The following is a 57671-nucleotide window of genomic DNA, read 5'->3' on the forward strand; positions in this document are numbered from 1 at the left end:
TGTTCTTTGATCATTCCGATGATCTGTGCTTCTGTAAAACGGCTCTTTCGCATCTGTTTGCTCCATCAAGAGGTTGAGCAAACTCTACATTAAAGTGCGGGAGATTTCGGGGGGCAGGTCAAGATCGAACAGTGGCGCGCTAACAGTCCTCACTCGCGCTTGGATTTTTTGGAAAATTGAACTGCAACAAAGGGCTCCGGAAAGCCGCGAGCCCTTTGTTTCGATCAAATGTAACGTGCGGTCAGCTGGCCGCAGTGCCGTCCGCGTTCGCCTTTGGCAGGTCCCAGAACAGGCCGGTCATGCAGCGCAGCGCGTCGCGGCAGACGGGTTTCAGAACATGTTCGTTCGGGGCGTGCTGCGAACATCCGCGATAGGAATGTGGCACCCAGACCGTCGGCAGTTCAAGGATATCGGCAAAGCTGTCGTTCGGCAGAGACCCCGCAAGGTTCGGCAGGATATGCGGCTTCTTGCCTGCGGTTTCGGTCAGTGAGCCGGACACGAAGGTCACCCAGGGGTGATCTGGGTCCAGGCGGGTTGCCCTGAAGAACCCGCGATCATGCGGGGTGACTGTGATGTTGTCAAAGCCGTGTTTGTCCAGATGGCGGCGCAGTGCGGGCAGGATGTCATCGGGATCAGTGCCCACCACATAGCGCAGCTGGCAGGTGGCGCGGGCGGTGGGGGCGATGGCATTGACTGGCGCTTCCGGCACGCCGCTGGTCATTGCAAGCACCGCGAAGGAGTTCCAGCCAAAGACCCGCTCGGCAGGGGTCAGCGAGGTCTCGCCCCAGTCGCTGTCGATCGCTGGGCCGCTGTCGCCCTCGAGCGGCAGACCGTCCAGCGCGGCGCGCACGGTGTCGGTCAGGCTGTCAGGGCGCCATTCCGGGATCTGGATCTGGCCGCGGCGGTCGCAGATGGAGGTGAGCGCATGGGCTAGGATCATCGCCGGGTCCGCCAGCAGGCCGCCCCAGTTGCCGGAGTGATGCGCACCCTCGCGCAGGTCGAGTTCAAGGTCGAAGCTGACACCGCCGCGCGAGCCCATGAACATGGTGGGGGTGTCGGGCTGCAGGCGCGGCCCGTCTGAGGCGATCAGAACGTCGGCCTTCAGACGGTCCTTCTGCGCGGTGAAGAATTCCGGCAGACCGGCAGAACCGGTTTCCTCGGACATTTCAATCACGATCTTGACGTTGAAGCCAAGGCTGCCGCGTTCGGCCAGTACGGCCTCCAGGGCGGCAATATTGACCAGATGCTGGCCCTTGTTGTCGGCGGTGCCGCGACCATAAAGCCGGTCGCCTTCCTCGACCAGAGTGAAGGGGCCAAGCCCTTCGCGCCACTGATCGGTCTGGGCGCGGATCACATCGCCATGGCCATAGGTCAGAACAGTGGTGAGCGCCGGATCCTCGATCCGTTCGCCGACCAGGAGCGGGCCACCGGCGGGATCGGGGTTCGGGAATATCTCGCTGGTAAAGCCGGAGGCGGTAAGCCGGGGCTCGATCACCTCGACAAGGTAGCGCATCAGCTCGGGCGCGGCCTCGAGGTTCTGGCTTTCGGTCGGGTAAGTGACCCAATGGGCCAGGTCGGATTGAAAGGTGCCTTCGTCAAAATAACTGCTGACACGGGAAATTGCGCCGTCGCGGCTGGTAGATGCGGTCATTTCTGCTCCACAGGTTCGGTAATGGCATCGCCCCAGGGCGACATGATTTCGGTGCAGCCGCTGTTGCGGCCTTCCTTGCGCTGAACGCCGGCCGGGCAGGCGAAGGCATAGGGGAAGACGGCGCGGCGGGTTGTGACCGTGTTGTGCTCGGCCTCAAGCGCGGCGATCACATCGGCGGGCAGGCTGTCGTCCGCGACCACGGTCTCCCCACCTGACACATCAATCCGGGGCTGGTGGAAAGCCTCGCCCACGTCCATGCCAAAGTCCGCCACAAAGGACGAAAGTTGCGCAACGGCCGAGACGATCTTGCGCCCGCCGGATGCGCCAAAGGCAAAGCGGCTGCCGCTTTCAGTCTCGCCCAGAACCGGGCAGACGTTCATCAGGCAGCGTTTACCGGGTGCCAGCGAGTTTGGTTTGCCCTGCTCGGGGTCGAACCACATGATGCCGTTGTTCATCAGCAATCCGGTCTGCGGCGACACCACGCGGGAGCCGAAGATCGACAGCAGCGTCTGGGTGTGGGACACCATGTTGCCGTGACGGTCCACCACCGAGAAATGCGTGGTGCAGCCGGGGGCATCCGGCGTTTCGCCATCATCGCCCATGCCTGACAGACGTTTGGCATAGGCCGCCTTCAGCGCGGCGGCATAGGCGGTATAGGCCTCTGCACCCGGTTGATCGCCGGGCGTCAGCGCCTCTTCGAGATGGGCAAAGGCATCGCGGAATGTCGGCCCCGCCGTCAGCCCCGGCATCACGTCGAAGCGTGCGTTGCGATAGGCAAAGGACAGCGGATCCAGGATCTCTGCATGATAGCTGGCAAGGTCTTCGACCGAGAGCGATCCGCCCTTGGCCTGCACGTCGGCGGCCATGGCAGCGGCGATGTCACCTTCGTAGAAATCCCGCGCTCCGGCCTCGGCCAGCTGCGACAGGGTGTCGGCCATCTTGGACATGTCGAGACGCTTGTCCGCGAGGCTGGTCCAGCCCGCGATGGTTGGCCATTGACCGTCTTCCAGGAACAGCGCCGCGGCGTCGGCGTCCTGCGCCAGCGCGCGGGTGGTCGAGGCTATGATCAGCGCCGCATACCAGTCCACCGCAAGCCCCTCGCGGCCAAGTGCGATGGCCGGTTGCAGCAGGTCCTTCCACGGCAGCTTGCCAAACCGCGCGTGGGCCTTGCCCACACCATCGACGGTGCCCGGCACCGCGATGGCGGTGGCGCCTTGCACGTTGCGGTCTTCGACGACCTTTTCCCAGGGGAAGAGATCGCCGGCCTTGCCTTCGCCGGACAGCGGATAATCGGCGACGTTCAACCCCTTAGGCGCGCGCATGCCGTAGTTGAGTGCATAGGCGCGCCCTTCGTCAGCGCGCCAGAGCATGGCGGCGCCGCCACCGGCCGGGCCGCTCATCCAGGGTTCGACCACCCCAATGGCAAAGGAGACAGCAACGGCCGCATCCACCGCGTCGCCGCCTGCGGCCAACACATCGGCCCCGATCCGGGCGGCGCGGCTGTGCTGGGCTGCGACGACGCCGTATTCGGTTTCGATCACCGTCTTGCGGGTCACCTGCGTCGAGGAGAGATTGGATATCATGTGAGTCTTCCTTTCTGTCCGATCAGGCCGCAGAGGTCTGGGCGCTGTCAAAGAGGTGGCATTCGACGCGGCCATCTTCGGTCGCAACGGTCTGCGGCGCAACCTGGCTGCATTGGGGCATTGCCTTGGCGCAGCGCGGGTGGAAATGGCAGCCTGATGGGGGCGCAATCGGGTTCGGGTAGGCCGCGCCCAGGTGCGTGTCCGGCACACCCTTGTTGGGATCCGGGGTCAGCACCGATTGCAGCAGCGCATCGGAATAGGGATGGCGGCTGCGGTCGAACAGACCTTCAACACTGGCTTCCTCGACGATCCGGCCGAGGTACATTACCGCCACCCGGTTCGCGAGGTGTTCCACCACCGCAAGGTTGTGACTGATGAACAGGTAGGTGAGGCCGAATTCACGGCGCAGATCTGCCAGCAAGTTCAAGATTTGCGACTGCACAGACACATCCAGCGCCGAGGTTGGCTCGTCACAGATGACGATCTCGGGCTTCATGATCAGCGCCCGGGCAATCGCCACCCGCTGCCGTTGACCGCCGGACATCTGGCTGGGGTAGGTATTCATCACCCGCGCGGGCAGGCCGACGATGTCCAGGATCTCGCGCACCGCCTTTTCCTGGCTGGCGCTGTCACCCACGTTGTGCACCCGCAGCGGCAAAGAGATGATGTCGTAGATGCTCTTGCGCGGATTGAGCGAGGAATAGGGATCCTGAAAGATCGGCTGGATCCGGCGGGCCAGTTCCGACCGGTTCTGGGCGCCGAGTTCCTTGCCATCCACCAGCACCTGACCCTCGGTAGGCTGTTCAAGGCCCAGCAGGATCTTGGCGAGGGTGGATTTGCCGCAGCCGGATTCCCCGACAAGGCCCAGAACCTCGCCGCGGCCGATCTTCAGCGACACGTCATTGACCGCCTTCAGCGGCTTGGGGGAGGAAAACATGCCCTGTTTGACCGAATAGGTCTTGGACACGTTGCGCAGTTCCAACACGGGAGTATCGCTCATGCGGGCACCTCTTCGGAGTTCTGGGCGTGGCCATCGGCGTGGACACAGCGGAAGTTGTGATCGGAACTGGCGTGTTCGCGCAGCGGGATCGGTTCGCGGCAGGCCGCGACTGCGTGATCGCAGCGGGTGCGGAAGGGGCAGCCGGTCACATCCCCAACCAGTGAAGGTACGATGCCGGGGATGGTGCCGAGTTCAGCGCCGCGTTCGGTCCTGCCGGGCACCGGGATGCAGCGCAACAGGCCACGGGTGTAGGGGTGCGCCGGGGATTCGAAGACGGCGGTGGCGGGGCCAGTCTCGACCAGCTCGCCCGCATACATCACCGCAACCTTGTCGGCAACGCGGGCCACCACGCCCAGGTCATGGGTGATGAGGATCATCGCCATTCCCAGTTCTTTTTGCAGATCGACCAGAAGCCGCAGGATCTGCGCCTGAATGGTCACGTCGAGCGCGGTTGTCGGCTCATCCGCGATGATCAGCTCAGGCTCACACATCAGCGCCATCGCGATCATCACCCGCTGCCGCAAGCCGCCCGAAAGCTGGTGCGGATATTGCGACAGGCGGCTTTCCGCGGCGGTGATGCCAACCTTTTCCAGGAGTTCCACCGCGCGGGCGCGGGCCTGATCCTTCGACACCGGCTTGTGCAGCAGCAGTGCCTCGGTAAGCTGGTCGCCGATGGTATAGGCCGGGTTGAGCGAGGTCATCGGCTCCTGAAAGATCATCGACATGCGAAGACCGCGCAGCTTGCGCATGCCGCGTTGGCTGGTCTTCATCAGGTCGATGCCGTCAAAGGACAGCTGATCCGCCTTGCGCGAGATCTTCTTGCCCAGAAGCCCCATGATCGCGAGCGAGGTCAGGGACTTGCCGGAGCCGCTTTCACCAACGATGCAGAGCGTTTCGCCCCGGTTGAGGTCGAAATCGATGCCGCGTACGGCGTGCAGGGTGCCGCCGCCGACGGGAATATCCAGCGTCAGGTTGCGGACAGAGAGTATCGGTGTGTCAGTCATGCCTGCCTCCCTCAGTTGCGGTTTTCAGGTGCGGTGACGTCGCGCAGACCATCACCCAGCAGGTTGATCGCCAGAACCAGCGCAAAGAGCACAAAGCCGGGGATCAGAACCAGCCAGGGTTCGAACAGCATCATCTGCTTGCCCTCGGAGACCATCAGGCCCCAGGAGGGCGTCGGCGGTTGCACGCCAAGACCCAGGAAGGACAGCGCCGCTTCGAGCAGGACGGCGTGGGCCATCTCTAGCGTCACGACAACGATCAGGTTGTTGACGATATTGGGCATGATTTCCGACATCACGATGCGGGTGTTGGAACAGCCGATGGCGCGGGCGGCGGCGACATATTCGCGGCCGCGCACCTGCAGGGTCGAGGAGCGCATCACCACGGCAAAGCGGTCCCAGAGCAAGAGACCCAGAACGAGGATCACCACGGTGAGCGAGCCGCCGAAGATCGCGACAACGGCCAGTGCCACCAGCACCACGGGCATCGCCAGACGTACGTTGATGAGGAAGGTCACCACCGCATCGACGCGGCCACCGAAATAGCCTGCGGCCACGCCCATGGCGGTGCCGATGAGGCCCGAGATCAGCGCCGCCACGACGCCGATCATCAGCGACACGCGGGCGCCATAGATCAGGCGCGACAGGTAGTCCCGGCCAAGGTGGTCGGTGCCCAGCGGATGTTCCCATGTGCCGCCAAGAAAGACCGGCGGTTCCATCCGGGCCAGCAGGCTTTGGGCATAGGGATCATGCGGCGCGATATAGGGGGCAAACAGCGCGACGATGACGAGCAGTGCGAGCACCACACCGCCGATCAACAGGCCCTGATGGCCAAAGATACGCTTGCGCAGAAGCTGGCCCGGGGTCGGGCCGATAATGTCCTGTAGAAGAGGATCAGCAGTCTGGGTCATGTCATCCGGCCCTCATGCGGGGGTCCAGCCAGGCGTTCAACACGTCGGCAAGGAAGGTGAAAACGATATAGAACATCGAGAATACAAGGATCAGCGCCTGCACGGTCGGCAGGTCGTTGCGGCTGATGGATTCCCAGGCGAGGTAGCCTGCGCCATGCAGTGCGAAGATGGATTCAACCACGATCGAGCCGCCCAGCATGAAGCCCATCTGCACCGCCGCCAGCGATACCACCGGGATGATCGCGTTGCGCAGCGCGTGTTTGAACATCACCAGCCCCTCTGGCGCGCCCTTGGCGCGAGCGGTGCGGATGTAGTCGGAGGACAGCACTTCAAGCATGCCGGCGCGGGTCAGGCGCATGATCGCGGGCATCGCGTAGTAGCCAAGCACGATGGTCGGCATCACGAAATGCAGCGGTGTTGCCGTGCCCGAGGGCGGCAGCCAGCCAAGCTGGATCGAGAAGACCACGATCAGGATAAGACCAAACCAGAAGCTGGGCATCGCCTGACCGGCAACGGACAGGAACAGGGCCAGCCGGTCGATCAGCGAGTTCGGCTTGATCGCGGCGGCCACGCCCAGCGGAACAGCGGTCAGCAGCGCAAAGGAAATGCCGCAGACGCCCAGGGTCATGGTGATGGACAGGCGGTCCATGATCAGGCTCGCCACCGGCAGCTTGAAATAGTAGCTTTCGCCGAAATCGCCACGCAGGGCACTGACCAGCCAGTCCCAGTATTGAACCAGCATCGGGCGATCAAACCCGTAGATGCGGCGGATGGCTTCGACATCCTGATCGCTGGCATGTTCACCCGCGATCGCCGTGGCGGGATCACCGGACAAAAACAGCAGGCTAAAGGAAATCAACGAGACCGTAAGCGCGACCAATATGGCCAGCCCGGCCCGCTTCAGTATGAAACGCAGCAAGGGGAACCTCTTTTGCTGGGCAGGAAAGGGGACCACCCGGGGCGGGCGGTGAACAGATACGGCGGGGCCGGGGCCCCGCCGCTAGGGTCAGCTTACTTCCATTCCATGTCGGTGAAGCGCAGGACTTCATCGGCGGTGGGGGTGTAAGCCACGTCCTGAGAGAAGACGTAGTTGGTGTTGTAGGAGAACATCGGCACCCAATAGGCCTGATCCGCGATCTTCTTCAGCGCCTTGGAGTAGTTTTCCTTGCGCACTTCGGGATCGGTCGCGCTGTCAGCGGTATCGAGCCAGCCGGCCACTTCTTCGTCGCGGGCATCGTCAAGCGAGCCGAGCTTGAAGAACTGGCTGGTGATCGCCGAGGTGTCGTTGATCGAGTAGGAACCCCAGGTCTGGAAGGAGACCGGCGTGCCGCTCTTCATGCGCAATTCGCGCAGGGCGGAGTACTGCAGCATCTTGAAATCGGTGTCGATGCCGACAGCGTTCAGGAAGCTGGAGATCGCTTCGGCGTAGTCGCGGTTGCGATAGGCGTAGAACTCGGTCTTGAACCCGTCGGGGTATCCCGCTTCGGCCAGCAGGGCCTTGGCTTTTTCGACGTCGTATTCATAGGAGACCACATCCTGATCACAGCCGAACTGGCTGGGGAAGCAGGCAGTGGAAATCACCTGGCTCTTGCCTTTGAGCAGTGCCGAAACCAGTGCCTCGCGGTCGATGGCATGGGCCACCGCGCGGCGCACGCGTACGTCGGTGAAGGGGTTGTCTTCACCGGTGCGACCGGCGGCATCCAGTGTCAGATAGCCGATCCGCATGGTGCTTTCGTTGGCAACGGTGAACTTGCCCATCTGCTCCAGCTTTTCTGCCAGATCAGACGGCACCTGCCAGATCAGGTCCAGCGAGCCGTTGAACAGTTCCGCCATCTGCGTGTTCACATCCGGAATGGTGCGGATGTCGACGGTGCCGACTTCGGGCTGGCCTTTGGGGCTGTCGTGGTAGCCTTCGTATTTCTCCAGTACGAAATGCTTGCCCGGGTCGACCGAAACCACCTTGTAGGGACCGGTGCCGACGGGCTCCAGGCCCATGCCCGAGGGGCCGACTTCGGCGTAATATTCATTCGGATACATCGAGACCGGACCGGAGAGGAATTCGATCGCGGCAGGGAAGGGGGCCTTCAGGTTGATGCGCACGGTGTACTGGTCGACCTTCTCGGCCGATTTCATCCAGTTGACGTTGCGCTGGGTCTTCACGCCGTTCTGTTCTTCGGCAACGAAGTTCACGGTGTAGACCACATCGTCCGCATCAAAGGGTTCGCCGTTGTGGAAGGTCACGCCTTCACGCAGTTTCAGCTCCAGCGTCAGATCGTCGATCCACTCCCACGAGGTTGCAAGGTTACCCTTGTATTCGTTGGTGATGGGATCGCGGTAGATCAGACCGTCCCAGACCGCGCGCTGCAGCACAACGCCTTCACGGGAGGAGTTGAAGTAGCTGTCGACGTTCTCCAGCTCTTTGGTGAAGGCCACATTCAGCACGTCTTCGGACTTGTCTGCATGCGCAGCTGCAGCGCTGAGCGCAAGAACGGTCGCGGGGATCAGAAAGCGTTTCATGTTTACTCCATGTTGACCTGAAGGGCTGCCATAGGGTGCAACAGTACTCAGGGTTTGACATTGGTATTATTATATGATACTCACTATCACAATAATGTCATAAGAGGGCAGGCAGTCCCATGTCGTCAAGTCGAAAAATGTCCGGTGACGCCGGTGGCGATAACAGTGCTGCCCCCCGGAAGCAGGACACGCTTTATGTGTCTTCTCTGGCCAAGGGGCTGAAACTACTGAAAATATTCGACCGCAACCATACTGAGTTGTCGCTGACCGAACTGGTCAAGCTCAGCGGAATGGACAAAAGCGCGGTGCAGAGGCTGGCCAATACCCTGGCGGTCGAAGGCTTTCTCAACCGGGATCCGGTGACCAAGAGATTCCGTCCGACCCATGCCTGGCTCGGGCTGGCCTATGCCTATTACTGGTCCGATCACCTTGTGGCGCTGGCGATGCCAAAGCTGATCGAACTGTCACAGCGGCTGGGCGAGACGGTGAACCTGGCTGAAATCTCCGGCACCAATATCGTCTATGTCACCCGGCTGCCCTGCCAGCGCACCAACTTCGAAGCGATGCTGGTCGGGCGCAGCCTGCCAGCGCTGTCCACTTCGCCCGGGCAGGCGATTCTGTCCACCTGGGCGCCTGAGGATGTTGCGGAAGCATTGGAAAACTGGCCGCTGCGGCAGATGACCGCTCGCACCACCATGGACCGCGAAGAACTGGGGCGGCAGATCACCCGAACCGCAGAACGTGGGTTCAGTCTGACGGAGGATCAGATGATCCTGAACGAGATCGGGATTTCAGCACCGATCCGCGGCCCCAACGGCATTGCCCGCGCGTCGGTGCAATGTTCTGTCTCTGCCTTCCACTGGACGATTGAGCGGGTCGAGCGCGAGTTGGTGCCTTATCTGCTGGATGTCGCAAACTCGATTACACCGCCACACAGGTAACAACAGCGCCCGGTTTGGTCGTGGTCAAAGCCCCTACAGGCTGGCCATGATATCGCGTGCGGCTTCCATCGCCACCGGCGCGGCCTGACGTTCGAATTCGTCCTGCGACCATTCAGAGAGCGAGCCTGCAACGTGGATGGCGCCGATGGGGCGCCCGTCGCGTGAAATGCCGACGCCGATGGCGACTTCGCCGCGCAGGTATTCATCGACGATCACCGCATAGCCATTGGTACGTGCAATCCGGACCTGCTCCAGAATTTCTTCGGGATCGGTGCGGGTTGCGGCGGTGTATTCTATCAATTCGGACCTGCCCAGAACCTCCCGGACCTCATCATCGGTCATCAGCGACAGCGCCGCGCGCCCACCCGCTGTGGCAAAGGCCGGAACGCTGTGGCCGACAAGAGTGGCGTAAAACGTCTCGCGTTTGCTTTGGATGCGGAAGGCGTAAATCATCCGGGTATCGTCAAACAGGCTGAGATCGATGCGTTCCCGCAGGGAGCGGCGCAGCTCCAGCAGGACCGGCGTTGCCTTTTGCACCAGCGGGTCGAGCCGCAGCACATCCAGCGTGTGATCCAGCAGGCGCAGGCCGGGCAGATAGCCGCGATCATCCGAACTGCGCCGGACATAGTCCAGCTTTGCCAGCGTGTGGACGATGCGTTGGGTGGCGGAGCGATCCAGCCCCGACAGCTTGGCGATTTCACTGAGGCTAAGCGCCTTGTTGACCCCGTGAAAGGCCGCAAGGACCTGCATGGCCCGCGCCGCAGAACGCACAAAAAGCGCATCGCCCTCTTCTGCTTCGAATTTCAGCTCTTTGCCCGGGGTTGTTCTGACATTGGGTCGCATGAGTCCGCCTGAGTGTTGACGAATCCGAAATTGGATGCCTACGATTGATTCATGATACAACTGTATCACTATATAATACATTTAGCAAGGTTGCCGTTGCGGCAACCTTGTTCTTTACGGAGTGATGACTGATGCGGGTCGCCCTGGCCGGATTTCTTCACGAGACGAACACCTTCGCGCCCAACCCCGCGGATCTACCGGCCTTTCAGCAGGGCGGCGGCTATATCCCGCTGACCGAAGGCGCGGCGCTGCTGGAGGCGGGCAAGGGTGTGAATCTGGGCATCAGCGGTGCCCTGACCGTCGCGGCAGAGCGCGGCTGGCAGGTGGAGCCGGTTCTATGGGCGGGGGCAATCCCGTCGGCGCATGTGACCGAAGAGGCCTTTGAAAGTATCGCCAAACGCATCGTAGAGGGCATCCGGGCGGTCGGACCGCTGGATGGTGTCTTCCTTGATCTGCACGGCGCCATGGTCACCACTCATCTGGATGATGGCGAGGGTGAGCTTGCCACTCGTGTGCGGGCGGTCGTTGGACCGGATGTGCCGATTGCCGCGGCGCTGGACCTGCATGGCAATATCTCGCGGCGGCTGGTGGAAATGGTCGATGTGCTGACCGGTTTTCGCACCTATCCGCATGTGGACATGGCCGAGACAGGCGCCCGCGCGGCGCGGCTGCTGGATGATATCCTGCGCAGCGGAACCCTCCCGGCCAAGGCCTATCGCAGCCTGCCCTATATGGTGCCGATCTCGTTCCAGAGCACGACGATGGAGCCTGCCGCATCCCTTTATCGTTCGGTCGCGCAAATGGACGATGCGGGCACAGCGGCCTCCCTGTTCATGGGGTTCCCGGCAGCGGATATTCCTGACTGTGGCCCCTGCGCCATCGCCTTTGCCCCGACACAAAAGGCGGCAGAAGCTGCGGTCGACCAGATCGCGGCGGCCTATGGGGAGGCCGAAAGAGCCTTTGACAGCCGGACCTATACGGCAGCCGAAGGCGTGGCCGAGGCGCAGCGGCTTCTGGCCACAGGCGTTAAGGGCCCAATCGTGCTGGCCGATACGCAGGACAACCCCGGTGCTGGCGGTGCTGCCACCACAACTGGCATGCTGCGTGCGCTGGTCGAAGCGGATGCGCAGAATGCGGCCCTTGGCCTGATCGTGGATCCGGAATCTGTTTCGCGCGCCTTTGCTGCGGGGGAGGGAGCCAGCGTGATGCTGTCCCTTGGCGGGCACCCGGATTTCCCCGAGGACGTGCCGTTTGAAACCGAAGCGGTGGTGGAGCGGCTGGTCACGGACAAGCTGCAGGCGACCGGTCCTTATTATGGGGGCACCTGGCTCGATCTCAGCCCCGCAGCCTGCCTTCGGATCGGCGGCGTGCGGGTGGTGGTCACCAGCCAGATTGCCCAGCTCGCCGACCGCGAGATGTTCCGCTTTGTCGGCATCACGCCTGAGGACCAATCCATTCTCGTTCTCAAAAGCTCAACCCATTTCCGGGCGGATTTCGATCCGATTGCCGGGAAAACCTTGGTCTGCCTGGCGCCGGGGCCGATGGCCTTCAGCCCGGCAGATCTGCCGTTCACGCGGCTGCGGACAGGCCTGCGCCTGTCCCCCAACGGACCCGCCTTCGGGTCCTGAACTCATACGGCGCCCTGCGCCCTGGTTTCGGCGGGTGTTTCGCCGGAGCCCAAAACCAAAAACAACAGAACCGTTCCTCCTCACAACAACAGGGAAAACAAGAATGAAAACACTTCGTCCCCTTTCCGCCCTGCGCGGCAGCATGGCTGCAACGCTGATGGCGGGTGCCACCATGTTGACACCGCTTGCGGCCCAGGCCGAAGAAGAAAAGGTGATCACGGCTGTGATGCACTCGGGCCTCCGTGTTCTGGACCCGGTGATTACTACTGCGCATATCACCCGCAACCACGGCTATATGGTCTATGACGTCCTGACCGCCGTTGATGAAAACTTCCAGCCGCAGCCCCAGATGGCCGAATTTGCGGTCTCTGACGACGGGCTGACCTATACATTCACCCTGCGCGACGGGCTGAAGTTCCACGATGGCGCGCCGGTCACCGGTGAAGACGTGGTTGCCTCGCTGACCCGCTGGGGCAAGCGTGACAGTGGCGGTCAGATGATTTTTGACGTCACTGCAAGCCTTGAGGCGACCGACGACAAGACCGTCGTTTGGACCCTGTCCGAACCTTTCCCGCCGCTGATGAACGTGATCTCCAAACAGTCGGCGGTTCCGCCCTTCATCATGCCCAAGCGTGTGGCAGAGACCTCGGCTGATGAGACCATCACCGAATATGTCGGCTCCGGTCCCTTCGTGTTTGAAACCGATGAATACGAACCCGGCGTTTCGGTCACCTACAGCAAGTTCGACGGTTACGTGCCGCGCAGCGAAGAAGCGAGCTGGATGGCTGGCGGCAAGGTCGTGAACGTCGACAAGGTGGTCTGGACCACCATGCCGGACTCGCTGACCGCCATCAACGCGCTGGCTGCTGGAGAAATCGACTACCTTGAACAGGTTCAGGTCGACCTGCTGCCGATCCTGCAGACGGCCCCGGAAGTTACCGTCGAAACCCGCGACCCGCTGGGTTATGTGACCATCGGCCGTCCGAACTTCCTGCATGCGCCGTTTGACAATCCGAAGGTCCGTCAGGCCGCATTGGAAGCGCTGAGCCAGGAAAACGTGCTGGCGACCATGATGGGCGATCCGTCCTACTACAAGGTCTGCGGTGCGATCTTTGGCTGTGACACGCCGCTGGGCGACGAGGCCGGCGCCGAAGCGATCACCTCGGGCGCACATCCGGACAAGGCAAAGGCCCTGCTGGAAGAAGCCGGTTATGATGGCACGCCCATCGTTCTGATGGCGCCGACCGATGTGGTCAGCCTGTCGAACCAGCCGGTGGTTGCGGCGCAGGCCCTGCGCGAAGCGGGCTTCAACGTCGACATGCAGCCGATGGACTGGCAGACCGTTGTAAACCGTCGTGCCCAGCAGCTGCCCCCGGCAGAAGGTGGCTGGAACATCTTCTTCACCAACTGGATGGTGCCTGAAATCTCGGACCCGCTGATCAACGTGATGGTCAACGGCCGTGGCGACGATGCCTGGTTCGGCTGGCCTTCGGATGAGAAGATCGAAGCCCTGCGCTCCGACTTTGTCGCGGCGGCCTCCGATGCGGAACGCAAAGAGGTTGCGGTGAAGATCCAGGAACACGTGATGGACAACGTGAACTACATCCACCTTGGCGAATACACCATGCCGCAGGCACGCCAGAACGCGATCCAGAACATGATCCCCTCGCCGGTTCCGGTGTTCTGGAACGTGACCAAGGAAGACTAATCCTTCCCCCGACTTCCGGGGCGCGCGGAACTCTCCCGCGCCCCGGCTTTTCCACACTAATTCAAAAGGTAGCTGTCTATGCTCAGCTATATCCTGAAGCGCGTCCTTGCGACCGTTCCAGTCATGATCATCGTGGCCGTCTTCGTCTTTCTTCTCCTGCGGCTGACACCGGGCGATCCGGCAGCCATTCTTGCAGGCGACGCCGCCACTCCGGCGCAGCTTGAACGGATCCGCGACAATCTTGGCCTCAATGACCCGCTGCATGTGCAGTTCTTCACCTGGACCGGGCAGATGCTCCAGGGCGATCTCGGGACCTCCCTGATTTCCAACACCTCGGTGGCCGACATGATCGGGGACCGCTTGGGGCCGACCATCAATATCGCCCTGATGACCATCATCATCTCGGTCCTGTTGGCCGTGCCGATGGGGGTGATCGCCGCCTGGCGCCACCGGACCTGGGCCGATTTTGCGGTGATGTCCTTCTCTGTCCTCGGCTTTTCGGTGCCGGTCTTTGTGATCGGTTATGTGTTGATCCAGATCTTTGCCATCGAACTGCGCTGGGTACCTGTACAGGGCTATGCCTCCCCGACCGACGGGCTGGGCGATTTCTTCATCCGCGCCATCCTGCCCTCGCTGACACTGGCGACGATCTATGTGGCGCTGATTGCCCGGATGACCCGCGCATCCATGCTTGAGGTGCTGGGCGAGGATTACATCCGCACCGCCCGTGCCAAGGGCGTGCGCGAGAACACCGTGCTGTTCCGCCATGCGCTGCGCAACGCGGCAGTTCCGATCCTCACCATCATCGGTACCGGTTTTGCGCTGCTGATTTCCGGCGTGGTGGTCACCGAAAGCGTGTTCAACATCCCCGGGATCGGGCGGCTGACTGTCGATGCCATCCTCGCGCGTGACTACCCGGTGATCCAGGCGATGATCCTGCTGACGGCGGGCATCTACGTGCTGGTGAACCTTCTGGTGGACATCTCCTATTCCTTCTTTGACCCGAGGATCCGTTACTGACATGACCGATCATTCTTCCTCCAGTCAGAGCGCCTTTCAGCCGCTGATCCGCCTGTTGTCGCTGCCTGCGGGCGCCCGCCTTGGGCTGGGGCCGATGCTGGCCGCGCTGATGCTGACGCTCATCGTGCTGGCCGCGCTTTTGGCGCCGCTTTATGTGCCCTATGATCCGCTTTCGATGGATGCGCTGGCGCGCCTGAAACCGCCGTCAGAGGCGCATATCCTTGGCACCGATCAATACGGTCGCGACATCTTCAGCCGGGTGATGACCGGCGGCCGCGTGTCTCTGCTGATCGGGGTGGGCGCTGCTGTGGTCAGCGTCGCCATCGGTCTGGCCATCGGTCTGGTCGCGGGGTTCTTCCGCGCTGCCGACGGGGTCATCATGCGGATCATGGACAGCTTGATGGCGATCCCGGCGATCCTGCTGGCGATTGCACTGGTTGCCCTCAACGGGCCGAGCCTGCATTCCGTGATCCTCGCCATCACCATCCCCGAGGTTCCCCGCGTGGTGCGACTGGTGCGCTCCGTCGTGCTGAGCGCGCGCGAGGAACCCTATGTGGAGGCGGCCATCGCGCTGGGGTCCTCGATGCCGAAGATCCTGATCCAGCACCTGATGCCCAACACATTGGCGCCGCTGATCGTGCAAGGCACCTATATCTGCGCCTCTGCGATCCTGATCGAAGCGATCCTCAGCTTCCTGGGCGCAGGCGTTTCTACCGAGATCCCGACCTGGGGCAATATCATGGCGGAGGGGCGCACCTTCTTCCAGATCAAGCCGGGTCTGATCTTCTGGCCGGGGGTGATGCTGTCGCTCTGCATCCTGTCGATCAACCTTCTGGGCGATACCGCGCGTGACCTTCTGGATCCGCGTCTGAAGAAACGGGAGGCATAAGATGCAGTTCAAATCCAAGGACTTCTCGCAGGCGGAACAGGTTCTGACCATTCGCGGCCTGACCGTCGGCCTCAGCGGGACCAGCATGACCGATCCGGTGCTGCGCGGCATCGATATCGACATTCGCGCCGGTGAAACCCTGTGCCTGGTGGGCGAAAGCGGCTCGGGCAAATCGGTGACCTCGCTGGCGACCATGGGGCTGTTGCCCAAGGGCGCGCTTGAGATCACCGGCGGGCGCATCGACCTCAAGGAGGTGGAGATCACCGCCGCCAGCGCGTCGCAGATGCGCGAGCTGCGCGCCAAACGCGTGGCGATGATCTTTCAGGAGCCGATGACGGCGCTGAACCCGGTGCTGCGGGTCGGCGAGCAGATCGAAGAGGTGCTGAGCATGCACACCGATCTGTCGGCAGCTGAGGCCAAGGCGCGCACGCTCGACATCATGGAGCAGGTGCACTTGCCGGATGTGCAACGCATCTATTCCGCCTTTCCGCATCAGCTTTCGGGCGGGCAGCGGCAGCGGATCATGATCGCCATGGCACTGGTGCTGGACCCGGATCTGCTGATCGCGGATGAGCCGACAACGGCTCTGGATGTCACCACCCAGCAGCAGATCCTAAAGCTGATCGCCGAGATGCAGGAGCGCCACGGCACCGCTGTTCTGTTCATCACCCACGACATGGGCGTTGTGGCCGAGATCGCTGATACCGTCTGCGTCATGCAGCAGGGCCAGATCGTGGAACGCGCGCCGATTGCCGAGCTGCTGACCGCGCCGCAGGAGGACTATACCCGCAAGCTTTTGCAGGCGGTTCCGAACCTGGCGCCCCGCGCCCCGCGTGCGCCCACGGGCGCTGAGCCGGTGCTGAAAGTCGGCGGGCTGGAAAAGGTCTATGGCGGCGGCGGTGTCTTCCGAAAGAATGACGAGGTGCATGCCGCGCAGGATGTGAATTTCGACATTGCGCCGGGACAGACCCTTGGCATCGTTGGCGAAAGCGGTTCTGGAAAATCCACCGTTGCGCGCTGCATCATGCGGCTGATTGATCCCACGGACGGCTCTGTCGCGGTTGCGGGCACCGAAGTCGCGCGTCTAAGCCGCCGCCAGTTGCAACCCCATCGCAAGCATTTCCAGATCGTGTTTCAGGATCCCTATCGCTCGCTGAACCCGCGCTGGACCGTGGCGCGCTCGCTGTGTGAGGGGCCGATCAACTTTGGCACCTCGAAAGACGAAGCCATGGATCATGCCGGTGATCTGATGGAGCTGGTGGACCTGCCGCGCAACGCGCTTGACCGCTATCCTCATCAGTTCTCTGGCGGGCAGCGCCAGCGCATTGCCATCGCGCGGGCCGTAGCCATGCGGCCGAACCTTCTTGTGGCGGACGAGGCGGTTTCGGCATTGGACGTCAGCGTACAGGCGCAGGTGCTGGAGCTTTTGGACGACGTGCAGGCGCGTTTTGGTATAGGCATGTTGTTTATCACCCACGATTTGCGCGTGGCTGCCCAGATCTGCGACGATGTCATCGTCATGCAGCGCGGCCGCGTGGTGGAACAGGGCCGCGCCGCCGATGTACTGGCGAACCCGGCCCATGAATATACCCAGAGCCTGATCGAGGCCGCTCCCGGCCGCCATTGGGACTTTGCCAACTTTCGCGCCCTTCCCGGCGCGTCACAGATAGCAGGAGACTATGCATGAGCGTTCTTCCCAAGATTGAGGATTTCGCCGCCGAGCTGACCGCGATCCGTCAGGATCTGCACGCCCATCCCGAGCTGGGATTTGAAGAAACCCGCACCTCTGGCATCGTGGCAGAGCAGCTGCGCGCCTATGGCGTTGACGAGGTTCACGAAGGTCTGGGCGGTACCGGCGTTGTCGCGATCATCAAGGGGCAGGGGGGCGGCAACCGTCGCATCGGCCTGCGCGCCGATATGGATGCGCTGCCCATCGTCGAGGCGTCCGGCGTTTCTTTTGCCTCGACCAACCCGGGCAAGATGCATGCCTGTGGCCACGATGGCCATACCACCATGCTGCTGGGGGCTGCGCGCTACCTGGCTGAAACCCGCGATTTCGACGGTACCGCCGTTCTGATCTTCCAGCCCGCCGAAGAAGGTCTTGGCGGCGCCCGCCGGATGATTGAGGAAGGCCTGTTCGAACAATTCCCGGTCGATGAGATCTACGGCATGCACAATAGTCCCAATGGCGAGCCGGGGCGGGTGGAGATCACGCCCGGCCCGGCGATGGCCGGGGCCAGTTTCTTTGACATCACCGTCTCCGGCACCGGCAGCCATGCCGCCATGCCACACCAGTCGAGGGACCCGATCGTGATTGCCACCGCGCTGGTGCAGCAGCTGCAAAGCGTCGTCAGCCGCAACACGCCGCCCACCAAACCGTTGGTTCTGTCGGTGACCAAGTTCAACTCCGGCTCTGCATATAACGTGGTTCCGGACAGCGCCAGCATCGCCGGCACCATCCGCTATTTCCACGCCGATGTGATCGAAATGGCCGAGGCCCGCATGAAGGAACTCTGCGCCGGTATGGCCTCGGCCTATGGGGTGGAGATCGAGGTGTCCCTGCGCAATGTCTTTGACGTGCTGCAGAACGATCCAGAGCTGTCTCAGGCCTATATCGAAGCTGCCGCAGACATCGTTGGCCCCGATATGGCGGTGATCACCGAAGATCAGGCGACTGGCTCGGAAGACTTCGCCGATATGCTGCAGGTGGTGCCGGGCGCCTACTGCCGCGTGGGTCACGCGGGTACCGTGCCGCTGCACAACCCCGCCTTTGTGCTGGATGATGCGATCCTGCCTGTCGGCGCTTCGGTCTATGCGCGGATCATCGAAACCCGTCTGAAAAGGAACTGAGCATGACGAAAGATCCCTTGGATCTGCCCTTTGACGCGGATGAGATGCTCGAAGGGCTGCGGCTCTGGGTGGAGACCGAGAGCCCCACCTTCGACGCCGCGGCTGTGAACCGCATGATGGATGTTGCGCAGCACGATCTGGCGGCGCTGGGCGCACGGGTCGAGCGTATTCCGGGCCGTATGGGGCTGGGCGATAGTGTGCGCGCGACCATGCCGCATCCCCGTGCGGGCGAAGGTGGCATTCTGGTGCTAGGTCACCTTGATACTGTGCACCCGGTCGGTACGCTGGAAAAGCTGCCGTTCCGGCGCGAGGGCAACCTTTGCTATGGTCCCGGGATCATGGACATGAAGGGCGGCAACTACGTCTACCTTGAAGCCATGCGCCAGATCCTGGCAGCCGGGATCGAAACACCCCTGCCAGTGACTTTCCTTTTCACCCCGGATGAGGAAATCGGCACCCCAATGGCCCGCCGCCTTATCGAGATGGAAGCCGCGCGCCACCAGTATATCCTGGTGCCGGAACCGGCGCGCCCCGATGGTGGCGCGGTGATCGGGCGCTATGCGATTGCGCGTTTCAATCTGCAGACCAGAGGGCGGCCAAGCCACGCAGGCTGGGCTTTGTCCGAAGGGCGATCAGCTATTGCCGAGATGGCCCGCAACGTGGCGGTGATCGAAGGCATGACCAACGAGGACTGCACCTTCTCTGTCGGGGTGTTCAACGCCGGGAAATGGGTCAACTGCGTGTCCTCTGTCTGCGATGCCGAGGTGCTGACCATGGCCAAAACGCAGGAACTGCTGGATGAGGGCGTCGCAGAGATGATGGCGCTGAACTCGACCGAGGGCGATGTCATCATGGAGGTGCGTCGCGGCGTCACCCGCCCGGTCTGGGAGCCGGATCAGCCCGGCACAATGGCGATGCTGGAAGTGGCGCGCGACATCGCGGGTGACATCGGGTTCGAGCTGCCCGCAGGCTCTGCCGGGGGCGGATCGGACGGCAATTTCACCGGCTTCATGGGGCTTCCGACCCTCGATTCCATTGGGGTGCGCGGCAAAGGTTTGCATACCCTGAACGAGCATATCGAGATCGACAGCCTCGTCGAACGTGCCCGACTGGCCGCAGGGCTGTACTGCCGTCTGGGCGCCTGATCCGGTCGCGCTGGCTGCCGAATATTCCGGTTGCAAGATGTGATCCCCCGGCCTTGGAAAGAGTCGGGGGATTTTTAGTAAGACCCTGCAATACATGTATAAAAAATACTTGATTTTGCACATAAATTACTTGAGGCTTGAAATTTCAAGCATAAAGTAAAAGCCAGATGGTCCGCCATCGCCAGGCCGCCCAAACAACAACCGGACGTTCAAAAAAGTCCACCGGCGCGCCTGATTTCAGTCAGGGAGACACACATGACTTTCCGTTCATCTGCCGCCACCATTGCGCTTGTCGCGGCCACCGCTCTGGGAACATCTGCCGCGCAGGCGGAGGAGGTGTCGCTGCGGGCTGTCACCGCATTTGCTACCGGCACCACCTTCTCGCGCGATTTCGAAGCCTTCGTCGACTGGGTGAACGAGAACGGCAAGGGCGTGGTCCAGATCGAGCTTCTGGGTGGTCCCGAAGCCGTGCCGCCGTTCGAACTGGGCAACGCGGTACAGGCTGGCATCGTCGATATTGCCAACAACACCACCGCCTACTACCCGAACCTCGTGCCCACTGGCGATGCGCTGCATCTGGCCCAGAACACCATTCAGGAGCAGCGTGAAAACGGCTGTTATGAACTGGTCGACAGCATCCACCAGGACCAGATGAACGTGAAATATCTCGCCCGCGTCGGCGATCACATGAACTATCACCTCTATCTGACCAAACCGCTGGAAGGCCCCGACCTGACCGGTTTGACGCTGCGCACCACGCCGGTTTACCGCGCCATGTTCGAGAAACTGGGCGCCACACTGGTCCGCACCGCCCCGGGCGAGGTCTATACCGCACTGGAGCGCGGTGCGATCGACGGATACGGCTGGCCCAGCCAGGGGGTTCTGGATCTCGGCTGGCACGAACAGACGGCCTATCGCGTCGATCCGGGGTTCTATCAGGTCGATGTGAATTTCCTCGTCAATCTCGACGCTTGGAACGGTCTGGATGACGAACAGCGCGCGCTGCTGGAAAAGGGCGCGGCCTGGATCGAAGAGCAGAACGCCATGAACGTCGAACGCAACGCGGACGAGGCAAAGGCACAGGCAGATGCCGGTATCAAGACGCTGACCTTCGAAGGGGAGGCCGCTGCGACCTGGAACACCACCGCTCAGGAAGAGGGCTGGGGCGAGGTCATGAAGATCGACGCTGATCTTGGCGCAAAGCTGCAGGCCTGCCTGCTGAAGTAACACGAGAGGGGCGGCTCTGGTCGGGGCTGCCCCTCTCCAGAGCCGCCCCCAATCGGAGCCGCCATGACACTCTTCGACAAACCCTTTTCGGCGTTGCTGCGCGCTCTGGCTGTGTTGAGCGCGGGCCTGATCGCGGCAATCACGCTGGTGATCCCGCTCAACGTTGTTCTGCGCAATCTTGGCCTGCCGGTGATCTACGGCGCGCTTGATGCGATTGAATACGCCTTGATGGTGGCAACCTTTCTGGCGGCGCCCTGGGTGCTGCACATCAATGCCCATGTGCAGGTCGATCTGATCACTCGCGCCCTGCCGCCTGCCGCGCGGCGCGGCGCATTGGTGATGACCTGCCTGATCGGCGCGGCGACCTGCTCGGTGATGGGCTGGTACGCGTTCGAGGCACTTGTGCAATCGCAGGGCCGCGGCTCCATGGTGCGCACGGCCTTCACCTTCCCCGAATGGTGGACCTTCATCCCGCTACCCGCGTCGATGCTGCTCTGTACCCTTGAATTCCTGCGCAAGATTGCGCGTCCGGTGCAGGATGATGCGCCGCTGACTGGCCTCTGAAAGACCTGCTGATGGATTGGATTGTTACGCTTTCTTGGATGCTGGGCGGTCTGGCCGCTCTGCTCCTTCTGGGGCTGCCGGTGGCCTTTGCCTTTATCACCGTGACCATGATCGGAGCCTTTGAAATCCTCGGCGGAGATCGGGGCCTTTTGCAGCTGGCGCGCAATGCCACGCAATCGGTTGCGAATTTTCAGATGGCGCCGATTCCTCTGTTCATCCTGATGGGGGAGATCCTATTCCAGACCGGCATCGCCCATCGCGCCATCGACGCGATCGAGCGGGTGGTGACCCGGGTGCCCGGGCGCCTGTCGGTGGTGACGGTGTTTGGTGGTACGATCTTTGCGGCGCTGTCCGGTTCGACGATTGCCAATACCGCGATGCTCGGCTCGACCATGATGCCGGGCATGCTGAAACGCGGGTATCACCCGACTATGGCCATGGGGCCGATCATGGCATCGGGCGCCATCGCCATGCTGATTCCACCCTCGGCCCTTGCGGTTCTGGTGGGCAGCCTTGCGGGTATCTCCATTTCTGGTCTCCTCGTCGCAGGCGTTATCCCGGCCTTGCTGCTGGCGGGCTCTTTCGTGGCTTATATCATCCTTCGCAGCCTGATGGACCCGCGGGTCGCGCCGCCGGATGATCTGCCGACGATGTCCCTATCCGAACGGTGGCGGCCGTTCCTGATCTACGTGGCACCGCTCAGCGCCTTGTTCGCGGTGGTGATCGGCAGCCTGCTTCTGGGGATTGCGACCCCGACCGAATCCGCCGCCTTGGGGTGCCTTGCGGCGCTGGGCGCAGGGGCCGCCTACCGGGCGCTGACGTTTGAGAAGATCGGCAAGGCCCTGATCGAGACGGTGAAGCTGTCGGTGATGATCCTGTTCATCATGGCCGCCAGTCAGACCTTTTCGCAGATCCTGTCCTTCAGCGGCGCCACCAACGGATTGATCAAGGCGATCAACGCGGTGGATCCGACCCCGGTTGGCGTGCTGATCGGCATGATCGTGATCCTGCTGCTGCTTGGCTGCTTTATTGATCAGGTCTCGATGCTGATGGTGACGGTGCCGGTCTTCGTGCCACTGGCCGCGCAACTGGGGATCAATGATCTGGTGCTTGGGGTTGTCTACCTGCTGACGATGGAGATCGGCCTGCTGACGCCGCCATTCGGCCTGTTGCTGTTCGTGATGCGCGGGGTCGCCCCTGACGGGATCGGCATGAAGCAGATTTATGCGGCCGTGACGCCGTTTCTGGTGATCAAGCTCGCGATCCTTGCGCTGCTTGTTTGGCAGCCAGCATTGGGTACATGGCTGCCGGGGCTGATGATGGATTAAGGCCCTGATTTGGAAGATTGTTTGCAAAGTGAAGGGGGCCAGCGTTCTGCTGGCTCTCATGCAAATAAGGGGCCGGTTTGGCATCAAAGGCAGAACCAGATGGCCCCATCAAGATCGCTAGACCTTGCTGGGGCTTGCGGCCCGGGCAGCGAGGTTGGTCAAACAGTCTGACAGGTCCTGAAACCGGATCGGCTTGGTCAGAACATCATCGAAACCGGCGGCCTTGAGCTCTTCGATCTGATGCGGCATCGCGTTGGCCGTGAAGGCGACGGAAGGCGGCATCTCTCCGCCCGTGTCCGCGACGTGTCGGTGGATCTTGGCAAGCGCCTCAAGACCGCTGAGCCGCGGCATTGATATATCGAACAGCAGACAATCGACCTCCTGCGCCTGCCAGGTATCGAGTGCCTCTTGCCCGTCCGAACACATGATCGGGTCATGGTCCAATTTGGACAGCATCTTTTTCAGGATCAGACGGTTGGTGGCGTTGTCCTCGGCAACGAGGATGCGCATCGGAGCGGCAGGGTGGGAGGTGGTCGCGGTGACAGCCGTTGGTGTTTCTTTTGCCTCAGTCGGGGCAGTACCGCGTTGCAGCGGCAGGATGACACGCGCTTCGGTCCCACGTCCCTGCTGCGACTCTATCTGAAAATCGCCGCCCATCATCTCGGTCAGTTCGGTAACGATTGCCAGCCCCAGACCGGTGCCGCCAAATGTTCGGGTGATCGAGTTGTCGGCCTGTTCGAACTTGTTGCGCACCCGGCGCAGTTGTTCTGGCGTCATGCCAATCCCGGTGTCGCAAACGCAAAGGTGCAGATTGCCTTCCGTGGACACCTTGCCTGTCAGGGTGACGTGGCCCTGATCCGTGAATTTCAGTGCGTTGCCGCAAAGATTATGGATCACCTGCCCGATCCGGCGCGCATCGCCGACCCAGGTGCCTTCCAGCTCAGGGGACATCTCCAGCCGCAGGTCCAACCCCTTTTGTTGGGCGACAGCCTGATGAATGCGCGCCACATCCCGCAGCACCTGCGCCGGGCTGAACGGGGCCGTGTCAAAGGTTTCCTTGCCCGCCTCGATACGGGCCAGATCCAGAATATCGTTCAGAATGCTCAGCAGTCCCTCGGCAGAGCCCTGAACCGCCTCGACCATTTCGCGCTGGGCCGGATCGAGTTCGGTCTGCGTCAACACCTGCACCAGCCCGAGGATGCCATTCATCGGCGTGCGAATTTCATGGCTCATATTGGCCAAAAACGCCGACTTGGCCGCATTCGCCGCCTCTGCCTGCGCCCGTGCCTGATGGAGTTCAGTGACATCCACCCGCAGTCCGACACAGCCGCCATCGGGGGTGCGTTGTTCGAAGACCCGGAAAACGCGCCCGTCCTCCAGAGTTACCAGACTGGAGCCTGACGGGTTGCGGAAGGCCGCAAGGCGTTTCGCCAGGAACTCTTCCTCGCGTCCGCCTTCCGTACCGGCGTAATAGCCCTCATAGGCAGCCTTGCGCAGTATCACTTCGAACAATTGACCCGGTTTGACCAGGGGGGCTGTTTCAGCCGAGAACATGTTGACATAGCGGCTGTTGGCCAGCACCAGCCGTTCATCAGCATCGAAATAAACAAAACCATCGGTCAGCGCCTCGATGGCGGCCTGCAATCTGGCATGAGCGTCTCGGGCTGCGGTTTCGGCGGCAGAGCGTTCGGTCGTATCCTGCACGTAGCAGACGATCATCGGGCTGGTGTTAAACACCCGTTGCAGTGTGATCTCTGCCGGATAGGTCGACCCGTCCGCCCGCAGCATATCTGTGCTGATCCTGCGGTAGGTGTTTTGGCCTTGCATCAGGTTTCGCACCGTCATGCCAAAACGTTCCGGATCCAGTCTCGGATCAAGGTCCAGCGGCGTCAACTCGGTCAGCCGGTTCATCGAATAGCCGATGTTATCCCTTGCAGCCTTGTTGGCCAGGACGAATTTCCACGTGCCGGGATCGAGTACGTAGATCTCCTCGAGGCTCTCCTCCATGATGTCCGACCAAAACGCGATCCGGGCGCTCTGGGAGGCGGCCTCTGCAAGCCTCTGTTTGTCGCGATGTGCAAGCAGCAACGCACTCACTGCAGCGCTGATCTTCTCCAGGCCGACCAGAACCTCCGGCGAAAAGCTGCTGGGTTCCCGCCCCATGACGCAGACGGTGCCGATCGGCCGCCCCGGTTCAGGCTCAAGAAGGGCCCCGGCATAGGACCGGATATACGGCGGGCCCAATACAAGCGGATTATCGGTGAAGCGTTCATCCCTGTGGGTGTCGGGCACAAGCAGAGTGGTCTTGTCGCAAATCGCATGCCCGCAGAAGGACACCTGACGCGCGGTGCTCCGCGTCTCTCCCATGCCAGTGCTCGCAAGAAAGACCTGCTCGCGTTCCCCTACGATCGAGACAAGAGCAATGTCAGTGCCAGCCAGTTGCGCGGCCAGATCGCACAGGCCCTGGATTTCCGGAGTGGGATTCCGGAAGTCGATGCGCAGGTCTGCAATAAACTGCAACCGTAGATCATCGTCGAGAAACTGAGGTTCAATCATTGCTATCCATATCCGGCCCGGGAGGCCATCAACCCCTTGTGGGTATATTCGATAGTTCCTTTAGGAAGTTTCAATAGACGATCTTACGTCAGTCCCCAGCCGTGGCAAAATTTGCGCTCAGGGGACGGCCAAACAGCAGGTATGGTCAATTTTTCTTCGCTGAAGCGATGCGGAAGAATGCGGGCGCCGAAGGCTCTAGTTGCGAGAGAGCGAGGCGTTCAGGTGGCTGAGGCCAGCCTCACCCGATGACGCGGGTCAGCGAGAACAGCTCGGTCGGTTGCAAGGCCAGATCAAGCCCCAATTTCAGGCAGACGGCCAGCACCAGCAGCGCCAGAAGTATGCGCAGCTGTTCGGCCTTCAGGAGCAACCCGATACGGGTGCCGATCTGGGCGCCGATCACTCCGCCGACGATCAGCAGCACCGCCAGAACGGTATCGACCGTGTGGTTGGTATAGGCGTGCATCATCACCGTGTAGGCAGAGACGAATATGATCTGGAACAGGGAGGTGCCGACCACGACCTTCGTCGGCATGCCCAGGATATAGATCATCGCCGGAACCACGACAAAACCGCCGCCCACCCCCATGATTGCCGACAATACCCCGACGACAAAGCCGACGATCAGCGGCGGAAAGACCGAGATATAAAGTCCGGAGGTGCGGAACCGCACCCGCAGCGGCATGGCATGCACCCAGTCACGCCTGGTACCTTTGCGCTTTGGTGTTCCCGATTGTGCGCGTGCCTTGCGGATGGCGTTCAGGCTTTCGATGAACATCAGAGAGCCGACCAGCCCCAGGAAGAACACGTAGAACAGGTTGACCAGAAGGTCGACCTGCCCCAGCTGCCGCAGGGCGTCGAAGATGTAGATGCCAAGGGTCGAGCCCGCCAGCCCCCCGGCCATCAGGGCTAACCCCATGTGAAAATCCACCGTTCGGCGGCGGATATGGGAAAGTAGGGCCGAAAAGGAGGAGGCGACGATCTGGTTTGCGGATGTCGCGACGGCCACGGCTGGTGGAATGCCAATGAAGAACAGAAGCGGTGTGATCAGAAAGCCGCCGCCCACCCCGAATATCCCCGAGAGAATGCCGACAACCAGCCCAATGGACAACAGCAGGGGACCGTTGACCGACACTTCGGCGATGGGCAGGTAAAGTTGCATGGCAGGGTTTTAAACTCAGGCAGGGGACCCTTTTACGCCTAAGGCCAAGCTATCTGCGGCGCAAGACAAGGGCTTGCAAATGTGAAAAAGCCGTGGCGCTCTGGTCCCGGCTTGCCGATTGAACGGGGGGAGAGCTTGAAGAATGGCGGCCCACGTCGCGCGGGCCGCCACAAGTCACAGGATCCGAGTTACAAGACCTTTTTGCGAAGGAAGGAGGAGACCACCTCTCCCACCACCACCAGCGCGAGGATGGTCAGCAGGACCATGGCGACCTCTGGCCAGTTGAAGGTGTCGATCGCGCCTTGCAGGATCATCCCGATGCCGCCCGCGCCAACAAGGCCCAGCACGGTGGATTCGCGCAGATTGATGTCCCAGCGCAGGATCGCTACGGCGAAAAAGGCGGGCATCACCTGCGGCACGATGGCGTAAAGCACGATCTTGAACCGCGAGGCTCCGCAGGCCTCCAGCGCCTCCACCGGTTTGCGGTCGATTTCCTCGATCGCTTCGCCCAGCAGTTTGCCGAGGAACCCGATGGAGCGGAACATGATCGCCACGATCCCCGCCACGATGCCGGGGCCGAATATGGCCACGAACAGGAGCGCCCAGATAATGGTGTTCACCGACCGCGAGGAGACGAGGATGAACCGCCCGACCCACAGGGCGAACTTGTTCGGCGTGGTGTTCTGCGCGGCGATATAGGCAACAGGCAGCGAGACCACGACGGCGATCATCGTCGCCAGGGTGGCGATATTCACTGTCTGCCAGATTGCTTCAAGGATTGAGGGCAGGTTGCTCGGGTCCGGCGGCATCATCCGCCCGAACAGATCCGCCATCTGCGACGGCGCGTCCCAGACCCAGGCCCAGATCACGTCGATGCTGCTGAGTGCCCAGCCAACGATCAGCAGGGTCAGGGCCAGCCCGCCATAACGCATCAGGCGCTGGCGCAGGGTAAAGCGGGACCAATGGTCGAGCGTTTGGTTCAAAGACTGATTGGTCATTATGCGATCCGCTTCCTGATAAATCCGCTCACCGCCTCGGAGATCAGGATCACCCCGACGATGACCATGGTGATGGCGAGGGCAAAGTCGTAGTCGTAGCGCCCGAATGCATTGGCCAGCGTGGCGCCGATGCCTCCCGCGCCGACGATACCGACCACGGCAGAGGCACGCAGGTTGCTGTCCAGCTGGTAGATGCCAAGCCCCACCAGGCGCGGCATGATTTGCGGCATCACCGCATAGGCCAGAGTTGCGATGAACCCGGCCCCGGCAGAGCGCATGGCCTCGACCTGGCCAAAGTCGATTTCCTCGATCCGTTCGGCCAGCAGTTTCGCCACGAAACCGATGGAATAGACCACCAGCGTCAGCGCCCCGGCAAAGGGACCAAAGCCCACCGCCTTTACGAAGATGATTGCAACGATCACCGGGTGAAAGCTGCGCGCGACGATGATGATGCCGCGGCCCAGCAGATAGACCGGTTTCACCGCGATATTGCCCGCCGCCATGAAGGCCAGCGGCACCGAAACCGCGATGCCGCCCACGGTTGCCAGAATGGCGATCTTCAGGCTTTCCATGAAACCATCGAACAGCAGACCGGCGCGGTCAAAGCTGGGCGGAAATGCCCCGCTGAAGATGCGCTGGGCGCGGCTCATCCCGTCCGCCACACGGTCCCAATCGATGGGCAGGGTGGCCAGGGTCACGACGAAATAGATCGCCACGGCCGCATAAAGCCCGTAGCGCATCACCGGGTTGGCGATGAAGGGTGGCTTTTTCCAGGTGTCCTTGACCGTGCTCATGCCGCCGCCCCGACCTCGGCGCGGTCCTCTGCCGGAACGCCTGCATAGATTTCGTCCATTTCGTCCTTACCCAGCTGATCGGGCAGGTCGTCAAAGATGATCCGGCCATAGCGCATGCCGACGATGCGGTCGCTGTACTCCTTGGCCTCGGTCACATTGTGGATGTTGATGATCACCGGCAGGTTCAGCTCGTTCGCAAGATCCCGCAGCAGCGACATGATCTGTTCCGATGTCTTGGGGTCCAGCGAGGCGGTGGGTTCGTCCGCCAGGAGGATTTCAGGGCGCTGCATCAGGGCGCGTACCACACCGACACGCTGACGTTCACCGCCGGACAGCTCATCCGCGCGTTTGTCCGCGTAATGGGCGATGCCCACCCGCTCCATCAGTTCATAGGCGTGGCGGATGTCTTCGCGCGGATAGCGCCGGGTCAGCGCCGCCCAGGTCGAGATATAGCCAAGGCGCCCGGACTGGACGTTTTCCATCACCGTCAGGCGGTCGATCAGGTTGAAGCCCTGAAACACCATGCCGATCCGGCGCCGTGCCGCGCGCAGATCGCGGCGGCCAAGGGTGGTGAACTCGGTGCCGTTCAGGTTGATCGACCCCGAGGTCGGCTCGACCAGCCGGTTGATACAGCGCAGCAGGGTACTTTTTCCCGCGCCGGAGGATCCGATGACCGAGGTCAGCTGATCGCCCTCTACGGTCAGGTCCAGCTCCTTCAGCACCGGATCGCCCGATCCGTAGCGTTTGGTGAGTTTGGTGATTTCTAGCATGACGGCCTCTCGGACATAGCGCGGCCATGCCCCTGCCGCGTTGCCCATGGGAGCAAGCCGCGGGGGGCCGCAGGGGTGTCCGGCCGACGCCTGTGGTCGGCCGGATCTTCGGGTCTGGTGGGTTTAGTTCCCGGCGAGGCCCTGCGGCGTGTATTCCACACCGTTGGAGGCCTGGATCTGACGGATCACCGCCCATTGATCCTTGTAGGTGATCGGGATGAATTTGCTGACGCCTTCGAATTCGTCACCCAGTTTGGTGCCTTCGAAATCGAAGGTGAAGAAGGCTTCCTTGATCTTCGCGGTCAGCTCGGGGTCGAGGTTGTGCGCCACGTTGAACGAGGTCGTCGGGAAGGGGTCGCTTTCCCAGATCTTGCGCACGTCGGCGGTGTCATAGAGACCACGCTCGGCCATGCGGTCCACCACTTCGGAGGCCACCGGTGCGGCGTCATAATCGCCTGCGACCACGCCCAGCATCGACTGGTCGTGCGAGCCGGAATAGACTACTTCGTAGTCCTTGTCGGGCTCGACGCCCAGACCCGGGAACAGCGCGCGCGGTGCCTGGTTGCCGGAGTTCGAGGTCGGCGAGGTATGCGCCACGCGGCGGCCTGCCAGATCCTTCACTTCCTTGATGTCGCTATCCGCCTGGGTAAAGACCTGCAGCTTGTAACCGAACTGACCATCCGCAGCGCCCATGATGGCAAAGGGTACAGCGCCGGCCAGGTTCACCGCAAAGGGGGTCGGTCCGGTCGAGAAGCCCGCAACATGCAGACGGCCAGAACGCATCGCTTCGACTTCGGCCGAGTTGGACTGCACTGCGAAGAACTGCACGTCCTTGCCGGTGGTTTCTTCCAGATGTGCGATGAAGGGTTCCCAGATGTCGGCATAGACTGCCGGGTCTTCGACCGGCGTATAGGCAAAGACCAGGGTGTCGGGGTTGCTCAGCTTGGCCGGATCGGTGGGGGTGTCAGCCACCAGATCGCCGTTGGCATCGCAGTACAGCATGTCGAGCGCGCCGCGCTCGGCGCAGTCTTCGGCTGCGGTTGCGGTGATTGCGCTCAGCGTCAGTGCGCCCAGTGCCGTGGCGGCGCCGGTCCAGAATTTTACCATGTTTTCCTCCCTTGGAACGCCGGTGCCGGGAGTCACTCCCGCCATCGCGGCGCTGGTGGGGCGAAGATAAAGACCCGCATCCGGCGCATGCTAGGCGCGTATTGTTAATCAAACAGCGAGAAGCCAGCTTTCATGTTAACAATGTTTCAAACTGCATCACAGCTCTGTCGACCCGCTGGCGTATCATGGCGGGTCTTGGCAGTATGCCGCCCGCGAAGGCCGCAGGAGGTGCGGTGAGGGAGGATGTGATGCAGGACGGCAGGACAGAGCCGCTCATTGCCATTGTGGACGATGATCCGGACGTGCGCGAGACGCTGTCGGCGCTGATGCGCGAGAGCGGGTTCGATGCGGTCTGCTGCGCCGATATTCCCGCTTTTCATGCGCTGGGCGACCCGCCGCCAGTGGATCTGGCCCTGATCGATCTGCGGCTGCGCGGCGAATCCGGGCTGACGCTGGCGATCCATATCCGCGAGCGTTACGAGATCCCCATCGTGATGCTGACTGGTGTCGGGGATGAGATCGACAAGATCATCGGGCTGGAGACCGGCGCGGATGATTACATGATCAAACCCTTCAACCCGCGCGAGTTGGTGGCCCGCATCCGCGCCGTGTTGCGCCGTTATGGACATGGTCCAGCCAAACCCAGCGCCGCGCCGGGACAGCAAATCGCCTTTGGCACCCTGCGGCTGGATGTGCAATCCCGCCGTCTGCTGGACGCGGAAGGCGAGGAGATCCCGCTGACCAATGCCGAGTACCGGCTGCTTGATTATTTCGCCCGCAACCCCGACCGGGTGATCCCGCGTCCGGAACTGCTGGAGGAGCTCGGCTCGGACATGCAGCGCTACGTGGACAGGACCATCGACGTGCTGATCTTGCGTCTGCGGCGCAAGATCGAGGCGGTGCCGTCAAAACCGGTGCATCTGCAGACCCGCCGCGCGCAGGGCTATATCTTTCACCTGTCGCCGGGCTGACGTCGCATGCTCGCGCTTTCCCGTCTCAGCGTTCGGTTTCGCCTCTCTGCTGCCATTGCCGTTCTGTTCGGGCTGATCCTGCTGGTCAGCCTGATCGGCATGCGGGTGCTGAACCGGACCGAGATGTGGATGAATGTTCTGCATCAGGACACGCTGACCGAAGTGTCTGATGCGCTGGACCTGTCCCGCCGGGCGGCGGATCTGGCAACCTCTGCGCCGTTTCTTTATGCGCTGTTTCCCCCCTTCCAGCTGGAGCAGGAGGCGCAAAGCGTCTTGAAGAACCTGCGTAGCATCGAAGACCATGCCGCCCGCGACCCGGCGCTGGACCTTCCGCTGGCCCGGCTCAGGTTGGCGATTGATGATCTGACCACCGCGCTGGTGCCGCAGACCGCGCGCAAGGCGGAGCTCACCGCGATCGACCGGGACATGCTGCGTCTGAACGGGCGGGTGCGGCGGCTGTCGGGCGATACCACGCTGCCGCTGGCAGAGCGCGAAGTCTGGGCCGGTCTGCAACGACTGACCGCCAGCGCCATTGGCGCGGGGCGGGCGGATGCGCTGATCGAACTCGGTGAATTCACCCGGCGCTACAAGCGTGCCCGTGATCAGATCACTCCGCGCCTGACGCCTGTCCACCAAGCCACCTTTGACGAGATCGAAACAGCTCTCAGCCGCAGTGACAGCCTGTTCGTGCTGAAGCACCGCGAGCTTGCCGCGCAGCTTGATGCGGAGAACGCCCTGTTCCGTATCCGGCAGGAGGCGGGCCGCATTTCGACCTATGCCGAAGAAAAGGTCGCGCAGGCAGAGGCCCGCCTGTCGCAGGCGCGCGCAGAGACCTCCGACAACCTTGGCGTTGCCAAGAATTCCTTTCTGGCGCTGACCCTGATGAGCCTTCTGGTGGCAATCACCTCGTCGCTTTATGTGTCGCGCTATGTGGCCCGCAACCTGCGCCGTGTGGCTGATGCAATGCGCAAACTGGCCGCCGGGGATCACCGCAGCGATTTGCCCCGGGCCCGGGTGTCCGAGGATGAGATCGGTCAGCTCTTTGCCGCCTTTCAGGTATTTCGCGAAAACGCGCGCAAGCTGGACCGGCGCACTGGTCAGATCCGCCGTCAGAACGCGCTGTTCTCGCGTGTGTTCCGCAATATCAAAGACGGTGTCGCCATCAGTGCTGCCGATGGCCGGATCGAGGCCGAGAACGACAAGCTGCGCAGCCTGTTACGCCTGCCGCCGGAGGAGGCGGAAGAACCAGCGAATATGCAGGCGCTGATCGACCGCTCTGCCTTTACCCGGCAAGTGAGCGCAGGGGAGCGCGGTGGATTTGAGGAATACACCGATGCCTCGGGCCACGTTCTGGAGCTGCGCCATTCGCCGCTGCCCGATGGCGGGGCGGTCTGGTTGCTGTCGGAAACCACCGAACGCAAACGCATCGATGAACGGTTGGAGGAAATCCGCCGCGTTGAAACCCTGGGCAAAGTCGCCGGTGAGGTCGCCCATGATTTCGGCAATATCCTGTCCAGTATTTCCGGTAATCTGCACCTTCTGAAACGGGCGGATGACGAACAGGCCCGGTACCTGCGGACTCGCATCGGCTCGGCGGTGGATCTTGGCGTGTCCCTGACCGAGCGTTTGCTGGCCTTTGCCCGCAAGCAGCATCTGGAACCGCAGGTGACCGATCTGTCGATGCTGGTCGAAGGTATGGCCGACCTTCTGGAAATTGCTCTGCCGGAAAACATTTCGCTGGACTTTGATCTGTCGGCAGAGCCTGTCAATGCGCTGGTCGATCCGGGCCAGCTGGAAAGCGCCATTCTGAACCTCTGCGTCAACGCAGGTCAGGCGATTGAGGGAGCTGGCCGAATTTGCGTCTCGGTGGCGACGGGGCAGGATGGCGGCGCCCAGCTCAGCATCCGTGACGATGGCTGTGGTATGACACCCGAGGTGCTACATCGCGCAACCGAGCCTTTTTTCACCAATCGCAGCGACGGCAGCGGCACCGGACTGGGCCTGTCGATGGTCGATGGCTTCGTGCACCAATCCGGCGGGCGTCTGGACATCACCTCCCGCATCGAGCCGCCGGAGCGGGGCACCACCGTGACGTTGAATTTCCCGCCGCTGAAGGCTGAGGAGGCCCCACAGGAGGTCGCGCTGCAGGCGCCCGGTACGGCACTGGTGGTCGATGATGACCCGGCCTATCTCGACTCGGCCGGCAAGGCGCTAGAGCGGATTGGCTATACCCTGCACCGGGCCAGCAGTTTTGCCGAAGGCGCAGCGCAGATCCGGGAGTTGCCACAGCTTGACCTGCTGCTGAGTGATCTCAATCTCGACAATGGCGCATCAGGCTGGGATCTTCTGCAGCTAGGCGCCGGGCTGCACCCGGACTGCCAACTGATCCTGATGTCGACACGCCGAATTGGCCGGATCCCGGAAAGCCTGCGCGGCAGTCCCGGCCTGGCCTCATTGGCCAAACCGGTCACGGATGCGGACATCCGCAGTCTGATTTCCCAGACGGCGCAAAGACCTGAGGCCTAGCCTGCGCCGGGTGCCGCGGAGCGTGTTTCTAGGGCACGGGCCTCTGCCTCATCATATCCCAGCCAGTCCGACAGCACCGAACGCGTGTGTTCGCCGAGGAGTGCAGGCGCGCGCGCGGGGGCAGGGCCCTCGCCGTCGAACCGGATCGGTCCGCGCACCAGTTGCATGTCCCCCACGTCCGGGTGCGTCACGGTTTCAATCAGCCCGCGTGCTGCGACATGCTCCTGTTCCAGAGACTCCGCGATGCTGAGGATCGGCGCATTTGGAACGTCGAATTCGGTCAGCCGGTCCAGCCAGTATTCCGTGGTGTCTTTTTCCATGATTTCGCAGATTTCCGGCTCCAGCGCGTCGCGGTTCTCCAGCCGTTTTTCATACTCTGCGAAGCGTGGGTCGGTGATCAGATCTTCGCGCCCAAGGCAGCGCGCGAAGTTGTGCCAGAACCGTTCCGTCAGGCAGGCGACGATCACATGGCCGTCCCTGGTCGGGAAGGCGCCGTAAGGCACGATTGAGGGGTGACGGGTGCCAACCGGCTGCGGGCTGTTGCCACTTACAAAATAGATCTGGGAGAGATAACCTTGCATGGCAATCAGGCTGTCCAGCATGGCGATTTCCACGTGGCGCCCGTGACCCGTCGTGTTGCGTTCCACCAGTGCAGCGAGCAGACCGAACAGCGAAAAGATACTGCCCGCCATATCGCCGAGCGGAATGCCCAGCTTGTTGGGGGGCTGTCCAGGTTCGCGGTTCACATCCATCACCCCGGACAGCGCCTGCGCCACGATATCAAAGGCGGGTTTGTCGCCATGGGGGCTGTTGCGCCCGAAACCGGTGATGGAGCAATAGACCAGCCCGGGATTATCCGCCTTCAACGTCTCATAGCCAAGACCCAGCCGATCCATCACGCCGGGGCGGAAATTTTCGAGCACAACATCGGATTTGCGCGCGAGGTCACGGGCGATCTTTGCCCCCTCTGGCGATTTCAGGTCCAGCGTGATGCTTTTCTTGCTGCGGTTGAGGGCAATGAAATAATGGCTCAGCGGACCTTTGAAGGGCGGGAAGTTGCGAGTTTCATCGCCGCTGCCGACCGGTTCGACCTTGACCACTTCTGCACCAAGATCGGCCAACACCATGCTTGCATAGGGGCCGGACAGAATGCGCGAGAAATCCAGCACTTTGATGCCTGCCAGCGGTCCGCGTCGCTGGTCTTCCTGTTGCGTGCTCATGGTGTGTCCTTCTTTGCGATTATTTTCATGACGGCTGTTGCCGTGGCGATCAGGCGATCCCCTGCGGACAGATCCGCGTCCACGAACAGCATGGAGCGCGTCGCGTGGCGCAGGGTTGCGCGGGCTTCCAGCAGGTCACCGGCGCGCGCAGCGGTGACAAAGCGCGTATCCATTTGGAGGGTGACCGTCGGTTGCCGCTTGGCCGCATTCCAGGCCTCGATGGCGATGGCCTGATCCAGCACCCCGGTGACCACGCCGCCATGCACCGAACCGATGGCATTGCAATGGGAGGCATCGGTGCGCAGCCCATAGATATTGCTGCCATCCAGCGCCCTGGTCTTCAGGATGGGGCCGATCCCATCCATGAAGGGACCGGCCTTCAGCTCTTTCCAGCCTGTTTGTTCGGTGAATTGGGTCACTGTCTAGCTCCTCGTTTCGATTTGCATGGCTTCGATTTTGTCGCGCAACTTCAGCAGGGATTTCGCGAGCGAAGCGACTTGTTTGTCATCCATCCGCTCTGAAATACCGATGGCGACCAGAGAGCGGATCATCTGCCCGGCGGCGTTGAACACCGGCGCCGCGACAACCGTCACGCCCGAGATGTAGGTTCCCCTGTCCACCGCATAACCGCGCGCGCGGGTCGCCTCGATTTCGGTTAGCCAGTCGTCAAAGCTGGGCGGGTGATCCCAGACCAGTTTGTCAAAACCGCTGCGCAGCTCTTCGGGGTCGGTGACGTTGAATGCGGCAAACAGGCGGCCGGTGGCGCTGATCAGGATGGGAAAGCGGCTGCCAAGGTCGACCTGAAGGCGGAAGGGCAGGCTCGATTGCGACAGTGCGATGACCACCATCTGGGACGGTTCGGCCACCTGTGTCGCGATGGAGGTCACGCCGAATTTCTCGGATAGGCCAGAAAGCAGCGGCTGCACCAGAACCGAGAAGGTGTTCTTCTGAAGGGCTGAACGGGCCAGGGGCAGGATGCCGATTCCGATCGAGTAGCGTTTGGTATTCGAATCAAATTCGACCAGCCCCTCATCCTGAAGCACACGCAGAATGTGCAGACAGGTGCTGGGCACCAGTTCCAGCTCGCGGGCGATCGGATTGACGCCCACCGGTTCGTCCGAACGCGCCAAAAACCTAAGAATAGCAATGGCTCGCGTGACGGCGGGCACCTGTCTCTTGGTCGTGGTCTCTGCTGATTTTGCGGCCATTTTATACCTCTGTAACGCTTGATTTCATTGCGTATATACAATAATTATAGCGTATTGACAATAACATATCCTGATCCCTACCGTTGTCAACGAACACGGGCAGGCCGCGATGACGTGCTTGCCGGACGACGAAAGGGAGAGGATTGGCGATGCAACGCCTGACGGATTTCACATCCTACGCTGACGCGCTGACGCACTATTCGAAGGATGCGCTCTGGGCGCTCTTCGATGGGGATCGCGACAACTTCAACATTGCGCATGAATGCGTGGACCGCCACGCAGCGGGGGATCGCACGGCGCTGCGAATTGCGCATGCCTCGGGGCAGGATGAGATCATTTCCTTTGCGGAACTGGCCAGCCGGTCCTCCCAGGTTGCGCATTATCTGGTGTCGCAGGGCGTCCAAAAAGGTGACCGGATCGCGGTCATGATCGAGCCGTCGCTGCCCTTCTACTGCGTCATGTTCGGCGCGATGAAGGCAGGTGCCGTGGCGGTTCCGATGTTCACCCTTTTTGGGCCTGACGGGATCCGCCTGCGGGTCGAGGATTGCGCGCCGAAGATCCTGTTCACCAACGCAGAGAAGGCGCCGGAAGCCGTCGAAGGTGGCGCCGAACGGGTTGTTGTCGCAGATGCAGAGTTCCTTGATGGACTGGATGGTTTTCCCGGCGAATTCGAATGCTCGACCGCGGGTAACGACCTTGCCGTTCTGCAATACACATCCGGGACCACCCGCCTGCTGCCTGCGGCGGTGAAGCACAACCACCGTTCCATAGTGACGCTGATGGTCGCGGCGCTTTATGCAACGGGCATCCGCCCGGGCGATCGGTTCTTCTGTCCGTCCTCACCAGCCTGGGGGCATGGGTTCTGGCACGGCACGCTGGCACCGCTGGCCCTTGGCGTGTCGACCGGCACGTTCTCGGGCAAGTTTGACGCGGTACGCCTGTTGCAGGCCCTGCACGATTTCGAGATCAGCAACCTCACGGCTGCGGCGACCCATTACCGGATGATGCGCAACTCCGGCCGGGCAGAGGATTTCACCTATCATTTCGACAAGCTCTCCTTCACGGGTGAGCCGATCGACAGCGAAACCGCCGCCTATGTGGAACGTGTCTTCGGCACCAAGGTCCGCTCGATGTATGGCACCACCGAGATCGGTGTCATCATTGCCAATTATCCGGGTGCGAATGATCTGGAGGTGCGGGACGGTGCCATGGGCAAGGCCGTTCCCGGCGTCGAAGTGCAGGTCCAGCGCGACGATGGTTCGCCCTGTGACCCCGGAGAGACCGGTGAGCTCATGGTCAAAAAGGCGGGCAAGTGGTTCCCGACAAAAGATCTGGGGCGGGTCGATGAGGATGGTTATTTCTACCACGGCGGCCGGGCGGACGATGTCATCATTTCCGCAGGCTGGACCATCGGCGCAGTTGAGGTCGAAGATGCGCTGCTGAGCCATCCCGCCGTTGCCGAGTGTGGTGTGATCGGCGCCCCGGATGAGCTGCGCGGTCAGGTCGTCAAGGCCTACATTATCCTGAAAACAGCGGAGACTGCCGGGCTCAAGGAAGACATCCAGGAGCATGTCCGCTCCAAGCTCGCGCGGCACGAATACCCCCGCCAGATCGAATTTGTCACCGAACTGCCAAAAACCCCGGCAGGCAAGGTGAACCGAAAAATCCTGAGAGATCAACAAGCCAGGCAACTGGAAACCGCGGGCTGATCCGCGCGCACCAGACGTAATTCTAGGAGGAAAACGAATGAATGAAATGACCCGGAAATTTCCGAAGATCACCGAGGAAGGCCTTGACGATCTGCGCGAACGCGTTGGCGTAAAGATCGAAAAAACGGTCGAGCCCTGGTGCTATGAAGCGACCCGAGACAACATTCGCCACTACGCCCATGGCATTGGTGACGACAACCCGCTGTGGTGTGATCCGGACTATGCCAAGACCACCAAGTATGGCGATGTGATCGCGCTGCCTTCGTTCCTGTTCGCGACGAACCGGATCATCTCGGGCTATGTGGGTGGGCTGCCGGGCGTGCACGCGATGTGGTCGGGGGCCAACTGGAACTGGCACAAGACCATCACTCGCAACATGGAATTCCGCACCGAGGCCTACCTCAAGGATCTGGTCGAACACGACACCCGTTTCGCAGGGAAAGCCGTCCAGCAGATCTATCACGTCGATTTCTATGACACTGCGACGGGCGATCTTGTGGCGGATGCTGACAGCTGGTGCTTCCGCACCGACCGTGATCAGGCGCGCGAGAATGGCACCAAATATACAGAAGCCAAGGAGAAGGGCCGCCGTGTCTGGACCGAGGCCGAACTGCAAGAATACTACAAGTATTACGAGCAGGAAGAAATCCGCGGCGCCGAGACCCGTTATTGGGATGACGTTTCCGAAGGCACCGAGCTGCCGACCATGGTCAAGGGGCCGATGACGGCCACCGGCTTCATCGCCTATGCGCAGGGTTGGGGCGGTCTTTATATCCGGGCCAACAAGCTTGCCTGGCAGCTGCAGCAGAAACACCCGAGCGCAGGTCCGAAGAACCGCTACGGCATTCCCGATTGTCCCGAACGGGTTCACTGGGAAGAAGAATTCGCGCTCGAAGTTGGTGCGCCCGGCGCCTATGACTATGGTCCCGAGCGGACGTCCTGGCTGACACATCAGATCACCAACTGGATGGGCGATGATGGGTTCCTGCGGCAGGCGAAATGCCAGGTGCGTCGGCACAACCCCGAAGGCGACATCATCCTGATCCACGGCACCGTCATTCGCAAGTATGAGGAAGATGGTCGCTATCTGCTTGAAATCCAGCAACGTGCAGAACAGCAGGATGGCGAAATGTCCGCCATGGGCTCTGCAATCGTCGAGCTGCCCAAGCGTTAAGCCTGGGCGCTCGCGTCAACCAGAAGGGAGGCTGGTTTGACCATGATCGAACGCACGCTGAGAAAAATCGAGGACACCCTGCATCTTGCCGGGTGCCTCTCCCTGGTCGCCGTAGCGGTCTTGATCAACGCAGATATCTTGTTGCGTTTGATCGCGAACCGCCCGGTCCAGATCCAGTTCGAACTGACCGAACTCTACCTGATGCCTGCGCTGGCGACCCTGTCGCTGCCGCGGGTGTTCCGGGACGGTGGTCATCTCGCCCTGGATTTTGGCCCAGAGACCCTCCCCGGTCTTTGGGGAACGCTGCTGGCAAAGGCGCGTTTGCTTCTGCCTGCCGCCTTCTTTGCCGCGATCACCTTCATGTCTGCGAAATTTGCCTGGGGTGCCTTTGCGCATCACGAGGTCGAGTATGGCGTGATCGACTGGCCGCTCGGGTGGGCCTATGCCGTCGCACCTCTTGGGTGCGGTGTGCTGGTCCTGCGGCTGATCCATGATGTGTTCCGTCCTGCGGAGCCAGATCTCACCCGATAAACCAACAATGGGAGGAAACGAAATGAAGACCTTGAAGAAGATCACTGCGGTTTCCGCGATCATCGCTCTGGGCATGACCGCAACAGCCGGTATCGCCGAGACGCTGCGCCTTGGGGATTTCCAGTCGACCAGCCATATCGTGTCGATCGAGGGCACCACGCGCTGGATGGCAGCGGTGGAAGAGGCCACCGGAGGTGCGGTCTCGTTCCAGCATTTCCCGTCGCAGCAGGCGGCAAAATCCAAGGCACAGCTGGATGCCGTGAATAACGGCATTCTCGACGCGGCGCTTCTGGGCACGCTTTATCACGCGGAATCCCTGCCGCTGAATTCGGTGGTCGGCTTGCCGGGGTTCTACAGCTCGGCCCAGCAGGGTACCAAGGCGCTTCAGGCGATGCTGAAGGAGGGACCGCTGCGCGAGGAACTGCTGGCGGCAGGTGTCACGCCGATCTTCGGTTTCGTGCTGCCCCCCTATCAGGTGCTTGCCAAGAAACGGCTTGGTCTGGCGGAAGACTGGAAGGCGCTGGATATCCGGACGTCTGGCTCGACACAGGCGATGACGGCCCGCTCCATGGGTGCAGTGGGTATCTCAATCCCGGGGCCAGAGGTCTACACGGCGGTAGAGCGCGGACGGCTTGATGCGGTTCTGTTCCCGCTGGCATCGGTGCCGGGCTACAAGCTCAACGAAGTGGTGAGCCATATTTCCACGAATGGATCCTTCGGCGGCTATAGCTTTGTAATGGTCGTACGCAGTGACCTGTTCAAAGACCTTCCCGAGGATGTGCAGGCCAAAATGCTGGAGCTGGGCGCAGAAACGGCCATGCATGTGGCAAAGGCGCAGGATGACTCGGTCGAAGGTCTTGTCACTCAGTGGAAGGACGAAGGAATCGACACCTACACGTTCTCTGACGCGGAACTGGCAAGCCTCACCGACAGCATGAAACTGGTTGGCCAGGACTGGCTGGAGCGTATCAATGCGGATGGCGCAGAGGCGGTTCTCGAAAACTATCGTGCCCTGACTTCGAAGTAAGCCCGACAAAGACTGAAACGATCCGGGCGCCCATCTGGCTGCCCGGATCCTGAAGACAGAGCCGCGAACATGATCACTTTCCTCGCCCTTCTTTGCCTGCTGGCCCTATTCATGGTGTTCCGGATGCCGATCGCATTCGCCATGGGGTTGGTTGGCTTCATCGGACTTGCCTTGCAATTGGGATGGCGCCCTGCATTCGCTGTGCTGGAACGCATCTTCTTTGACAGCTCGTCCTCGTTCATTCTGGTGGCGATCCCGCTGTTCATCCTCATGGCAGAGCTTTTGACCTCGGGCGATGTGACGCGCCGCGCGATCCATGCCTGCCAGTGCTGGATCGGCCATGTCAAAGGCGGCCTTGCGATGGCAACCGTGGCCTCCTCTGTGCTGCTGGCGGCGCTGGTGGGTAGTTCGACCGCATCAACTGCGGCAATGGCCGCATCGGCCTTTCCAGAGATGCGTAACCATAACTACGCTGACCGTCTGGCGGCGGCCGTGGTCAGTGTAGGGGGCACGCTTGCCGTGGTGGTGCCGCCGTCCATCGTGCTGGTTGTCTATGGCGTCCTCACGGAAACCTCGATCGGGCAGCTGTTCATTGCCGGCATCGTGCCGGGATTGCTGACGGCATCGGGTCTGGCTCTGGTGATCAAGATCATCGCGACACGTACGGATCAGGCGCCCAAAGGGGACCCGTTCCAGCTGGGCAAGGCGGTCAAGGCCAGCCGCCACGTGATCCCAATGGGGTTGCTCATGGTCGGCGTCATCGGTGCCATTTACGGCGGTGTCGCCTCTCCGTCCGAGGCTGCGGCGCTTGGCGTGATGGGATCGCTCATCATTGTTCTTGTGCAGCGCAGCATAACCTTTGTCGGCCTGAGCACATCTGTGTCCGCGGCCATCCGGGCGACCGTCATGATCGTTGCCATCGTCACCTGTTCGGCGATCTTCGCGAATTATCTGGCCTTCACGCGGATCACCCATGCGCTTTTGGAATTCGCATCGACCACGGATCTGCCGCGTGCAGCGATTCTGGCCTTCATGGTACTGATCCTGCTGGTTATGGGCATGTTTATGGACCAGCTCGCGATCCTGTCCCTTGCGATGCCACTGGCGTTTCCGACCGCGATGGCGCTGGGCTATGATCCCGTCTGGTTCGGGATCGTGGTGACAAAGACGGTCGAGATCGGGCTACTGACGCCACCGCTTGGCCTGAACGCCTATGTTGCATCGGCCCAAACTGGGGTTGCGCTGGGCACTATTTTCCGGGGCATCGTGCCGTTCCTTCTGATGGAACTCGTGGTGCTGGTGGTACTGCTGTGCTTTCCGGAGATCACGCTCTGGCTGCCATCTCTGATGCTTGGCTGACCCAAGCACATATGACGAGAAACAACAAAGGCGCCCATTGGGCGCCTTGCTTTATTGGTCGGAGTGAGAGGATTCGAACCTCCGGCCCCTGCCTCCCGAAGACAGTGCTCTACCAGGCTGAGCTACACTCCGACCGTGGCGCGGGATTATACCCGGCGCGCGGGTTTTGCAAGCCGATTTGTCATGCTTTTTTGCAATGAACGCGGATTGTGAAAACTTGCGTCCCGCGCGGCAGGGCGCCATCCTTGGGAAAAACGAGGCTGACATGTCAGCAGACTATCTCACGGTGCTTGGCGGCATCGGTATGTTCCTTGTGGGAATGAAGATCATGACGGCGGCGCTGCGGGACGCGGCCGGTTCAAATTTGCGGGACATCCTGACCCGGTTCACCACAACGCCGCTGCGCGGGGTCATGACCGGAACCCTGTCGACAGCGGTGATTCAATCCTCCAGCGCGACCACTGTCATGACGGTTGGGTTTGTCGGGGCGGGGTTGTTGACCATGCCGCAGGCGCTGGGGGTGATCTATGGCGCCAATATCGGCACCACGGCAACCGGCTGGCTGGTGTCCCTGCTGGGTTTCAAGCTGAAGCTGGGCAGCGTGGCGATGGCCGGTCTGCTGCTGGCCGGGCTGGCGGACCTGTTGGGGCGCGGTGCGGTGGCGCGGGCCGGGCGGATGCTGTCGGGCCTGTGCCTGTTGCTGATTGGTCTGGATCTGATGCAGGCGGGGATGGCCGGGGCCTCCGAACTGCTCACCCCGCAGATGTTGCCGGGCGGCACGCTCTGGGGGCTGGTCTTGCTGGTGGGGTTGGGTGCCGGGCTGACCATCGTGATGCAGTCATCCTCGGCGGCAATGGCGCTGGCACTGGTGATGGTTCAGGGCGGTGCCCTGCCGCTGGAGCAGGCGCTGGCCATCGTGATCGGCATGAATGTCGGCACCACGTTCACCGCAATTCTCGCCTCGGTCGGCGGTTCGCGCCCGATGCGGCAGACGGCGCTGGCCAATCTGTTCTTCAACGTGGCGACCTCGGTCGTGGCCTTTGCCGCGCTTTTGTCCGGCGCAGCGTGGCTGCCGGTGCTGGAACAGGCAACCGGGGCGGTGACGACAGTCCTGATCTTTCACATGGGGTTCAACATCGTCGGGACCGCGATGTTCCTGCCGATAACTCAGCAATTCGCCGCCATGGTCGCGCGGCTGGTGCCGGACCATCCCGCTGCGCCACTGATCGATCTGGATCGGGCCCTTTTGCAGGATCCGGGACTTTCCCTCGTCGCAGGGGAGGCCGCCACGGCCACCATATCCCAGCGTCTGAATGCTGCCCTGGCCGCAGCGCTGCGCGATCCGCCGGATTACCGGTCCCTGTCGGCGCTGCAATCCGCGCAGGAGGCTTTGCAGGAATTGTCGGAATTTCTGGCGGATATCCGTCTGTCCGAAGGGCGCGAAGATCAGGAGCGTGCCTATGCGGCGCTGCTCCATCAGACCGACCACCTGATGCGCCTTATGGCGCGGAGCGGGCAGAAAGGGCGGGCAGCGACCCTGTCAGAGGATCCGATGCTGCGACGTCCGGCGCAGGCCATGGGGCTTGCCTTGGCGCAGCTTGCTGAAGGGCGCGCAGAGGAGGAGAAGACGGTGGCCCGCCTGGGGCGGCTGTATGACCTGATCGAGCTGCGCACCAAACGCCACCGGCGCGCGCTGCTGCTGGGAGAACACGCTGGTATCTACAGTCTGTCGGATGTGTTTTCCCATACCGATGCGATGCGCTGGATGCAGCGCTGCCTGCATCATGCCGAACGGATCGCGTATTACGGCGGGGTTGCGCGCGGGGCGCTGGCTGCGGCGAAAGATCCCGCCGCAGCCGAAAACAGCGACGCGCCTTAGAGGCTGGCGTCGAGAGCTGCGACGATGGCGTCGCCCATTTCGCTGGTCGAGACCGGCGTGACACCTTCTTCGCCCAGAAGGTCTGCGGTGCGCACACCATCGGCCAGAACCTTTTCGACAGCGGCTTCGAGCCGGTCGGCCTCTTCGCCCATGTCGAAGGAATAGCGCAGCGCCATGGCAAAGCTGAGGATACAGGCGATCGGGTTCGCCTTGCCCTGACCGGCGATGTCGGGGGCAGAGCCGTGCACCGGCTCATAGAGCGCCTTGGGGCGGCCGTTGGCCATCGGTTTGCCAAGACTGGCCGATGGCAGCATGCCCAGCGAGCCGGTCAGCATCGCTGCGGCGTCGGACAGCAGGTCGCCGAACAGGTTGTCGGTAACGATCACGTCGAACTGCTTGGGCCAGCGGCACAGCTGCATGGCGCCGGCGTCGGCGTACATGTGGCTGAGCTCGACCTCGGGGTATTCCTTGCCGACCTCGGTCACGACTTCGCGCCACAGAATACCGGATTCCATGACGTTGGCCTTTTCCATCGAGCAGAGCTTCTTGTCGCGTTTCATCGCCAGTTCGAAGGCGGAGCGTGCAACGCGGTCGATCTCGCTCTCGGTGTAGCGCTGGGTGTTGATACCGACGCGCTCGTTGCCTTCCTCGATGATGCCGCGCGGTTCACCAAAGTAGATGCCAGAGGTCAGTTCGCGCACGATCATGATGTCGAGACCCGCGACGACGTCCTTTTTCAGGGACGAGAAATCCGCCAGCGCGTCAAAGCACTGCGCAGGGCGCAGGTTGGCGTAAAGGTCCATCTCCTTGCGCAGGCGCAACAGGCCGCGTTCCGGTTTCACCGAGAAGTCCAGCACGTCGTATTTCGGGCCACCCACGGCGCCCAGCAGGACGGCGTCGACTTCCTGTGCCTTGGCCATGGTGTCGTCATGCAGCGGGGTGCCGTGCTTGTCATAGGCGGCACCGCCGACCAGATCCTCGCTCACATCGAACTGAATGTCGCGCTTGTCACCGTACCAGCCGATGACCTTGCGGACCTCGCCCATGACCTCGGGGCCGATGCCGTCTCCGGGCAGAATCAGAATCGATGGGTTGGACATGCGCTTCCTCCTTGAAATAGCTGGAATTGGGGTACTCTGCACCGCGGGCAGGGTCAATAACGCGGCCTTGAATTTAAGGGGCCGGAGGCCGCTTTGCAGCCTTTTCCAGCCCGGTGGCCAGCATATCCCAGACCCGCCTGATCCGTGGGGTCTGCCGCATGCTGGAATGGGCCGCCAGCCAGACCGGCAGGGGAGGTATGTGAATGTCCAGATCCAGCTCTTCCACCTCGGGGTCCAGATGGGCGACACCGCATTGCGAAAACCCGATCCCGCAGCCCGCCCGCAAGAGCTGCCAGTAGGCGGATTGGTTGTCACAGCGGACGGCAAAGTGATGCCTGTCCGCGTGGATGTCCATTGCCCGCATGGTGCGCAGGATCAGATCGTCGTCGTCATAGCCGATCAGATCATGGGCCCAGAGGCTTTCCAGATCTGTTGGCCGTCCGCGGCGGTCCAGATACCGTTTGGCGGCAAAGGCCCCGAGCGGCAGGTCCGTGATGTGGCGGGTCACAACATCAAGCTGGGTCGGGCGGTACATGCGCACGGCGATATCGGCAGCGCGAAACACCAGGTTTTCCGAGGCATCGCTGGGCACCAGTTCCAGTTCGATCTGCGGCAGCGCAGCGCGGATATCAGCAAGGATCTGCGGCAAGATGTAATGTGAGGCAAAGATGCTGGCGGTGATGCGCACGGTGCCCTTCAGATCCTGCGATTGGCCCGCCGCGGTCAGGCCGATCGCGTGCATGCGGGCGTGAATGTCCTGCGCCATCGGCAGCAATGCTTCGCCTTCCGGGCTTAGGTGTAGGCCGCGCGGATGGCGGTTGAACAGCCGCTGCCCAAGCTGCTCTTCGAGGGTCTGAATATGGCGGCCCATGGTGGGCTGGCTGCGCCCCAGCTGCGCGGCCGCCGCCGAGAGCGAGCCGGTTTCGGCCACGGCAAGGAAGCTCTGGATCAGGGACCAGTCGCTGAGTGTCGTTTTGTCCATTCAATATTGAATGGCAGATCTGAAAATTTATGCAATTGGTATATTTTGGTGAATGGATACATTGAGCCTGTCCACGATGGAAGGAACAGAACATGACACGGAAGGTTCTCATTCTCGGCGCCTCTGGCCGGTTCGGCCGTGCTTGCGCCCATGCCTTTGAACAGGCGGCGGCCGAGGTCACCCGCTTTGACCGCAAACGGGACAATCTGATGCAGTCGGCGCAGGGCAAGGATGTGATCGTTGCGGCCTGGAACCCGGCCTATCCCGACTGGGCGGCGCAGGTACCGGATCTGCACGCAAAGATCATCGCGGCGGCCAAGGCCAGCGGCGCCACGGTGATTGTGCCGGGCAATGTCTATGTCTTTGGTGCCAGCACATCGTCGCCCTGGTCCGAACGCTCGCCCCATCGGGCCGAAAATCCCTTGGGCCGCATCCGCATCGCGATGGAGAACGCCTACCGGACTTCTGGCGTGCGGACCATCGTTCTGAGAGCAGGTGATTTTCTGGATACCGAACAGTCGGGCAATTGGTTTGACGCGGTGATGACGGCGAAACTGGCCAAGGGCCGGTTCGTCTATCCTGGTAACCCGGATCTGCAGCATGCCTGGGCCTTTCTGCCGGATCTGGCGCGGGCTGCCGTTGCACTGGCTGCGCGCGGGGATGAATTGCCGGTCTATCTGGATGTGCCGTTTCCGGGCTACACCCTCACGGGGCGAGAGCTGTTTGCGGCAGTGAATGAGAGCCTGAACAAACCGGTCGCGCTGAAAGGCATGTCGTGGTGGCCATTAAGGCTGGCGGCACCGGTCTGGCCGATGGGGCGCTGCCTGCTGGAGATGCGCTACCTCTGGAATACGGCGCACCGGCTGGACGGCAGCGTGTTGCGGAACCTCCTCCCAGATTTTCAGGAAACGCCACTGGCCGAGGCGATATCGCGAGCGCTGCCTGCCGCCTATGTGAAAAAGAGGCTTGATCAGGATCTTCGTTCCCGCCGCTTAGTCGGAGCCTGAAGGATCCGGTCTTGGCAGTTCAATATCAACCCAGACCAGCCGGTGACGGCTGGCGCGGGAGGCGCTGTCGGTGCCCGGCAGGGACCAGAGCACCCCTGCATCTGCCACCGGCAGATTGACCGAGGGGAGGATATAGTCGACCCGCATCTGCCCGGCGCTGTCCCACTCCACCGTGTTGAGGCCCGCCTCGGCACTGGTGGGGCGGGGGTCCTGAAGTCTGGGATCGTCCAATAGCTGACGGATTGCGGCTTTGATGCCCGCGCCTTTGCCGGGGTCCAGATTGGCGCCGCCAGCGATCACGAACTGGCGCAGATCAGCAGGGTGGAACGGTTCGGGCAGGCGGCCATCCAGCAACAGTTGCCACAGGCGGATTTCGTCATGGTTGCGGCGGCCATTGCGGTCTTCCGGTCCATCAAACACCGGTGGTCCCGCCTGAAAAGTCAGCAAATCCAGCCGCGCTCCACCGGGCAGGCGTAGTGGAACCACCCAATGGGCGGTGGAGGATAGCCGCTGCACCGCCTGTGCCGTGGCCGACGGGAAGGGGCTGCCGTCCGCGTTTTGTGGCAGCAACGCACCGGGCAGGTCGCGCCACAGCATCGGCGAAAGGTCGAGAACCTCAGCCGTGTCGATGGGGATACGGGACAGGACGGCGATTCCGCCGCGGCCGGTGAAATCGCCATAGCCCTGGGAATCCCCCGGGCCACCCAGACGTCCATCACCATCCAGATCCAGACCCGTGGGAAAACCAGCATTCGGCGCGGCGGCAAACAGATAGGGGAAAGGATGCCCGGCGAGAGCCAGATGGCGCTCGAGCGCCCGAAGGGTCCGGTTGTAATAATCCCAGTCAATACCCTGCAAGGTCAGAACATCAGGCTTTGCCGCCAGGATGACGTCGATCACGGCGGCGATCTGCGGGTCCTCTCCGCGCTCGATATCGCGTAGCAGCAGGCCGGGACCCTTGCGGAACAGTTCGGTATTGAAGGTCGCGATCCGCACCGTATCAGCCTGCGCGGGCAGGAACAGAGACAGCAAAAGGAAGGCACCGGACAGAACAAGACCGGCGCGGTGTCTCATGCGGTTTGCAGAGTCTCGGGATCGGCATAGGCGGCGCGGCGGCGCTGGGCGATCAACTCGGCCACCCGCATCAGCGCCAGCCCGCGCATGATCATCGAGGCTGGGACAAAGGCCCAGGCGCTGACCGTCCAGACCAGAGTCTGCGGTGCGGCAAACACTGCGGGGTCGATGATTCCCGAGGCCAGTTTGATGGCCGCCGGAATGGCAAAGGGCAGCAGCGCGCCGATCACCATGTTGACGCGTCCGTCCCGTTGCAGACGGATCACCACATCGCCGCCCGTGGTGGGATCGAACAGTGGTAGGTTAACCCAGACGTTGAAGGCGCCGTTGCCCAGCGGCCAGTTCCCGATGCGGACCGCCAGTGCAAAGGTTACGATGCTGAGCGCCGCCACCAGATAGCTGATCCCGGCTGCCGAGCGAACCGCCAGAACCGTTGCGTCGGGCACATCGGCGGGCATCATCAGGGTGGTCAACTGCACCGGGGAGTAGGCAAAATCCATCCCGGCGCCCAGCCGCGCGGCCACTTCATGCACCAAAGCGGTCAGACCGGTCGGGTCCAGCGGATGGCGGGCGAGCAGGCTGAGCAGCCCGACCATGGCAAAAAGAGACAGGAACCGCATCCGGTTCAGCGGCGGTGCCTGACGGAATTCGACAAAGCTGGGAAAGCTGGAGAAATACTCGGCAAAGGTAAGGGTGCCACCCAGAAGCGCCATGAAGACGATAATCTCGGGGGATTCGGTGGCCGATACCGGCAGCAGCAAGGACGGCATCGCGATCAGCAATGCCACCAATACGCCGCGGGTTGCCGCGCCTATGATGCGTGCAAACACTACGATCTGTTCCCTTCAACCTGGACTGGCCGGTGCTTTGCCGTGCCTTTGTTCCAACTTGTGCCCCGGATCTGCGTCCGGGAGTCTGCCTCAATTATGCCCTATTTCTGCACGCTGGCAGGAAACCACTCAAGGGTTCTGAAAGAGAATCCACCACCCGGGCGGGTGTTCGGGCCGGAACTGGTGCCGGAATACATCAATAGATGCCTTCTGTTTCAGCACCTTGTAGGCCGATATACCAGATTTAGGGGAAGCGGTTGGGGCAACCGCAAGCCGTCATGACGGGTCAGCCTGCGATTGCGCGGGCCGCGAGAATCTTAGGGAATATGTCTTAATTGTGGCGCGGTGCCGCAAATGGGGCTGTGTTGGAACAAAGAAAGCCGCCCGGAACGGGCGGCTTTCAAATGTGTCAGAATGGCAATGCCGGAAGGGATCAGACCCAGGGGCGTTCCTGGGCCATCTTGTTTTCGAAGGCCTCGATCGCTCCGGCTTTCTCCATGGTCAGCCCGATATCGTCGAGACCGTTCAGAAGGCAGTGCTTCTTGAAGGCATCGACGTCGAACTTGATCACTTCGCCGTCCGAAGTGGTGATTTCCTGAGCTTCCAGATCCACGGTCATGCGGGCATTGGCGCCCTTTTCCGCGTCCTTCATCAGGATATCGACCTGTTCCTGCGGCAGCACGATCGGCAGGATGCCGTTCTTGAAGCAGTTGTTGAAGAAGATGTCGGCAAAGGAGGTGGAGATCACACATTTGATGCCGAAATCCGCAATCGCCCAGGGCGCGTGTTCGCGGGAGGAGCCGCAGCCGAAGTTATCGCCCGCAACCAAGATCTCGGCGTTGCGGTATTGCGGCTTGTTCAGCACGAAATCGGGGATTTCGCTGCCGTCGCGGTTATAGCGCATCTCGTCGAACAGGTTCTTGCCGAACCCGGTCCGCTGGATCGATTTCAGGAACACCTTGGGGATGATCATGTCGGTGTCGATGTTGACCAGCGGCATGGGCGCGGCGATACCGGTGAGCTTTTCAAACTTTTCCATCGTGCTGGCTCCTTACATCAAATCACGGACATCGGTCAGATGACCGGTGATGGCAGCGGCGGCGGCCATGGCTGGGCTGACCAGATGGGTGCGGCCCTTGTAGCCCTGACGCCCCTCGAAGTTGCGGTTCGAGGTGGCGGCGCAGCGCTCGCCCTCGGACAGCTGGTCGGGGTTCATCGCCAGGCACATGGAGCAGCCCGCAAGGCGCCACTCGAAACCGGCCTCCTTGAAGATGTCTGCCAGGCCTTCTTCTTCGGCCTGAGCGCGGACCAGACCCGAGCCAGGCACGATCATGGCGCGCATGCCGTCCTTGATTTTCTTGCCTTTGACCACTTCGGCCACGGCCCGCAGATCCTCGATCCGGCCATTGGTGCAGGAGCCGATGAAGACGGTGTCGATCTCGATGTCGGTCAGTTTCTGACCGGGGGTGAGCCCCATATACTCGATCGAGCGGCGCGCCGCTTCGACCTTGCCGCCTTCGAACTCTTCGGGGGCGGGCACGACGCCGGTGATCGGCAGCACGTCCTCGGGCGAGGTGCCCCAGGTCACGACGGGCTGGATGTCTTCGCCTTTGAGCGTCACGACCTTGTCAAAATGCGCGCCTTCGTCGGTGTAGAGTGTCTTCCACCAGTCCATCGCGGCTTCCCACTGGGCGCCTTTCGGGGCGTGCGGGCGGCCTTTGACGTATTCAAAGGTGGTTTCATCCGGCGCGATCAGGCCAGCGCGGGCGCCGCCTTCGATGGCCATGTTGCAGACGGTCATGCGGCCTTCCATCGACAGATCGCGGATCGCTTCGCCGCAATATTCGATGACATAACCGGTGCCGCCGGCGGTGCCGGTCTCGCCGATCACGGCAAGGGTGATGTCCTTGGCGGTGACGCCCGGTTTCAGCTTGCCGGTGATCTCCACCTTCATGTTCTTGGATTTCTTCTGGATCAGCGTCTGGGTGGCCAGAACGTGTTCGACCTCGGAGGTGCCGATACCATGCGCCAGCGCGCCGAATGCGCCGTGGGTCGCCGTGTGGCTGTCACCGCAGACCACGGTCATGCCGGGCAGGGTCCAGCCTTGCTCGGGACCGACGATGTGCACGATACCCTGACGAATGTCGCTGACCGGGTAATAGTGCACGCCAAATTCCTTGGCGTTCTTGTCGAGCGCCGCGACCTGGATGCGGCTTTCCTCGGTCATCTGCGCCGGGTCTTCGCGGCCCATCGTGGTGGGCACGTTGTGATCCGGCACGGCGATGGTTTTATCCGGGGAATGCACGGTGCGGCCCGCCATGCGCAGCCCCTCAAAGGCCTGCGGGCTGGTTACTTCGTGAACCAGGTGGCGGTCGATATAAAGCAGGCAGGTGCCGTCCTCTGCTTCATGCGCAAGATGCGCATCCCAGATTTTGTCATAGAGTGTTTTGGGGGACATGGGTCCTCTCCCGTTCTGTATTGGAATAGCTGGCTTTGGGCTGGGCTGCAGCCTTATAGGCGCGCCAGGACCGTGCGGGCGGCGCCATAGAACCGTTCGCGCAGGCGTGCGCGGTCTTGCAGTTCGATTTTCTGGGCCAATACGAAGGTCATGCCTGTCAGATACATCCGCCCCGCCTGACAATCAAGGTTCGAGCAGTGCGGTTCGAAAGGGCGCCGCCCAATCCCGGCTGCGCGGTTTTCCTTGCAACCTCATTGCGGCCGACGCCATGCTGGGCGGTGGAGGTCCCCATGAATCAAGAGCAGTTGCCCGAGACATTGATCGAATTTCTGGTGTCGCTGTGGAACAAAGTCTGGATGCTGTCGGAGCAGTTCCTGACCCCGGGCTGGCGACAGTATCAGATGCTGATCGTTGGCGGGCTGGTGATTCTGGCTTATCTGCTGCGTCTTTTGACCAAAACACAGTGGGACAATTGGGGGCATCGTCGCACCGGCTGGCCAAAGTGGCGGCTGCGGGCGCTGATTCATATGATCCGGCGGCTGACGCTGATTTACTTCATCGTCTTGTCCTGGGCGGCTTACCTGCTGATGCAGAATGTGACCTGGCCGTCGCGCAGCTACCTGATCGGGATCGCGGCGACCTTGGCCACGGCCTGGCTGGTGATCGGGATCATCGCCCGGCTGGTGCGCAATCACACGCTGCGGCGGCTGTTCACATGGTCCCTGTGGATCTACGCGACGCTGGTGGCGCTGAACCTTGTCGATGACGTAGCAGAGTTTCTGGACAGCGTTGCGATCACATTTGGCGCCATGCACCTGTCGATGCTGGCGGTTCTGAAGGCGCTGATGCTGGCGGCGGTGCTGCTGACGCTGGCACGTTTCGGCTCTAACGCGGCGGGCAAGGGGCTGAAGGGCAACAGCGATATCTCTCCTTCGATGCAGGTGCTGATCGGCAAGGCCATCCAGCTGGCCCTCTATGGGCTGGCAATCATTATCAGCATCCGCGCCATCGGCTTCGACCTCACCGGGCTTGCGGTGCTTTCCGGTGCGGTTGGTGTTGGCATCGGTTTCGGTCTGCAGAAGGTGGTGTCCAATCTTGTGTCGGGCATCATCATCCTGATGGATCGCTCGATCAAGCCGGGGGATGTGATCTCGCTCGGGGAGACCTTCGGTTGGATCAACGCGCTGGGTGCGCGCTATGTCTCGGTGGTGACGCGGGACGGGCGCGAATACCTGATCCCGAACGAGGATCTGATCACCTCGCAGGTGGTGAACTGGTCCCATTCTGACCGCTACGTGCGGCTTGATATCAATTTCGGTACCGGCTATGGCGATGATCCGCATCAAGTGCGCCGGGTGGCCATTGCCGCTGCGCGTTCGGTGAACCGGGTGCTGTCCACCCCCGGCAAGGCGCCGGTCTGTCACATCATCGGCTTTGGCGACAGCAGCGTCGATTATGTGCTGCGGTTCTGGATCAGCGATCCCACGGCGGGGCTGACCAATATCCGGGGCAATGTGTTTCTTGCCCTCTGGGACGCCTTTCAGGCTGAAGGCATATCGATTCCCTTCCCGCAGCGCGAAGTTCGGGTTTTGAATACTCCGCTGGAAATTTCAGAGCCGGTAGAAGAGCCTGCGCCAGAGGCGCCAAAGGGTTGAAAAAGAGTGCGCATATGCCATCGCGGCAATGCAGCGAAGCTTCATTGAAAAAAGGCCCCTGTCTTGCTACATTTACCGCAGCCCCGGCGCCGGGGGTGTTTCGGCGCGCAGCAAGGAGGACACTGTCCTGTCACCCGAACCCCAAGCGGCAGTTGCCGCTGTTAATGAGGCAGCCCCTATGCCTGCCAAGACTCGACCCACCAGCGAGGTGCTGCTGGAGCGGATCCTGACCTCTCTGGATGATGACAAGGCCGAAGATGTTGTGCAGATCGATCTGCGCGGCAAAACGGCCATTGGCGACTTCATGGTCATCGCTTCCGGTCGCTCAACCCGTCAGGTTGCGGCCATGGCCGAAAAGCTGACCGACCGGCTGAAGCAGGACTATGGCATCATCAGCAAGGTCGAGGGCAAGGACGCCGGCGACTGGGTGCTGATCGATACCGGCGACGTGATCGTCCATATCTTCCGCCCCGAAGTGCGCGAGTTCTATCAGCTGGAAAAGATGTGGGTGCCCGGCGCGGGCGCGACCAGCAGCTGATTTTGGAAACGGGGGCGGCTGCCCACGACCGCCAGGGTCGGCGGCGCCCCGAAAGACCTGCCTGTGATTTCCTTGGCTGAGATCGACAGGCGGGCGGGATCCCTCTTATGCGTGTACATATCTGTGCGGTCGGGCGGCTCCGCTCCGGCCCGGAAAAATCCCTGATCGACGACTATCTGACACGGTTCGACCGCACCGGCCGCGCCTTAGGCCTTGGGCCTGCGCGAGTGGTCGAGGTTGAGGACAAGAAGAACCTCGGCATGTCCGCCGAGGCGGATCTGCTGCGCAAGGCTTTGCCCAAGGGCGCGCTGATCTGCACCCTGGATGAACGGGGCAAGCTGCTGTCCTCGCCCGATTTTGCGGGCAAGATGGCAGGCTGGCGCGACAGTGGCCGCCAGGATCTGGCGCTGATCATTGGCGGCGCCGATGGCATCGATCCCAGCCTGCGCGCAGAGGCGGATTTTTCGATCTCATTTGGCAAGATGGTCTGGCCGCATATGCTGGTCCGGGTGATGCTGGCCGAGCAGATCTACCGCGCCGCAACAATTCTGTCCGGCAGCCCCTATCACAGAACCTGACGGGGTGGGTCAGGGCAGGGTCAGGCGAAAGCTTTCGTCGCTCCAGCCATCCACGACGCAGCGCGCCTGAAGGGTGACATGCCGGGTGCCCTCCGGGATTTCGATGCCGCTCAGGCTGCGGGTGAAGGGCTGTTCGTTCACATGCGGATGCGCCAACACCCGCAGACCCAGTTCGCGGCCATTCTCATCCAGCACGCGCCAGCCATCGGCATAGTGCTCCCATCCCGTATCGGCATGGGACAGCGTCACGCTGATCGTCCAGCTGCTGCCGTTCTGGTGGGCGGTTGCATCTTCGATTCGGGGCGCCTCGGCGAGGGCGGGAGAGGCCGCGCTCAGCGCGCAAAGCAGGGTGATCAGAGCAGGTTTCATGAAGTGCATCTTAGTCCGGTCGCGGCTGGGTGCGGAATCACGAAGATGTGTTGCACGCATCCTGTCCCCGCGTCTCGGGCGGAATGCGCAACAGCACGCTGCGGGACTGCGATGCGAATTCGCGCCGGTAAAGCACCGCCAAAGTGATCAGCGTGGCCAGGATCAGCGGGATCGCCCCCGCCAGCCACGCAGCCGAGGCCAGCGCGAAATAGGTGCAGCGCATACCCCGGTTGAAACTGCGCGCGGCGGTGATCGACAGATCCGCCGCCTGCGCCGCGCGGGGCAGGGCCAGTGGCTCAGCGGGATCATTGGGCACCGCTGCCATAAGTACCGAGCAATAGCCGAACAACCGGTGCGCCCAGACATATTTCAAAAAGGCATTGGCCAGAAACAGCAGAACCGTCAGGATCTTCACCTCCCAGACAAAGGCGGGCGCGCTGTCCTGAATCAGATCTTCGGCAACGCCAGCCAGCTGTTCGGTATTGCCGATCAGCGCCAACCCGCCGCCCATTGCGATCATCGAGGCCGAGGCAAAGAACGTCGTGCCTTGCCGCAGGCCGCTGATCAGCTGCGCGTCGAACATGCGGGGCTGGCGCGTCACCATCTGCACCATCCAGTCGCGCCGGAAATCCGCCATCAGGTAAGACACCGAAGGTTTGCCAGCCGCAGGGTTCTCGATCCGCCAGCCGATCCAGATCCAGCCCGCGACAATCAGCGCCAGCGCGGCAAAATCCAGGGTCGAAAACAGGGCGATACGGTCAATCCAGATCATGCCGCCACCCTAGCCCAGCAACTGGTCCCTTGCCAGATGGCATGAATTGGTAATATAAGTTTACCAAAGAGGAGTGCCCGCCATGGAAATGCCAGCCCCGGATCCCAAAGTCCTGTCGCGCAAAGCCCACCTGGCCGCGCGTCTGGCAAAGGTTCTGCCCGCAGACGCCCTGATCACGGAGGAGGCGGAGACCCGAGCCTACGAATGTGATGCGCTGACGGCCTATAAATGTCCGCCGCTGCTGGCGGTGCTGCCGCGCAGCACAGCTGAGGTGTCCGAGGTCCTGCGTATCTGCCACGAAGAGGGCGTGCCCGTGGTGCCGCGCGGGTCGGGCACCTCGCTGGCCGGGGGCGCCCTGCCAACCGCGGATTGCGTGATCCTGGGCGTTGCACGGATGAATGACGTGCTGGAGACCGATTACGAGAACCGCATCATCCGGGTGCAGACCGGGCGCACCAACCTCTCCGTATCCGGCGCGGTGGAGGAGGAGGATTTCTTCTACGCGCCCGACCCGTCGAGCCAGCTGGCCTGCGCCATTGCCGGCAATATCGCGATGAACTCGGGCGGGGCGCATTGCCTGAAGTATGGCGTTACAACCAACAACCTGATGGGCGTTACCATGGTGATGATGGATGGCACCGTAGTCGAAATCGGCGGCGCGCATCTGGATGCGGGCGGCTTGGATCTGCTGGGTGTCATCTGCGGCAGCGAGGGGCAGCTTGGCGTCGTGACCGAGGCGACCCTGCGGATTCTGCACAAGCCCGAAGGCGCCCGTCCCGTGCTGATCGGCTATGACAGCAACGAAGTGGCAGGCGCCTGCGTCAGCGATATTATCAAGGCGGGCGTGCTGCCCGTTGCTATCGAGTTCATGGACCGTCCCTGCATTGAGGCCTGCGAGGCCTTTGCCAAGGCGGGCTACCCCATGTGCGAGGCGCTGCTGATCATCGAGGTCGAAGGCAGCGATGCCGAGATTGATGCGCAGCTGAAGGTGATCAAAGACATCGCCCAATCCCACAACCCGGTCGAGCTGCGCGAAGCCACTGATGCGGATGAGGCCGCGCGGATCTGGCTGGGCCGCAAATCCGCCTTTGGCGCCATGGGGCAGATCAACGACTACATGTGCCTTGATGGGACTATTCCGGTGTCCTCTTTGCCCTACGTGCTGCGTCGCATCGGCGAGATGAGCAAGGAATTTGGGCTGGCGGTGGCCAATGTGTTTCACGCCGGCGATGGCAACATGCACCCGCTGATCCTGTTCGACGCCAATAAACCCGGAGACCTTGAACTCTGCGAGGAATTCGGCGCCGAGGTACTGAAACTCTGCGTCGAAGTCGGCGGCTGCCTGACCGGCGAACATGGCGTCGGGATCGAAAAACGCGATCTGATGCTGCACCAGTACTCGGGCGATGATCTGGAGGCCCAGCTGAAGGTCAAGGATGTCTTCGATCCGCAGTGGCTGCTGAACCCGGCCAAGGTCTTCCCGCTGTCGGTAACCGAAAGCCGCCGCACTCCGGCGCTGGCGGCGGAATGAACCCTGCCTTCAATGATTCTCCAGAACGTTTGGAAAAGAGCATGATGCGACCCGAAAGCGAGGCCGAACTGGCCGGGATGATCGCTGCGGCCAAGGGCCCCCTCAACATCCAGGGCGGCGGCACCCGTGGCATGGCCGTGGAAGGGGAGACCCTGAGCCTTTCTGCCCTCAGCGGGGTTGAGCTTTATGAACCCGGCGCGCTGACCCTAGTGGCCAAGGCCGGAACCCCGGTGGCCGAAATCGAGGAATTGCTGGCCGCAGAGAACCAGCGCCTTGCCTTTGAACCGGCAGATTATCGCGGTCTTCTGGGCAGCGAAGGCACGCCAACCATCGGATCGCTTTTTGCTGCCAATATCTCGGGGCCGCGCCGCATTCAGTCGGGCGCGGCGCGGGATTTCCTGCTGGGCGTGCGTTTCGTCGATGGCACCGGCCAGATCGTCAAGAATGGCGGTCGGGTGATGAAGAACGTCACCGGCTATGATCTGGTGAAACTGATGTCCGGCGCGCAAGGGACGCTGGGAGTGCTGAGCGAGGTGTCCTTCAAGGTGCTGCCGCGTGCGGCGCAGATGGCCACCGTTTCGGTCGGCGGTCTGGATCTGCCGGGCGCGGTGCGGGCAATGTCTGCGGCGCTTGGCTCGCCCTTTGATGTGACGGGGGCCGCATATGATCCCGACACGATGACCGCCCATATCCGGGTCGAAGGCTTCGAAGAATCGGTGGGCTACCGCTGTGACGCGCTGGTGAAGCGGCTGGCTGAGCACGGCATTGCCCACCGCGCCGAAGCAGGTGAGGATCTGTGGCAGGGCATCCGCGATGTGGCGGCGTTCCACGGCCATGACGGTGACGTCTGGCGGATCAGCGTGAAACCGTCCGATGCAGTGGAGTTGGCGCCGCGCCTTGGCGCGACGGCGTTGCAACTCGACTGGGGTGGCGGGTTGATCTGGGCGCTGATGCCCGAAGGTAGCGACCTGCGCAAAAAGATG

Annotated in this window: 51 protein-coding genes and 1 tRNA gene (1 of these 52 running past the window's edge); 25 read left to right on the forward strand and 27 right to left on the reverse strand. The window is 61.9% G+C overall.

Annotated elements, in window-relative coordinates; genetic code table 11:
- Positions 1-241: 241 nt before the first annotated feature.
- The 7 genes from SM764_RS09810 to SM764_RS09840 all read right to left on the reverse strand — a co-directional run bounded on the left by SM764_RS09810 (position 242) and on the right by SM764_RS09840 (position 8663).
- Positions 242-1651, reverse strand: a complete 1410-nt coding sequence (locus SM764_RS09810) for a M20 family metallopeptidase (RefSeq protein WP_369001675.1) — start codon at positions 1649-1651, stop codon at positions 242-244.
- Positions 1648-3234 carry a gamma-glutamyltransferase gene (locus SM764_RS09815; protein WP_369001676.1) on the reverse strand — a complete coding sequence of 529 codons (1587 nt, stop codon included), beginning with the start codon at positions 3232-3234 and terminating at the stop codon, positions 1648-1650. Before SM764_RS09815 ends, SM764_RS09810 begins: the two co-directional genes overlap by 4 nt.
- A 22-nt stretch (positions 3235-3256) precedes the next feature.
- Positions 3257-4234 (reverse strand): ABC transporter ATP-binding protein, encoded by a 978-nt coding sequence (locus SM764_RS09820; protein WP_065271733.1) that lies wholly within the window; start codon positions 4232-4234, stop codon positions 3257-3259.
- On the reverse strand, positions 4231-5238 hold the full coding sequence (locus SM764_RS09825; protein WP_369001677.1) for an ABC transporter ATP-binding protein: 1008 nt from the start codon (positions 5236-5238) through the stop codon (positions 4231-4233). The genes SM764_RS09820 and SM764_RS09825 overlap by 4 nt, the downstream gene beginning before the upstream one ends.
- Before the next feature lie 11 nt (positions 5239-5249).
- The gene (locus SM764_RS09830; RefSeq protein ID WP_065271731.1) at positions 5250-6146 is read right to left on the reverse strand and encodes an ABC transporter permease; all 897 of its coding nucleotides are present in this window, start codon (positions 6144-6146) and stop codon (positions 5250-5252) included.
- 1 nt (position 6147) lies between these two features.
- A complete protein-coding gene (locus tag SM764_RS09835) occupies positions 6148-7065 on the reverse strand; it encodes an ABC transporter permease (RefSeq protein WP_065271730.1) in 918 nt (305 codons plus the stop codon).
- 92 nt (positions 7066-7157) lie between these two features.
- Complete coding sequence (locus SM764_RS09840; RefSeq protein ID WP_274835625.1) at positions 7158-8663, reverse strand: ABC transporter substrate-binding protein; 1506 nt, start codon at positions 8661-8663, stop codon at positions 7158-7160.
- A gap of 119 nt (positions 8664-8782) precedes the next feature.
- Between SM764_RS09840 and SM764_RS09845 the strand changes: the two genes are divergently transcribed.
- A complete protein-coding gene (locus tag SM764_RS09845; protein WP_274830429.1) occupies positions 8783-9604 on the forward strand; it encodes an IclR family transcriptional regulator in 822 nt (273 codons plus the stop codon).
- A gap of 33 nt (positions 9605-9637) precedes the next feature.
- On the opposite strand, the gene SM764_RS09850 is transcribed toward SM764_RS09845, so the two are convergent.
- Positions 9638-10447 carry an IclR family transcriptional regulator gene (locus SM764_RS09850; protein WP_065271727.1) on the reverse strand — a complete coding sequence of 270 codons (810 nt, stop codon included), beginning with the start codon at positions 10445-10447 and terminating at the stop codon, positions 9638-9640.
- Positions 10448-10578: 131 nt separating this feature from the next.
- Between SM764_RS09850 and SM764_RS09855 the strand changes: the two genes are divergently transcribed.
- The 10 genes from SM764_RS09855 to SM764_RS09900 all read left to right on the forward strand — a co-directional run bounded on the left by SM764_RS09855 (position 10579) and on the right by SM764_RS09900 (position 22806).
- Positions 10579-12075: a M81 family metallopeptidase gene (locus tag SM764_RS09855; RefSeq protein WP_369001678.1), complete on the forward strand. Its 1497-nt coding sequence runs from the start codon at positions 10579-10581 to the stop codon at positions 12073-12075.
- 103 nt (positions 12076-12178) lie between these two features.
- A complete protein-coding gene (locus SM764_RS09860; RefSeq protein ID WP_369001679.1) occupies positions 12179-13783 on the forward strand; it encodes an ABC transporter substrate-binding protein in 1605 nt (534 codons plus the stop codon).
- Between the two features lie 78 nt (positions 13784-13861).
- Positions 13862-14803, forward strand: coding sequence for an ABC transporter permease (locus SM764_RS09865; protein WP_065271724.1), 942 nt, complete (start codon positions 13862-13864; stop codon positions 14801-14803).
- Position 14804: 1 nt separating this feature from the next.
- Entirely contained in the window at positions 14805-15692 is an 888-nt protein-coding gene (locus SM764_RS09870; protein ID WP_065271723.1) for an ABC transporter permease, read from the forward strand.
- Between the two features lies 1 nt (position 15693).
- Entirely contained in the window at positions 15694-17379 is a 1686-nt protein-coding gene (locus SM764_RS09875) for an ABC transporter ATP-binding protein (RefSeq protein ID WP_065271722.1), read from the forward strand.
- Positions 17376-18542, forward strand: a complete 1167-nt coding sequence (locus SM764_RS09880) for a M20 aminoacylase family protein (protein ID WP_369001680.1) — start codon at positions 17376-17378, stop codon at positions 18540-18542. Before SM764_RS09875 ends, SM764_RS09880 begins: the two co-directional genes overlap by 4 nt.
- Positions 18543-18544: 2 nt before the next feature.
- Positions 18545-19687 carry a M20/M25/M40 family metallo-hydrolase gene (locus tag SM764_RS09885; protein WP_369001681.1) on the forward strand — a complete coding sequence of 381 codons (1143 nt, stop codon included), beginning with the start codon at positions 18545-18547 and terminating at the stop codon, positions 19685-19687.
- Positions 19688-19942: 255 nt separating this feature from the next.
- Entirely contained in the window at positions 19943-20914 is a 972-nt protein-coding gene (dctP, locus tag SM764_RS09890; protein WP_274833223.1) for a TRAP transporter substrate-binding protein DctP, read from the forward strand.
- Positions 20915-20977: 63 nt separating this feature from the next.
- Positions 20978-21478, forward strand: coding sequence for a TRAP transporter small permease (locus SM764_RS09895; RefSeq protein WP_369001682.1), 501 nt, complete (start codon positions 20978-20980; stop codon positions 21476-21478).
- Positions 21479-21489: 11 nt separating this feature from the next.
- Positions 21490-22806, forward strand: coding sequence for a TRAP transporter large permease (locus SM764_RS09900; RefSeq protein WP_369001683.1), 1317 nt, complete (start codon positions 21490-21492; stop codon positions 22804-22806).
- 117 nt (positions 22807-22923) lie between these two features.
- On the opposite strand, the gene SM764_RS09905 is transcribed toward SM764_RS09900, so the two are convergent.
- The 6 genes from SM764_RS09905 to phnD all read right to left on the reverse strand — a co-directional run bounded on the left by SM764_RS09905 (position 22924) and on the right by phnD (position 30190).
- Positions 22924-25362, reverse strand: a complete 2439-nt coding sequence (locus SM764_RS09905; RefSeq protein WP_369001684.1) for an ATP-binding protein — start codon at positions 25360-25362, stop codon at positions 22924-22926.
- A 238-nt stretch (positions 25363-25600) separates the two neighbouring features.
- Positions 25601-26521: a sulfite exporter TauE/SafE family protein gene (locus SM764_RS09910; protein WP_369001685.1), complete on the reverse strand. Its 921-nt coding sequence runs from the start codon at positions 26519-26521 to the stop codon at positions 25601-25603.
- A gap of 188 nt (positions 26522-26709) precedes the next feature.
- Positions 26710-27519 carry a phosphonate ABC transporter, permease protein PhnE gene (gene phnE / locus SM764_RS09915; protein ID WP_065271714.1) on the reverse strand — a complete coding sequence of 270 codons (810 nt, stop codon included), beginning with the start codon at positions 27517-27519 and terminating at the stop codon, positions 26710-26712.
- A complete protein-coding gene (gene phnE, locus SM764_RS09920; protein WP_065271713.1) occupies positions 27519-28313 on the reverse strand; it encodes a phosphonate ABC transporter, permease protein PhnE in 795 nt (264 codons plus the stop codon). Before phnE (SM764_RS09920) ends, phnE (SM764_RS09915) begins: the two co-directional genes overlap by 1 nt.
- On the reverse strand, positions 28310-29083 hold the full coding sequence (gene phnC / locus SM764_RS09925; RefSeq protein ID WP_065271712.1) for a phosphonate ABC transporter ATP-binding protein: 774 nt from the start codon (positions 29081-29083) through the stop codon (positions 28310-28312). Before phnC ends, phnE (SM764_RS09920) begins: the two co-directional genes overlap by 4 nt.
- Positions 29084-29206: 123 nt before the next feature.
- Positions 29207-30190 (reverse strand): phosphate/phosphite/phosphonate ABC transporter substrate-binding protein, encoded by a 984-nt coding sequence (gene phnD / locus SM764_RS09930; protein WP_274830442.1) that lies wholly within the window; start codon positions 30188-30190, stop codon positions 29207-29209.
- Between the two features lie 248 nt (positions 30191-30438).
- On the opposite strand from phnD, the gene SM764_RS09935 reads away from it, so the two are divergent.
- Together SM764_RS09935 and SM764_RS09940 are read left to right on the forward strand one after the other, a co-directional pair.
- Positions 30439-31161, forward strand: coding sequence for a response regulator (locus tag SM764_RS09935; RefSeq protein WP_065273612.1), 723 nt, complete (start codon positions 30439-30441; stop codon positions 31159-31161).
- 6 nt (positions 31162-31167) lie between these two features.
- Entirely contained in the window at positions 31168-33687 is a 2520-nt protein-coding gene (locus SM764_RS09940) for an ATP-binding protein (RefSeq protein ID WP_369001686.1), read from the forward strand.
- Here the strand turns inward: SM764_RS09940 and SM764_RS09945 are convergent.
- From SM764_RS09945 to SM764_RS09955, 3 genes are read right to left on the reverse strand one after another with little or no spacing between them, the layout of a single operon-like run.
- On the reverse strand, positions 33684-34907 hold the full coding sequence (locus SM764_RS09945) for a CaiB/BaiF CoA transferase family protein (RefSeq protein WP_369001687.1): 1224 nt from the start codon (positions 34905-34907) through the stop codon (positions 33684-33686). The genes SM764_RS09940 and SM764_RS09945 overlap by 4 nt on opposite strands.
- Entirely contained in the window at positions 34904-35326 is a 423-nt protein-coding gene (locus tag SM764_RS09950) for a PaaI family thioesterase (RefSeq protein ID WP_369001688.1), read from the reverse strand. The genes SM764_RS09945 and SM764_RS09950 overlap by 4 nt, the downstream gene beginning before the upstream one ends.
- 3 nt (positions 35327-35329) lie before the next feature.
- A complete protein-coding gene (locus SM764_RS09955) occupies positions 35330-36115 on the reverse strand; it encodes an IclR family transcriptional regulator (protein ID WP_369001689.1) in 786 nt (261 codons plus the stop codon).
- Positions 36116-36264: 149 nt separating this feature from the next.
- Here SM764_RS09955 and SM764_RS09960 point away from each other — a divergent pair, with 149 nt between their 5' ends.
- From SM764_RS09960 to SM764_RS09980, 5 genes are all read left to right on the forward strand, one after another.
- Positions 36265-37824 (forward strand): acetate--CoA ligase, encoded by a 1560-nt coding sequence (locus tag SM764_RS09960; protein WP_369001690.1) that lies wholly within the window; start codon positions 36265-36267, stop codon positions 37822-37824.
- A 37-nt stretch (positions 37825-37861) separates the two neighbouring features.
- Positions 37862-38998: an FAS1-like dehydratase domain-containing protein gene (locus tag SM764_RS09965; protein WP_274831201.1), complete on the forward strand. Its 1137-nt coding sequence runs from the start codon at positions 37862-37864 to the stop codon at positions 38996-38998.
- Between the two features lie 42 nt (positions 38999-39040).
- Positions 39041-39529, forward strand: a complete 489-nt coding sequence (locus SM764_RS09970) for a TRAP transporter small permease (protein WP_369001797.1) — start codon at positions 39041-39043, stop codon at positions 39527-39529.
- Positions 39530-39551: 22 nt separating this feature from the next.
- Entirely contained in the window at positions 39552-40556 is a 1005-nt protein-coding gene (locus SM764_RS09975; RefSeq protein WP_065271705.1) for a TRAP transporter substrate-binding protein, read from the forward strand.
- 69 nt (positions 40557-40625) lie between these two features.
- Positions 40626-41915, forward strand: a complete 1290-nt coding sequence (locus SM764_RS09980; protein WP_065271704.1) for a TRAP transporter large permease — start codon at positions 40626-40628, stop codon at positions 41913-41915.
- A gap of 55 nt (positions 41916-41970) precedes the next feature.
- On the opposite strand, the gene SM764_RS09985 is transcribed toward SM764_RS09980, so the two are convergent.
- Positions 41971-42047 (reverse strand) — tRNA-Pro (locus tag SM764_RS09985).
- Positions 42048-42180: 133 nt separating this feature from the next.
- On the opposite strand from SM764_RS09985, the gene SM764_RS09990 reads away from it, so the two are divergent.
- Complete coding sequence (locus SM764_RS09990) at positions 42181-43794, forward strand: Na/Pi cotransporter family protein (RefSeq protein WP_369001691.1); 1614 nt, start codon at positions 42181-42183, stop codon at positions 43792-43794.
- Here SM764_RS09990 and leuB read toward each other — a convergent pair.
- Together leuB and SM764_RS10000 are read right to left on the reverse strand one after the other, a co-directional pair.
- Positions 43791-44894: a 3-isopropylmalate dehydrogenase gene (gene leuB / locus SM764_RS09995; protein WP_065271702.1), complete on the reverse strand. Its 1104-nt coding sequence runs from the start codon at positions 44892-44894 to the stop codon at positions 43791-43793. The two genes, SM764_RS09990 and leuB, sit on opposite strands and share 4 nt — an antisense overlap.
- Positions 44895-44967: 73 nt before the next feature.
- A complete protein-coding gene (locus SM764_RS10000; RefSeq protein WP_369001692.1) occupies positions 44968-45876 on the reverse strand; it encodes a LysR family transcriptional regulator in 909 nt (302 codons plus the stop codon).
- A 92-nt stretch (positions 45877-45968) separates the two neighbouring features.
- Between SM764_RS10000 and SM764_RS10005 the strand changes: the two genes are divergently transcribed.
- The gene (locus SM764_RS10005; RefSeq protein WP_368948489.1) at positions 45969-46883 is read left to right on the forward strand and encodes a sugar nucleotide-binding protein; all 915 of its coding nucleotides are present in this window, start codon (positions 45969-45971) and stop codon (positions 46881-46883) included.
- Here the strand turns inward: SM764_RS10005 and SM764_RS10010 are convergent.
- The 5 genes from SM764_RS10010 to SM764_RS10030 all read right to left on the reverse strand — a co-directional run bounded on the left by SM764_RS10010 (position 46869) and on the right by SM764_RS10030 (position 51412).
- Entirely contained in the window at positions 46869-47957 is a 1089-nt protein-coding gene (locus SM764_RS10010; protein ID WP_369001694.1) for an endonuclease/exonuclease/phosphatase family protein, read from the reverse strand. The genes SM764_RS10005 and SM764_RS10010 overlap by 15 nt on opposite strands.
- Entirely contained in the window at positions 47954-48787 is an 834-nt protein-coding gene (locus SM764_RS10015) for a hypothetical protein (RefSeq protein WP_274840017.1), read from the reverse strand. Before SM764_RS10015 ends, SM764_RS10010 begins: the two co-directional genes overlap by 4 nt.
- Positions 48788-49220: 433 nt before the next feature.
- Positions 49221-49826, reverse strand: a complete 606-nt coding sequence (gene leuD, locus SM764_RS10020; RefSeq protein WP_065271697.1) for a 3-isopropylmalate dehydratase small subunit — start codon at positions 49824-49826, stop codon at positions 49221-49223.
- A gap of 12 nt (positions 49827-49838) precedes the next feature.
- Positions 49839-51245, reverse strand: a complete 1407-nt coding sequence (leuC, locus tag SM764_RS10025; RefSeq protein WP_065271696.1) for a 3-isopropylmalate dehydratase large subunit — start codon at positions 51243-51245, stop codon at positions 49839-49841.
- A 53-nt stretch (positions 51246-51298) separates the two neighbouring features.
- Positions 51299-51412 (reverse strand): isopropylmalate isomerase, encoded by a 114-nt coding sequence (locus tag SM764_RS10030; RefSeq protein ID WP_065271695.1) that lies wholly within the window; start codon positions 51410-51412, stop codon positions 51299-51301.
- Positions 51413-51535: 123 nt separating this feature from the next.
- On the opposite strand from SM764_RS10030, the gene SM764_RS10035 reads away from it, so the two are divergent.
- From SM764_RS10035 to rlmH, 3 genes are all read left to right on the forward strand, one after another.
- Positions 51536-52900, forward strand: coding sequence for a mechanosensitive ion channel family protein (locus SM764_RS10035; RefSeq protein ID WP_082996041.1), 1365 nt, complete (start codon positions 51536-51538; stop codon positions 52898-52900).
- A gap of 178 nt (positions 52901-53078) precedes the next feature.
- Entirely contained in the window at positions 53079-53438 is a 360-nt protein-coding gene (rsfS, locus tag SM764_RS10040) for a ribosome silencing factor (protein WP_274830456.1), read from the forward strand.
- Between the two features lie 107 nt (positions 53439-53545).
- Positions 53546-54016 carry a 23S rRNA (pseudouridine(1915)-N(3))-methyltransferase RlmH gene (gene rlmH, locus SM764_RS10045; RefSeq protein WP_369001695.1) on the forward strand — a complete coding sequence of 157 codons (471 nt, stop codon included), beginning with the start codon at positions 53546-53548 and terminating at the stop codon, positions 54014-54016.
- Positions 54017-54025: 9 nt separating this feature from the next.
- Here the strand turns inward: rlmH and SM764_RS10050 are convergent, their stop codons facing one another.
- On the reverse strand, positions 54026-54385 hold the full coding sequence (locus SM764_RS10050; RefSeq protein ID WP_369001696.1) for a hypothetical protein: 360 nt from the start codon (positions 54383-54385) through the stop codon (positions 54026-54028).
- Between the two features lie 37 nt (positions 54386-54422).
- On the reverse strand, positions 54423-55157 hold the full coding sequence (locus SM764_RS10055; protein ID WP_369001697.1) for a DUF599 domain-containing protein: 735 nt from the start codon (positions 55155-55157) through the stop codon (positions 54423-54425).
- An 82-nt stretch (positions 55158-55239) separates the two neighbouring features.
- Between SM764_RS10055 and SM764_RS10060 the strand changes: the two genes are divergently transcribed.
- The gene (locus SM764_RS10060; protein ID WP_065271691.1) at positions 55240-56688 is read left to right on the forward strand and encodes an FAD-linked oxidase C-terminal domain-containing protein; all 1449 of its coding nucleotides are present in this window, start codon (positions 55240-55242) and stop codon (positions 56686-56688) included.
- Positions 56689-56732: 44 nt separating this feature from the next.
- On the forward strand, positions 56733-57671 hold the 5' portion of the coding sequence (locus SM764_RS10065) for an FAD-binding protein (RefSeq protein WP_369001798.1). Its footprint extends 183 nt past the window's final position; only the first 939 of its 1122 coding nucleotides appear in the window; its start codon is at positions 56733-56735; its stop codon lies off the right edge, out of view.

Source organism: Pseudophaeobacter sp. 1A16562, from assembly GCF_041008785.1.
GTDB lineage: Bacteria > Pseudomonadota > Alphaproteobacteria > Rhodobacterales > Rhodobacteraceae > Phycobacter > Phycobacter gallaeciensis_A.

Bases quoted from the DNA above. Each gene is read 5' to 3' on its own strand.
- dctP (WP_274833223.1), top strand. From the start codon at position 19,943: ATGACTTTCCGTTCATCTGCCGCCACCATTGCGCTTGTCGCGGCCACC.
- SM764_RS09900 (WP_369001683.1), top strand. From the start codon at position 21,490: ATGGATTGGATTGTTACGCTTTCTTGGATGCTGGGCGGTCTGGCCGCT.
- rsfS (WP_274830456.1), top strand. From the start codon at position 53,079: ATGCCTGCCAAGACTCGACCCACCAGCGAGGTGCTGCTGGAGCGGATC.
- SM764_RS09865 (WP_065271724.1), top strand. From the start codon at position 13,862: ATGCTCAGCTATATCCTGAAGCGCGTCCTTGCGACCGTTCCAGTCATG.
- SM764_RS09955 (WP_369001689.1), bottom strand. From the start codon at position 36,115: ATGGCCGCAAAATCAGCAGAGACCACGACCAAGAGACAGGTGCCCGCC.
- phnE (WP_065271714.1), bottom strand. From the start codon at position 27,519: ATGACCAATCAGTCTTTGAACCAAACGCTCGACCATTGGTCCCGCTTT.
- SM764_RS09815 (WP_369001676.1), bottom strand. From the start codon at position 3,234: ATGATATCCAATCTCTCCTCGACGCAGGTGACCCGCAAGACGGTGATC.
- phnC (WP_065271712.1), bottom strand. From the start codon at position 29,083: ATGCTAGAAATCACCAAACTCACCAAACGCTACGGATCGGGCGATCCG.
- SM764_RS09825 (WP_369001677.1), bottom strand. From the start codon at position 5,238: ATGACTGACACACCGATACTCTCTGTCCGCAACCTGACGCTGGATATT.
- SM764_RS09895 (WP_369001682.1), top strand. From the start codon at position 20,978: ATGACACTCTTCGACAAACCCTTTTCGGCGTTGCTGCGCGCTCTGGCT.
- SM764_RS10000 (WP_369001692.1), bottom strand. From the start codon at position 45,876: ATGGACAAAACGACACTCAGCGACTGGTCCCTGATCCAGAGCTTCCTT.
- leuD (WP_065271697.1), bottom strand. From the start codon at position 49,826: ATGGAAAAGTTTGAAAAGCTCACCGGTATCGCCGCGCCCATGCCGCTG.
- SM764_RS09970 (WP_369001797.1), top strand. From the start codon at position 39,041: ATGATCGAACGCACGCTGAGAAAAATCGAGGACACCCTGCATCTTGCC.
- SM764_RS09875 (WP_065271722.1), top strand. From the start codon at position 15,694: ATGCAGTTCAAATCCAAGGACTTCTCGCAGGCGGAACAGGTTCTGACC.
- leuC (WP_065271696.1), bottom strand. From the start codon at position 51,245: ATGTCCCCCAAAACACTCTATGACAAAATCTGGGATGCGCATCTTGCG.
- SM764_RS09845 (WP_274830429.1), top strand. From the start codon at position 8,783: ATGTCGTCAAGTCGAAAAATGTCCGGTGACGCCGGTGGCGATAACAGT.
- SM764_RS10050 (WP_369001696.1), bottom strand. From the start codon at position 54,385: ATGAAACCTGCTCTGATCACCCTGCTTTGCGCGCTGAGCGCGGCCTCT.
- SM764_RS09820 (WP_065271733.1), bottom strand. From the start codon at position 4,234: ATGAGCGATACTCCCGTGTTGGAACTGCGCAACGTGTCCAAGACCTAT.
- SM764_RS09945 (WP_369001687.1), bottom strand. From the start codon at position 34,907: ATGAGCACGCAACAGGAAGACCAGCGACGCGGACCGCTGGCAGGCATC.
- SM764_RS09880 (WP_369001680.1), top strand. From the start codon at position 17,376: ATGAGCGTTCTTCCCAAGATTGAGGATTTCGCCGCCGAGCTGACCGCG.
- SM764_RS10060 (WP_065271691.1), top strand. From the start codon at position 55,240: ATGGAAATGCCAGCCCCGGATCCCAAAGTCCTGTCGCGCAAAGCCCAC.
- SM764_RS09840 (WP_274835625.1), bottom strand. From the start codon at position 8,663: ATGAAACGCTTTCTGATCCCCGCGACCGTTCTTGCGCTCAGCGCTGCA.
- SM764_RS10055 (WP_369001697.1), bottom strand. From the start codon at position 55,157: ATGATCTGGATTGACCGTATCGCCCTGTTTTCGACCCTGGATTTTGCC.
- SM764_RS09940 (WP_369001686.1), top strand. From the start codon at position 31,168: ATGCTCGCGCTTTCCCGTCTCAGCGTTCGGTTTCGCCTCTCTGCTGCC.
- SM764_RS09975 (WP_065271705.1), top strand. From the start codon at position 39,552: ATGAAGACCTTGAAGAAGATCACTGCGGTTTCCGCGATCATCGCTCTG.
- phnE (WP_065271713.1), bottom strand. From the start codon at position 28,313: ATGAGCACGGTCAAGGACACCTGGAAAAAGCCACCCTTCATCGCCAAC.
- rlmH (WP_369001695.1), top strand. From the start codon at position 53,546: ATGCGTGTACATATCTGTGCGGTCGGGCGGCTCCGCTCCGGCCCGGAA.
- SM764_RS09830 (WP_065271731.1), bottom strand. From the start codon at position 6,146: ATGACCCAGACTGCTGATCCTCTTCTACAGGACATTATCGGCCCGACC.
- SM764_RS09810 (WP_369001675.1), bottom strand. From the start codon at position 1,651: ATGACCGCATCTACCAGCCGCGACGGCGCAATTTCCCGTGTCAGCAGT.
- SM764_RS09910 (WP_369001685.1), bottom strand. From the start codon at position 26,521: ATGCAACTTTACCTGCCCATCGCCGAAGTGTCGGTCAACGGTCCCCTG.
- SM764_RS10035 (WP_082996041.1), top strand. From the start codon at position 51,536: ATGAATCAAGAGCAGTTGCCCGAGACATTGATCGAATTTCTGGTGTCG.
- SM764_RS09980 (WP_065271704.1), top strand. From the start codon at position 40,626: ATGATCACTTTCCTCGCCCTTCTTTGCCTGCTGGCCCTATTCATGGTG.
- SM764_RS09855 (WP_369001678.1), top strand. From the start codon at position 10,579: ATGCGGGTCGCCCTGGCCGGATTTCTTCACGAGACGAACACCTTCGCG.
- SM764_RS10010 (WP_369001694.1), bottom strand. From the start codon at position 47,957: ATGAGACACCGCGCCGGTCTTGTTCTGTCCGGTGCCTTCCTTTTGCTG.
- SM764_RS10030 (WP_065271695.1), bottom strand. From the start codon at position 51,412: ATGTATCTGACAGGCATGACCTTCGTATTGGCCCAGAAAATCGAACTG.
- SM764_RS09935 (WP_065273612.1), top strand. From the start codon at position 30,439: ATGCAGGACGGCAGGACAGAGCCGCTCATTGCCATTGTGGACGATGAT.
- leuB (WP_065271702.1), bottom strand. From the start codon at position 44,894: ATGTCCAACCCATCGATTCTGATTCTGCCCGGAGACGGCATCGGCCCC.
- SM764_RS09885 (WP_369001681.1), top strand. From the start codon at position 18,545: ATGACGAAAGATCCCTTGGATCTGCCCTTTGACGCGGATGAGATGCTC.
- SM764_RS09990 (WP_369001691.1), top strand. From the start codon at position 42,181: ATGTCAGCAGACTATCTCACGGTGCTTGGCGGCATCGGTATGTTCCTT.
- SM764_RS09870 (WP_065271723.1), top strand. From the start codon at position 14,805: ATGACCGATCATTCTTCCTCCAGTCAGAGCGCCTTTCAGCCGCTGATC.
- SM764_RS10005 (WP_368948489.1), top strand. From the start codon at position 45,969: ATGACACGGAAGGTTCTCATTCTCGGCGCCTCTGGCCGGTTCGGCCGT.
- SM764_RS09960 (WP_369001690.1), top strand. From the start codon at position 36,265: ATGCAACGCCTGACGGATTTCACATCCTACGCTGACGCGCTGACGCAC.
- SM764_RS09905 (WP_369001684.1), bottom strand. From the start codon at position 25,362: ATGATTGAACCTCAGTTTCTCGACGATGATCTACGGTTGCAGTTTATT.
- SM764_RS09965 (WP_274831201.1), top strand. From the start codon at position 37,862: ATGAATGAAATGACCCGGAAATTTCCGAAGATCACCGAGGAAGGCCTT.
- SM764_RS09850 (WP_065271727.1), bottom strand. From the start codon at position 10,447: ATGCGACCCAATGTCAGAACAACCCCGGGCAAAGAGCTGAAATTCGAA.
- phnD (WP_274830442.1), bottom strand. From the start codon at position 30,190: ATGGTAAAATTCTGGACCGGCGCCGCCACGGCACTGGGCGCACTGACG.
- SM764_RS09860 (WP_369001679.1), top strand. From the start codon at position 12,179: ATGAAAACACTTCGTCCCCTTTCCGCCCTGCGCGGCAGCATGGCTGCA.